Source organism: Bacteroides sp. AM37-9, assembly GCF_003603455.1.
Taxonomy (GTDB): Bacteria; Bacteroidota; Bacteroidia; order Bacteroidales; family Bacteroidaceae; genus Bacteroides; species Bacteroides xylanisolvens.
In genome coordinates this window covers 57,672-115,342 of the sequence record NZ_QTNF01000014.1, presented here as the reverse complement: position 1 = coordinate 115,342, position 57,671 = coordinate 57,672, and the positions used below count along the sequence as shown (strand labels likewise).

Annotated in this window: 34 protein-coding genes and 1 pseudogene (1 of these 35 only partly in view); 27 read left to right on the top strand and 8 right to left on the bottom strand. The window is 43.9% G+C overall.

All coding sequences use genetic code 11. The features are described 5' to 3' along the window. Positions 1-814, bottom strand: the 5' portion of a protein-coding gene (gene nadA / locus DW862_RS11955; protein ID WP_004308442.1) for a quinolinate synthase NadA. Its footprint begins 125 nt before the window's first position; 814 of the gene's 939 nt are visible here — the first part of the coding sequence; the start codon lies at positions 812-814; its stop codon lies off the left edge, out of view. Positions 815-1,315: 501 nt separating this feature from the next. Between nadA and DW862_RS11945 the strand changes: the two genes are divergently transcribed. Further along, positions 1,316-1,843, top strand: coding sequence for an RNA methyltransferase (locus DW862_RS11945; protein WP_004298728.1), 528 nt, complete (start codon positions 1,316-1,318; stop codon positions 1,841-1,843). A 359-nt stretch (positions 1,844-2,202) separates the two neighbouring features. Here the strand turns inward: DW862_RS11945 and DW862_RS11940 are convergent, their stop codons facing one another. After that, the gene (locus tag DW862_RS11940) at positions 2,203-2,781 is read right to left on the bottom strand and encodes a DUF4294 domain-containing protein (protein ID WP_004308443.1); all 579 of its coding nucleotides are present in this window, start codon (positions 2,779-2,781) and stop codon (positions 2,203-2,205) included. A gap of 145 nt (positions 2,782-2,926) precedes the next feature. Here DW862_RS11940 and DW862_RS11935 point away from each other — a divergent pair, with 145 nt between their 5' ends. The 10 genes from DW862_RS11935 (at position 2,927) to DW862_RS11890 (ending at position 19,538) form a co-directional block, all read left to right on the top strand. Next, positions 2,927-4,975 (top strand): helix-hairpin-helix domain-containing protein, encoded by a 2,049-nt coding sequence (locus tag DW862_RS11935; protein WP_120068366.1) that lies wholly within the window; start codon positions 2,927-2,929, stop codon positions 4,973-4,975. A 43-nt stretch (positions 4,976-5,018) separates the two neighbouring features. After that, entirely contained in the window at positions 5,019-5,528 is a 510-nt protein-coding gene (locus DW862_RS11930; RefSeq protein ID WP_004298736.1) for a sigma-70 family RNA polymerase sigma factor, read from the top strand. A 31-nt stretch (positions 5,529-5,559) separates the two neighbouring features. Then, the gene (locus DW862_RS11925; protein ID WP_074910461.1) at positions 5,560-6,738 is read left to right on the top strand and encodes a FecR family protein; all 1,179 of its coding nucleotides are present in this window, start codon (positions 5,560-5,562) and stop codon (positions 6,736-6,738) included. Between the two features lie 132 nt (positions 6,739-6,870). Beyond that, entirely contained in the window at positions 6,871-10,224 is a 3,354-nt protein-coding gene (locus DW862_RS11920) for a SusC/RagA family TonB-linked outer membrane protein (protein ID WP_117683604.1), read from the top strand. Positions 10,225-10,240: 16 nt separating this feature from the next. Further along, a complete protein-coding gene (locus DW862_RS11915) occupies positions 10,241-11,764 on the top strand; it encodes a RagB/SusD family nutrient uptake outer membrane protein (protein ID WP_120068363.1) in 1,524 nt (507 codons plus the stop codon). A 9-nt stretch (positions 11,765-11,773) separates the two neighbouring features. Continuing rightward, entirely contained in the window at positions 11,774-12,457 is a 684-nt protein-coding gene (locus DW862_RS11910; RefSeq protein ID WP_004316104.1) for a DUF4843 domain-containing protein, read from the top strand. A gap of 17 nt (positions 12,458-12,474) precedes the next feature. Continuing rightward, positions 12,475-14,148, top strand: coding sequence for a PKD-like family lipoprotein (locus DW862_RS11905; protein ID WP_117683605.1), 1,674 nt, complete (start codon positions 12,475-12,477; stop codon positions 14,146-14,148). 15 nt (positions 14,149-14,163) lie between these two features. Next, positions 14,164-16,512: a zinc-dependent metalloprotease gene (locus DW862_RS11900; protein WP_117683606.1), complete on the top strand. Its 2,349-nt coding sequence runs from the start codon at positions 14,164-14,166 to the stop codon at positions 16,510-16,512. A 25-nt stretch (positions 16,513-16,537) separates the two neighbouring features. Then, on the top strand, positions 16,538-18,649 hold the full coding sequence (locus DW862_RS11895) for a DUF5117 domain-containing protein (RefSeq protein WP_117683607.1): 2,112 nt from the start codon (positions 16,538-16,540) through the stop codon (positions 18,647-18,649). Between the two features lie 115 nt (positions 18,650-18,764). Further along, a complete protein-coding gene (locus DW862_RS11890; RefSeq protein WP_004298756.1) occupies positions 18,765-19,538 on the top strand; it encodes a radical SAM protein in 774 nt (257 codons plus the stop codon). 210 nt (positions 19,539-19,748) lie between these two features. Here DW862_RS11890 and DW862_RS26745 read toward each other — a convergent pair. Beyond that, a pseudogene (locus DW862_RS26745) lies at positions 19,749-19,928 on the bottom strand (helix-turn-helix domain-containing protein); the annotation flags it as partial. A 213-nt stretch (positions 19,929-20,141) separates the two neighbouring features. On the opposite strand from DW862_RS26745, the gene DW862_RS11880 reads away from it, so the two are divergent. Continuing rightward, a complete protein-coding gene (locus DW862_RS11880) occupies positions 20,142-20,681 on the top strand; it encodes a DUF4143 domain-containing protein (protein WP_229129652.1) in 540 nt (179 codons plus the stop codon). Here the strand turns inward: DW862_RS11880 and DW862_RS11875 are convergent. Together DW862_RS11875 and DW862_RS11870 are read right to left on the bottom strand one after the other, a co-directional pair. Beyond that, positions 20,621-24,631: a hybrid sensor histidine kinase/response regulator transcription factor gene (locus DW862_RS11875; RefSeq protein WP_117683608.1), complete on the bottom strand. Its 4,011-nt coding sequence runs from the start codon at positions 24,629-24,631 to the stop codon at positions 20,621-20,623. The genes DW862_RS11880 and DW862_RS11875 overlap by 61 nt on opposite strands. Positions 24,632-24,798: 167 nt before the next feature. Next, positions 24,799-26,232 carry a sialate O-acetylesterase gene (locus DW862_RS11870; RefSeq protein ID WP_009040673.1) on the bottom strand — a complete coding sequence of 478 codons (1,434 nt, stop codon included), beginning with the start codon at positions 26,230-26,232 and terminating at the stop codon, positions 24,799-24,801. A 266-nt stretch (positions 26,233-26,498) separates the two neighbouring features. Here DW862_RS11870 and DW862_RS11865 point away from each other — a divergent pair, with 266 nt between their 5' ends. From DW862_RS11865 to DW862_RS11815, 10 genes are all read left to right on the top strand, one after another. Beyond that, positions 26,499-29,771, top strand: a complete 3,273-nt coding sequence (locus DW862_RS11865) for a TonB-dependent receptor (protein ID WP_117683609.1) — start codon at positions 26,499-26,501, stop codon at positions 29,769-29,771. A gap of 29 nt (positions 29,772-29,800) precedes the next feature. Further along, complete coding sequence (locus DW862_RS11860; protein ID WP_120068360.1) at positions 29,801-31,612, top strand: RagB/SusD family nutrient uptake outer membrane protein; 1,812 nt, start codon at positions 29,801-29,803, stop codon at positions 31,610-31,612. 20 nt (positions 31,613-31,632) lie between these two features. Further along, positions 31,633-33,447, top strand: a complete 1,815-nt coding sequence (locus DW862_RS11855; protein WP_004302832.1) for a heparinase II/III family protein — start codon at positions 31,633-31,635, stop codon at positions 33,445-33,447. 24 nt (positions 33,448-33,471) lie between these two features. Continuing rightward, positions 33,472-35,403: a heparinase II/III family protein gene (locus DW862_RS11850; RefSeq protein ID WP_004302833.1), complete on the top strand. Its 1,932-nt coding sequence runs from the start codon at positions 33,472-33,474 to the stop codon at positions 35,401-35,403. Between the two features lie 14 nt (positions 35,404-35,417). Further along, entirely contained in the window at positions 35,418-36,599 is a 1,182-nt protein-coding gene (locus tag DW862_RS11845) for a glycoside hydrolase family 88 protein (RefSeq protein ID WP_087318017.1), read from the top strand. Between the two features lie 12 nt (positions 36,600-36,611). After that, a complete protein-coding gene (locus DW862_RS11840) occupies positions 36,612-37,085 on the top strand; it encodes a hypothetical protein (protein ID WP_061447914.1) in 474 nt (157 codons plus the stop codon). A 30-nt stretch (positions 37,086-37,115) separates the two neighbouring features. Next, positions 37,116-39,155: a fimbrillin family protein gene (locus tag DW862_RS11835; RefSeq protein ID WP_117683663.1), complete on the top strand. Its 2,040-nt coding sequence runs from the start codon at positions 37,116-37,118 to the stop codon at positions 39,153-39,155. Between the two features lie 808 nt (positions 39,156-39,963). Further along, positions 39,964-40,158, top strand: coding sequence for a helix-turn-helix domain-containing protein (locus DW862_RS11825; protein ID WP_004316118.1), 195 nt, complete (start codon positions 39,964-39,966; stop codon positions 40,156-40,158). A gap of 11 nt (positions 40,159-40,169) precedes the next feature. Continuing rightward, on the top strand, positions 40,170-40,493 hold the full coding sequence (locus tag DW862_RS11820) for a HipA N-terminal domain-containing protein (protein ID WP_004308471.1): 324 nt from the start codon (positions 40,170-40,172) through the stop codon (positions 40,491-40,493). 2 nt (positions 40,494-40,495) lie between these two features. Further along, the gene (locus DW862_RS11815; RefSeq protein WP_049701447.1) at positions 40,496-41,506 is read left to right on the top strand and encodes a type II toxin-antitoxin system HipA family toxin; all 1,011 of its coding nucleotides are present in this window, start codon (positions 40,496-40,498) and stop codon (positions 41,504-41,506) included. 87 nt (positions 41,507-41,593) lie between these two features. Here DW862_RS11815 and DW862_RS11810 read toward each other — a convergent pair whose 3' ends face one another. Then, complete coding sequence (locus tag DW862_RS11810; RefSeq protein ID WP_087318038.1) at positions 41,594-42,505, bottom strand: AraC family transcriptional regulator; 912 nt, start codon at positions 42,503-42,505, stop codon at positions 41,594-41,596. Positions 42,506-42,728: 223 nt separating this feature from the next. Here DW862_RS11810 and DW862_RS11805 point away from each other — a divergent pair, with 223 nt between their 5' ends. The 3 genes from DW862_RS11805 to DW862_RS11795 are packed head-to-tail and all read left to right on the top strand — an operon-like array spanning position 42,729 to position 48,406. Next, complete coding sequence (locus tag DW862_RS11805; protein ID WP_117683613.1) at positions 42,729-43,835, top strand: efflux RND transporter periplasmic adaptor subunit; 1,107 nt, start codon at positions 42,729-42,731, stop codon at positions 43,833-43,835. Positions 43,836-43,849: 14 nt separating this feature from the next. Further along, positions 43,850-47,029 (top strand): efflux RND transporter permease subunit, encoded by a 3,180-nt coding sequence (locus DW862_RS11800; RefSeq protein ID WP_117683614.1) that lies wholly within the window; start codon positions 43,850-43,852, stop codon positions 47,027-47,029. Between the two features lie 12 nt (positions 47,030-47,041). Then, the gene (locus tag DW862_RS11795; RefSeq protein ID WP_120068385.1) at positions 47,042-48,406 is read left to right on the top strand and encodes an efflux transporter outer membrane subunit; all 1,365 of its coding nucleotides are present in this window, start codon (positions 47,042-47,044) and stop codon (positions 48,404-48,406) included. Positions 48,407-48,553: 147 nt separating this feature from the next. Here DW862_RS11795 and DW862_RS11790 read toward each other — a convergent pair whose 3' ends face one another. Together DW862_RS11790 and DW862_RS11785 are read right to left on the bottom strand one after the other, a co-directional pair. Next, on the bottom strand, positions 48,554-52,498 hold the full coding sequence (locus DW862_RS11790) for a hybrid sensor histidine kinase/response regulator transcription factor (RefSeq protein ID WP_120068357.1): 3,945 nt from the start codon (positions 52,496-52,498) through the stop codon (positions 48,554-48,556). Between the two features lie 36 nt (positions 52,499-52,534). Further along, positions 52,535-54,982: a glycoside hydrolase N-terminal domain-containing protein gene (locus DW862_RS11785; RefSeq protein WP_004313779.1), complete on the bottom strand. Its 2,448-nt coding sequence runs from the start codon at positions 54,980-54,982 to the stop codon at positions 52,535-52,537. Between the two features lie 142 nt (positions 54,983-55,124). On the opposite strand from DW862_RS11785, the gene DW862_RS11780 reads away from it, so the two are divergent. Next, positions 55,125-55,373, top strand: a complete 249-nt coding sequence (locus DW862_RS11780) for a hypothetical protein (protein ID WP_243636482.1) — start codon at positions 55,125-55,127, stop codon at positions 55,371-55,373. A gap of 136 nt (positions 55,374-55,509) precedes the next feature. Further along, the gene (locus DW862_RS11775) at positions 55,510-57,267 is read left to right on the top strand and encodes an AAA family ATPase (RefSeq protein ID WP_120068350.1); all 1,758 of its coding nucleotides are present in this window, start codon (positions 55,510-55,512) and stop codon (positions 57,265-57,267) included. The last annotated feature ends 404 nt before the right edge of the window (positions 57,268-57,671 follow it).

The following is a 57,671-nucleotide window of genomic DNA, read 5'->3' as shown; positions in this document are numbered from 1 at the left end:
ACGTATTCAACCGCATGAAACTACACTCGTTACATCCGCACGTACTATCGTTCGGAGGAGCAGGAATAAACGTCGTCTGCGGACACTTCTTTTGCATCTCATGCAAGATACCCGATTCAGTAGCCACAATATACATGTTTTCCGGGTGGTTCACGGCATACTTCAACAAAGCAGCTGTAGATCCTACCACATCAGCCAATTTCAAAACCGTACTCTTACATTCGGGATGTGCCAAGACCAACGCTTCCGGATGCTGCGCTTTCAATTCCACAATCTTTTCAACAGAGAACTGTTCATGCACGTGACAGGCTCCGTCCCAAAGCAACATATTCCTGTTCGTAACAGAGTTGATATAATTACCCAAATTCCTATCCGGACCAAAAATTATTTTCTCATCTTTGGGGAAGCTTTCCACGATCTGCTTCGCATTGGTGGAAGTCACCACCACATCTGTCACTGCTTTCACGGCAGCTGTCGTGTTGACGTACGAAATAACGGTGTATCCCGGGTGCTCTTTGACAAACTGTGCAAACTGATCCGCCGGACAACTGTCCGCCAACGAACAACCTGCCGCCATGTCGGGTACCAACACTTTCTTGTCCGGACAAAGCACCTTTGCCGTTTCCCCCATAAAGTGAACGCCACACATCACAATAATGTCCGCTTCCGTTTTGGCTGCCCATTGAGCCAATGCCAAACTGTCGCCAACGTAATCGGCGATGTCTTGTATTTCCCCCTTCTGGTAGTAGTGGCCCAGAATGATTGCATTCTTTTCTTTCTTTAGCTCGTTAATAGCCTTTATGAGTTCATTCATAATAATATTCTTATTTCTTTCCTTTTAAAAAAAATCCTTTGTTAGTGATGATAGCCTGTTAATAATGTTAGCAAATAAATACGATTTTTCTTGCCGGATAAGTTATTAGTCCATACTTCTGCTTTATGAGTCGGTTATGAACTGATATAAAGGGCAAGATATCCTATTCTACTTGCTTCATTATCAATGAAAGCATCGTTAAATGCCGTCAAATGGAAGTTTGCTATTAACTCCCTGTTGATAAAGTGCAAAGTTAAAAACTTTATGGATATAAACAGGCAGATAAGTGCTGAAAAATATGTTTATGTCTGTGTAGAAAGTTTTGGGTTAGTTTTTTGGAATGTTCATAATGAAGGCCTCTTATATCTTCTTTTGAATAATGCAAGAATTATTTTTCAAAATCTTTGCCGATAGTTTTGACAGGTTTTAAACCGTTATCAACACCTTGTTAACTGAAAAGAATTACCTTTGTGGACAAGAACATAATAAAAGAAAAGACGTATGCGTAAACTGAAAATAACAGAGCTGAACCGTATCAGTGCCGAAGAGTTTAAACAGGTTGAAAAACTGCCTTTGGTGGTAGTGCTGGACGATATTCGTAGTTTGCACAATATAGGTTCTGTGTTCCGTACTTCGGATGCTTTCCGTATTGAATGTATCTATCTGTGTGGTATAACAGCTACCCCACCGCACCCTGAAATGCATAAGACTGCGCTGGGTGCAGAATTCACTGTCGACTGGAAGTATGTTAATAACGCTGTTGATGCTGTTGATAACCTCAAAAACGAAGGGTATATCGTTTATTCTGTAGAACAGGCGGAAGGAAGCATCATGCTTGATGAACTCCAGCTGGATAAAACCAAGAAGTACGCTATCGTTATGGGAAACGAAGTGAAAGGGGTACAGCAGGAGGTTATTAACCATTCGGATGGCTGTATAGAGATTCCTCAATATGGTACAAAACATTCGTTGAATGTTTCTGTAACTACTGGTATTGTGATTTGGGATTTGTTCAAAAAGTTACACTAATAGTCATAATACAGGATTGGTTAATAAGTTGTTTATAACGAGTTAATAGCTTAGTTAATTCATTTATAATCAATAACTATGTTCTGTTTATAACTATATGGAGCCATGTTGATTCTATGGGTGTTGGGTAGTTATTATTATAGTTGTTGATAGTTCGTTTTCAGGCTGTTGATACTTGAGTTGTCAGGTATTAACAGCTTATATGATACATATTAATAGCTGGGAACTCAAGTATTAACTTCTGAGAAACCGGAAATTAATACCTTACAGGAAGTTTGTTAATTCTTGAAATGATAACTAGTATGGTTGAGTAGTGATCAATTGGTTATGAGGTTGATAAACTTATAAGCCGATTGATTTTAGATTTGTCCGTTCTCCACCATCAACACTACACGTTCTGTTAGTTTGTCCTCACCTTGCGGATCATATTCTTTTTTTAAACTGGCTCCGAACAATGCAGCAAAAGTCTGATAGAATCCCGCTTTGAAAGGTCCCATAAATGCTTTCACCAGTTCATAACTGGTAGAATTGCTTTGGCGGTCTATTAATTTAATCAACAGTTTCCCCTGTGCAAACGATAGTTTTTTCATTCGGGGAGTATATTGATCTTTCAATCCTTTTTCAACCCGTTTGATATGTTTTTGGCGGGCTTTCTCATTGGGCAAAGTCTGAAGATATTCGTAAGTTTCAATGATGGCCTGATTAATTTCTCTGGAGATAGGATATACCTTTTTCACATTGCGAATCAGTCGGTAATATTCCTGACGTTCCTTTTCATTTTTGAATTTCAACGGACGGAAAATATACACAGTTCTTAACTGGACACATGGAATGGTATCTCCATTGTAGATACACATCGGAACCAAATATCCATTGATGCTTTGTTTATCTTGAGCTTGCAGGCGCAACGAACAACAAACAATAGCAAACAGCGTCATTACTACTATGTTAAGCCTCTTTTTCACGATACAAAAATAGAATTAAAATTTTATTATTCAGACATTTCTCTTCGATGTTAACCTATTTAAAGTATCTTTGCGGCCTTATCTGTTAAAAAAGCAGGAAGAATAAACCATTTTATTGATGAAAACTATTCAACTTTTACGGTTGATAAGTATTATAAACAGCCTGTTAATAATTCCTGCTTGTAGTGCTCAAAACCCTTCCGAAAGTCTTTTAGAAGATGTTCTTGAAGATTTATCTGTTAATAACGGAACTGATAACTCTGTTAATACTCCTAATTGGGAAAATGAATTGGAAGAACTTTCCAATCGTATGCAGGAACCAGTTAATTTGAATGTTGCTACCCGTGAACAACTCGAACAGTTTCCTTTCCTTAGTGATATTCAGATTGAACATCTGCTGGCCTACATCTATATACACGGACAGATGAAAACCATCTATGAACTCCAACTGGTAGAAGAGATGGATAAACAAACAATCCAGTATTTACTACCTTTCGTCTGTATAAAAGCTATTAACAATGAACCTGCTTTTCGGTGGAAAAGTCTGTTGAAAAGCGCAGCAAAGTATGGAAAGAATGAACTGTTAACTCGCTTTGATATACCATTTTATAGGCGAAAAGGTTATGAACATACCTATTTAGGACCTTCTGTTTATAACTCTGTGAAATACAGTTTCCGATACAGTGACCGACTCTATGCAGGAGTCGTTGCTGAAAAAGATGCTGGAGAACCTTTTGGAGCTTTATACAATCGCTACGGCTATGATTATTATTCCTTTTATCTGTTATTAAAAGATTGTGGACGATTAAAAGCATTAGATGTTGGTAACTATCGGCTTAGTTTCGGACAAGGATTAGTGATTAATACTGATTATCTGATGGGAAAAACAATCTATGCCTCTTCTTTCAACAATCGTAGTGGCGGAATAAAGAAACACTCTTCCAGCGATGAATACAATTATTTTCGGGGAGTGGCCGCCACTGTTGCTTTATCTAAAGATTGGGATCTTTCCGGTTTCTATTCACACCGTTCATTAGATGGAGTAATCACTGACGGAGAAATCACCTCTATCTATAAAACCGGACTGCACCGAAGTCAAAAAGAAGCGGATAAAAAGAACCTATTCACCATGCAATTAACAGGTGGACACGTGAGTTATCAACACAACCGTATTCGACTGGGTATCACCGGTATTTACTACCTTTTCAACCGACCATACGAACCGGAATTAACAGGCTATTCCAAATACAATCTTCATGGAAACAACTTCTATAATCTGGGGATTGATTATGCTTACCGCTGGCATCGTTTTTCTTTTCAAGGAGAGACGGCCATCGGAAAACAAGGTTGGGCCTCTTTGAACCGTTTGCAATATTCACCGGTTCAAAACACTCAAATCATGTTGATACACCGGTTTTATTCTTATAACTATTGGGCCATGTTTGCCCATTCTTTTGGTGAAGGAAGTACGACACAAAATGAACAGGGATATTATATCGGCATGGAGACTTCTCCTTTTGCCTATTGGAAATTCTTCGCCTCATTCGATTTATTTTCTTTTCCGTGGAAAAAATACAGAGTAAATAAACCCTCTCGCGGAACAGACGGATTGCTTCAAGCCACTTTCACTCCACGCAGCCATCTATCCATGTATCTGAAGTACCGCTATAAACGCAAAGAACGGGATTGGACAGGTAGTAAAGGAACACTAACACTTCCTATTTTTCACCATCAACTTCGCTACCGTTTGAACTATTCTTTAGGAGATGTGTTAAGCAGTCGTACAACTTTAGATTATAATCATTTTCATTCTCAGGACAGAGCTGCTAATATAGGATATCAGGTTACACAAATGATATCCTCCCAACTGCCTTGGGCCAGGCTGTTTGCTGACGTTCAGGGCAGTTACTTTTTTACAGACGATTATGATTCGCGTGTATATGCTTCGGAAAGCGGATTGCTTTATATGTTTTACACACCGTCCTTCCAAGGTTGTGGATTTCGCTGCTCCGTTCGTTTCAGATATGAACTGAATAAGCACTGGTTGTTCATAACCAAGTTTGGCGAAACAGTCTATTTAGACCGGAATGAGATCGGTTCGGGCAATGATTTGATCTGTGGAAATAAAAAAGCAGATGTACAAATGCAACTGCGTATTAAGTTTTAATGTATATTTGTCTGCCAGAAATAACAGAAGAATACGATATTAAATGGATGACAGGGCTACTTTTGACAAAATGTTTAATGAATGGTATGCACAGTTTGTATATTTTGCATATTATTTTATAAATGACGCTGAGGTATGCAGAGATATCGTAAGTGATGCTTTTGAGTATTTGTGGCGTAATTATGAAAAGATAGAAGAAGCGACGGCTAAAACTTATCTTTATACAATCATTCGTACACGTTGCATTGACTATCTTCGCAAGCAAAATATCCATGAAGAATATGTAGAGTTCACTTCGCAATTAACTGATAAAATGATAGAAGTCGATTCACAACATTCTGATTCTCGTGTTTTGCGTATTCGTAAAGCTATGGAAAAGTTGACTCCTTATAATTATCATATATTGGAAGCATGCTATATTCATAATAAGAAATATAAAGAAGTGGCCGAAGAATTGAATGTAAGTGTTGCGGCTATTCATAAGAATATAGTAAAGGCTTTGCGTATTCTTCGCGAAGAATTGGGGCAAGAGGGTAACCGGAATAGACTTTAAAACGTAAATATATATATTGAATACATTATTTATGGATGAAAAGAATATAAATATAAGTAAGTCGGAAGAAGAACTCCTGGAAATTATGGAGAATCGTTCTCATATAACTGCTGATCAATTACATAATTTGAAAGAAGATGAGGAGTGCTTGCAAGCATGTTCTGATTTGGCAGAAATTGTGATAGAGATGCAGAAAAAACAAAATATGCTGGCAATTGATGTCCGGAATGAACTGGCAGATTTTCATAATAAACATTCTAAAAACGATCGAAGAAAAAATACACGCATACTGTTGTGGGCCAGTATCACAGGTGTAGCGGCAACTATTGTCATAATTTTAGTTTTGCGTGCAATGATGATTTCGTCGCAACCGGAAATCATTCAAGTGTTTCAAGCCAATCATGTTGCCCAACAAGTCACTTTACAAGTGAATGATGAGAAGGAAGTAAAGCCACTAAAAGAAGTGGTAGAATCTCTTTCGTCTTCCTCTACTGCACAGTTGTCTTCTAAAGAAATAGATTATAGTCGTGCTCTTCTTCAGACAGAAACCAAGGAAGTAGGAAAGCAGAAAGTACAGATACATAGATTAAGTATTCCCAGGGGAGAGACATTCAAAGTTGTTTTATCCGAAGGAACTGAAGTCTTCTTGAATTCAGACAGTCGATTAGCTTACCCTACGATTTTTAAAGGAAAAGAAAGAGTCGTCTCTTTGGAAGGTGAAGCTTATTTTAAAGTTACTAAAGATGCAGAACATCCTTTTATTGTAAAAAGTGGAAATCTACAGGTTCGTGTATTGGGAACGGAATTTAATGTGCGTAGTTACTCTCCTACTGATGTCCGTGTTACGCTCATTACAGGAAAAGTGGCTGTTAGCGATACTTGTGGCGTTCATACTGTTGAAATGATGCCGGGACAAAGTGCGCAACTTTCTTCTAACGGAACATTTGCTGTGAACGAGGTGGATATTGAATCATTTTTGTATTGGAAGGAAGGATTTTTCTATTTTGACGATGTTGCTCTGGTTGACATGATGAAAGAAATAGGGCGTTGGTATAATATAGATATTGAGTTCCGCAATAGCAAAATCATGGATCTTCGTATGCATTTCTTTGCAAATCGTCATCAAGACATCTTTCACTTGATTGAATTATTGAATCGAATGGAGAGAATACATGCTTATTTTGAAACAGGAAAACTAATTATCGAATAAAAAGCAAGCAAAAAGATATAAATCTGAATAGAAAAATATATTTCTGAAAAAAAACTCTTTTAAGGGTAACCATTCTTTTTTAAACTTCGTATACAATTAAAAGAATGAAATATTATTTAACTATTCAGGCTTATGAAAAAGAATCAAGCACAGAAGTTCATTGTTTTATTTTTGCTTTTCCTTTTTGCCTATTCATGGCGTGCGGAAGCACAGACAGGTAAAGAAAAGCAACTAACAATGGAGTTTAAAAATGAAGGACTACCCTCTATTTTTAAACGTTTTGAAAAAGTATCGGGGTATAAAGTTCTTTTTATTTACGATGAAATTAGTTCTTATACTTCTACCGGAAAAGTAGAGAAAGCTACAGTTGATGAGGCATTGAAAGTGATTATTGGAAAAAATCCGTTGAAATATCACATTGACGGACAATTTATCAATATCACAAAAAAGGATTCTAAAAAGGTTTTTTCACAAGTAAAAGGAAAAGTTTTTTTCGAGGAAGACGGACTTCCGGTCATTGGCGCCACTATTATAGTGGAAGCTCCTAATAATATTCGTACTATCACAGATAATAATGGTAATTTTCAGCTCTCTGACGTTCCGAAAGATAGCCGGGTCAGAATATCGTACGTAGGTTTGGAAACCCAGTTCTTGCATTCTTCAGCTTATATGTCGATAGTGATGAAAGCTGATACGAAGGCGTTGGATGAGGTAGTGGTGACAGGTATGTTCAATAGGAAGAAAGAGGGATTCACCGGTTCTGCCGTTACTATCAAGGGGAAAGATCTGAAAAAGTATAGCACGAATAATGTGGCTAAAGCGATAGCCGCTGTTGCTCCCGGGCTTCGCATCATGGATAATATCAATATGGGGTCTAATCCGAATAATCTGCCTGATATGCGTATGCGTGGCGGTGCAAATATGGATATGGCTACACAGTCTGCGGTAGATTTTAATTCTACCAGTAATGACGTATTAGCAGTTCAGGGCGAATATGAGACCTATGCCAATCAACCGCTGCTTATCATGGACGGATTTGAAATCACTATACAGACACTTGCCGATATGGATCCTGACCGTGTTGCTTCTATCGTTGTGTTGAAAGATGCGGCAGCTACGGCTATTTACGGCTCGCGTGCGGCAAATGGAGTAATTGTTATCGAAAGCAAGACTCCCAAACCCGGACGGATTTGGGTGACTTATGGTGGGGAACTTCGTATTGAAGCTCCGGATATGACCGGGTATAACTTGATGAATGCAAGAGAGAAGATAGATGCAGAGTTGCAAAGCGGACTTTATACATACGGCGGCGAAACAGTTGAAAAATGGCAGCTCTATCAATCTAAATTGCGTGAAGTGCTGGCAGGAGTAAATACTTATTGGCTGGACAAGCCTTTGCAAACAGCTTTCCAACAACGACATACAGTTACGCTGGAAGGTGGTGATGAAGCCTTACGCTATCGGATGTATGTCGGATATAATAGTTCTCCGGGTGTGATGAAAGACAGCAAACGTGATGTACTGACCGGTTCACTTGATTTTCAGTATCGTCTGAAGAAGGTGTTGTTAAAGAATAGTATTACGTTGGATAATTCGGTAGCTAATGAGTCTCCGTGGGGAAGTTTTAGTGAATATACCCGCTTGAATCCTTATCTGCGTCCGTATGGAGAGAACGGAGAAATACAAAAACGGCTTGATAATTTTGAAGGAGTGGGTGGTGAGTCGAGCTATTTGAATCCGATGTACAATACGACATTCAACAGCAAAGATCAAAGTAAAAACTTTACAGTACGTGAACTTTTCAAGGTGGAATATAATCCTACTAATGAATTACGGTTTGAAGGAGCTTTTAATTTGTCCAAAAGCGTAGGACATCGTGATATTTTTCGTCCTGCACAACATACGCTTTTTGATAATGTGACTGATCCTACCTTAAGAGGTGATTACCGCAGAAGTCAGAGCGAAGCTGTCAATTGGGGCATAGATTTAACAGGAAGCTGGAATAAGCAACTGGAAGATCACTACCTGACTGCTAATGCACGTATGAGTGTATTGGAGAATAATTCGGAGACTTATGGAAACTATGTGACTGGTTTCCCGAATGATAATATGGATAACTTGTTGTTTGGTAAGAAATATAATGAGAAGGTGACAGGAGATGAGAGGACAACGCGCTCCATTGGTTGGGTAGCTGCTGGAGGCTATTCTTATAAATATAAGTATTCGTTCGACTTTAATATACGCTTGGACGGTTCATCACAGTTTGGAAAAAATAACCGTTGGGCTCCTTTCTGGTCAACCGGATTACGTTGGGATTTGAAAAAAGAGAACTTTTTGAAAGATGTATCTTTTATTTCCGATTTTATTTTGAGGGGTACATACGGTACGACCGGTTCCCAAGGTTTTGATCCTTATCAGGCACATGGTTATTATACATATTCCAATTTACTGCTTCCTTATTACTCATCGGATGCAACAGGTTCGGAAATCTTGGCTATGCATAATGAAAGTTTAAAATGGCAGACTACAAAAAGTACTAATCTTGCCTTGGAACTCGGTTTTTTCGATCAGCGTTTTACTGCACGTGTGGAATATTATCGGAAAATAACAGATAATATGGTTGCCAATATAAGTCTTGCTCCTTCTCTTGGTTTCAGCAGTTATCCGGAAAATCTGGGAAAGATAGAGAATAAGGGTTGGGAAATTTCTCTCTCGGCTATTCCTTATAAAAACACTGCTAAACAAGCTTATTGGACAATTACAGTAAACGGTTCTCATAATACTGACAAACTATTGAAAATATCGGAAGCGATGAAATACAGAAATGATAAAAGTGCATCAGATTTAAAAGATACGCCGTTGCCACGTTATGAAGAAGGTGAATCTCTTTCCCGTATTTGGGTAGTACGTTCATTAGGTATTGATCCGGCTTCCGGAGATGAAATATTATTGAAACGTAACGGGGAGATGACGAGTGCCGTTAACTGGAGTGCGAATGATGTAGTACCTATTGGTAATACAGAACCTAAATGGCAAGGATATATTAATTCTTCCTTTACATACAGAGGTTGGGGAGCAGATGTCAGCTTCAGGTATCAGTTTGGCGGTCAGGTATATAATCAGACCTTGCTTGACAAGGTGGAAAATGCTAATTTGAAATATAATGTAGATCGACGGGTAACTCAGCTACGTTGGGCGAAACCGGGTGATAAGGCACAGTTCCGTGTTCTTAATCCTAACGGTTTGGAAACGAAAGCCACTTCCCGGTTTATAATGGATGAAAATATATTCCAGGGAAGTTCGTTGTCTGTTTACTATCGTATGGATCGTACTAATACAAAATTTATTAGTCATTGGGGATTGAGTTCCGCTAAAGTGACGTTTAATATGGAAGACTTTTTCTATTGGTCTACAGTGAAACGCGAAAGAGGTTTGTACTATCCGTATTCCCGTCAGTTTACATTTGCTTTGAATGTTGCTTTCTAATTAAAAACCTATTTGTATGAAACAGATAATATATATACTATTAACAACAACAATGCTGGGACTTATGTCTTGCAGCGACTGGTTGGATGTATCTCCGAAGACTTCTATTCCTACCGACAAGCAATTTGAGTCGGAATCAGGATTTAAGGATGCGCTTACAGGTATTTATTTGAAGTTGGGAACCACGACATTGTATGCCGGAGACTTGACTTATGCTTATTTGGATGAGTTGGCAGGATTATATTCCGATTATCCGGGGTATAATACAAATGCTGTTTTCGATCAAAGTATCGTATTCGATTATGAGAACATGTTTTTGAGTAAGAAGAATGGGATTTACTCAACGATGTATAACATCATAGCCAATATTAATAACTTCTTGGAGTACGTAGACAAAAATAAAGATGTTTTAGTTACCGAACGCTATTATGAAACTATGAAGGGAGAGGCACTCGGGCTTCGCGCTTTTCTTCACTTTGATTTGTTGCGTATGTTCGGTCCTGTTTATAAAGAACATCCTGCATCCAAAGCTATACCCTACCGTATTGCTTTTGATAAGGATGCCACTCCTGTTTTACCAGCCAGCGAAGTGGTTGACGCTATTCTCAAAGATTTGAATGACGCTGAAAAATTACTGAAAGAGAGTGATCCTCTTGATTTCTTTACCGATCAGACGGATGAAGATTTTACAGATAAAAATCATTTTCTTGTCAATCGTGAGTTTCGTATGAATTTATATGCGGTTAAAGCTATGCTGGCTCGTGTATATTGTTACAAAGGTGATGCGGAAAGTAAAGGATTGGCCACAGAGTACGCTAAACAAGTGATTGCTGCCTCTAAGTATTTTACATTGTATAAATCGCAGACTGCTTCCAATTACAATTCCATACGCTACGCAGAGCAAATCTTTGGAATAACAGTCAATGAATTCTCCAATTTGCTTATTGGAAATTATATGGATATGGAGAATACCAATACTCAGCAACATTTCTATCTGGATGGAGATAAATTTAAATTCTTCTATGAAACTGCCGATGCAGGGAATACTGACTGGAGAAAAAATACGGAAATGTTTGAGGTTATTAATGGGGCAAGTCGGACAGATGTTTTTTGTAGAAAATATAATCAGAAACCTTTGAATGGCGGATATGCTTATTCCGGTGCTGACGCTATCCCTTTGATACGCTTACCCGAAATGTATTATATTGTTGCAGAATGTGTTCCTTCTGCATCGGAAAGTGCTGATGCACTAAATACCGTACGTTTTGCACGTGGTATTTCTTATAGTGATGAGATATCGTCTATCGGATATGATGACCTTGATAATACTTCGGAAGAAGACAAAAACCAGACTAAACGTATTAATGAGATAATGAAAGAATATAGGAAAGAATATTTCGCGGAAGGTCAACTTTTCTATTTCTTGAAAGCGCATAATTATAGCACTTATTATGGTTGTGGGATTGAAACGATGATTGAAGCCCATTATCAGATGACGTTGCCGGATGATGAGTATATTTTTGGAAACAACTCTAAATGATGAAGCATTATGAAACGTATTATATATTTTGTTTTAGCTATTCTTGTTTGCGGCATTTATGTAGGATGCAGTGAAAACGAGATAGACTTATATGACCAGACACCTCGTATCAATTTCTATGGTAGCACTACGCATGTCCGTACTTTGGTTGATACGGATTATGTGAAGAAAGAACCTTATGCTGTAGACAGTTTCGAGGTAAGAATACAAGGAGATTTTTTGAAAGAGAATCGTGATTTCTGTGTGAAAGTAACTCCGAATAATGATTATCAGAATTCAGTGGATGTATTATTGGAAAGCAAGTATACATATACTGACCTTGATACAGTTTGCCAGATATTCTATTATAAAATAAATCGTCCGAAAGTAGAGGCAGGTAGAAATGTTTATGGTTGTTATCTGGAGTTTGATTTGAATAACCCTCTTCATCAGTTTGATAAAGGTCTGGTAGAAAAGAATCAAATCGTTTTAAATGTCAGATGGGAGTTGAAACCGACCGAATGGAGTGATTATGTGGGATTTGGCAGTTATAGCGATGCTAAATATATGTTTATTATGGATGTATGTCAACGTGTATGGGATGATTTGGAAGATGAAGATATTGATGTAATCAAGCAAGCTTATAGAGAATATAAGGAGGAGGGAAATCCACCGATTTTAGGTGAAGAGGGTGATGAAATAGAATATGAATAAGATTAAAAAGAAACGTTATGAGGAAATATATCATCTGTATAGTAAGTTTTATCGGAGCGGCTTTATTGCAAACAGGCTGTTACGATGACAAGGGAGATTACGATTATCATGATGTAAATACGATGGATATCGTAATACCTGAAACGAAGGTACGTATGCCTAAAGAGGAAGCAGTGGAAGTTTCAATTATACCCGAGATTTCTCAGACTTTGGAGCAAAATGAGGAAAACCTTGTGTTTCAATGGAAGAAAACAATCGAAGGAAAGAAAGCGGGGTCGGACAGACTTAGTGATTATAAAGATTATTCCGTAGGCAAAGAATGTAAAGTAACAGTCGAGCCTTATGAATCCGAAAATATAGGTTTGATGTTGGTCATTACGGATAAAAAGAATGGAACAACCTGGTATCAGATAGGTGAAGTTGCAATTATTCGTCCTTTAAATCCTTGCTGGTTTGTATTGCAGGAAAAAGAAGGAAAGGGAGTATTAGGAGCGATAGAGGGTACTCCGGAAGGATATTATGTTTATCCGGATGTCTTTAAATCAGAACTGAATCAGTCATTTCCGTTAGAAGGAAAACCTTTGGCGGTAAGTGCAAGAAAAAACTATGGGGATTCGTTTTTAAGTAGTATGCTGGGTTTTTTTGGTTTTAAAGTAAGTCCGGCGTTAATGGTGGTAACCGATCGGGACTTGGCCTTGTTGACTCCAAGTACTTTAATAACGAGATATCCATCGAATAAAATACTTTTTGAACCGACTGGAAAAGGGGAACCGTTGAATATCGAGCTCTATAAGATGAGTACTCATGGTGAATTGTTTGTGAATAGTGGAAAAGCATATTGTGCTCCTATGGATGGATTTTGTGTACCATTCTCGGTAAAAAAGGAAAGTGAGTTTCCCGCCATTTCCGCTTATGGTTCGTATGGAGGAGGCTATTTGTTTTTTGATTCTGAAAATCATCGTTTTCTTGCTTCCTCTATTCTGGGTTTTAGCGATTATATGGTACCGAATTCGGCTACTCAAGATATACGTAATTATGGAACTAAATGGACTGATCAGAAACCTGTCAGGACATATTTAATGTCGTCTGATGAATCAAATGTCTTTGATCCAAATAAGATTGATCCGTCTTTAGAAGTGCATGACATTGTTACGGGAGGAAACGGAGGAAATTTTGCTTATGCAATTGCTGCTCCCCATAACGGAAAAGAGCTGACTGTGTTTAAATTCAGTGCGCAAGATGAAGATCCGATTTGTGCTGCCCGGTATGCGATTGCTTTACCGTCCGAAGTAAATGTAGAAATAGCAAAATTTGCAGCTTCTTACGCGTATACGGCAAACCTTATATTTATGACATCGGGTAATAAATTATATCGCATTGATCTTGACCGCGGAAGAGCAATTGAACTTTATACTTATGAAACTGATCCGTCAGCACAGATAGTTAGTTTAAAATTTAAGGACCCTGAAAGTGTGAGAGAGGAAGATGACGATGAGGAAACGGGCGAATATAAGGAGAAACTAGGTATGTCTCTCGGGTTGGGTATCAATACTGCTGACAAAGGTGTAGTTGTAGAATTGCAATTGACAGTGGCGGGTGATGTAGCTCGTGAAGAAAACAGCATTTGTGTTTACGAAGATCCCGATCAGCCTATTGGGAAGATTGTTGATATTAGCTATAATTATGAATAGTATAAACCGGTCTTTATGCTAAAAGGAATTATCGGTGCAGTATTTCTTGCTGTTGTCTGTACTTGTCTGTACGGGCAACAGCAAAGTATTACAACTTTTATTAAAGAAGAAGCACCAGTGGAAGTTATTCCCGGTATGTTTACTACCTATCGAAGTGATAAACATATCTATTGGGAAATCCCGGATTCATTGATTGGACGTGAGTTTGCCGTAACGACAACTATCCTGACAGCTCCTGCCCGTCCGGACCGGGATATGGAAAAGAAATTCGGATATGCGGGTGACATGATAGGTCCGGTATTTTTCAGTTTCCGTAAACAGGGTGACGAGTTGTGGATGATGGATCCACAATATGAAAGGGTGATAGAAAATCCTGAAGGAACGTATGCAAAAATCGCTGCCCAACGTGGGAATGAAAGGCTTTATAAAATATTACCGATTAAAGCAAGGAATCAGGGAAGTAGCCTGATAGAGATTGGTGAAGTATTAAAAGATTTTCCTCTGTTCACTCTCGGCATTGTGTCTTTTGATTTGTTGATAGGTACACATCTAAGCGAAAAAGACTGTATCAAGGAAATCAAGGGATATGATAATCGTTTGTTGATACATGCGTCACGAACTTATCAAAGTTCATCAATGGGAATACCGGGTAAGCCTGTTGCACCTCCTTATATTGGAGACTGGGATACAGGTATCTGCATAAAATTACTATCAAAAAGACCGTTGGAGGCAGTAACTGCAAATACCGGAACTTATTTTACGATCAGCAAGGATTGTTTTCAAGGGGATCAGCCTGCTATTCAGAAATCTGTTGTCAAACGATGGCGGCTGGAAATAAGGGCGGAAGATGAAGAAAGATATATGAGAGGGGAACTAGTAGAACCCATACAACCTATTATTTTTTATATAGATCGTAATACACCGGAAAAGTACATCGACTGTATTATTGAAGCGGTACGTGACTGGCGTCCGGCTTTTGAAAAAGCCGGGTTTAAGAACGCCATTGATGCGCGGCTGGCTCCTACCGTTGAGGAAGATCCTGATTTTAGCATTTATGATAGTAGTTATCCGTTTATTTCATGGAAGATATCAGGACAAAATAACGCTTATGGTCCCACTCCTTGTGAACCCCGGTCCGGTGAGATTATAGCTTGCCACATCGGTATTTTTTGCAGTGTCTTGAATTTGGAACAGAAATGGTATTTTGCTCAATGTGGAGCGAATGATCCGCAGGCATGGAATATAGAGTTGCCGGACTCTTTGCAATACGAACAGATAAAACAAGTATTGACACATGAAGTGGGTCATACATTAGGGTTGGAACATAACTTTCTGGGTAGTTCTCATTACTCCATCGATCAATTACGTGATAATGACTTTTTAAGTCAATATAGTATTGGTAGTTCCATAATGGATTATGTGCGGTGTAATTATGCTTTGCGTCCTCAAGATAAAGTTGATTTGAGAAACAGGCGGGTACGTGTCGGCGAATATGATAAGTGGGCTATTGAATGGGGCTACCGTATATTTCCGGGTAAAGATGCTTCTGAAAGAGAAAAGAACAGGAGCCTTTGGAATCAGGAAAAACAGAAAGATCCCTCATTACATTTTTCGGGCAGAATGGATGTAAGGGCTCAGGCAGAAGATTTGGGTAATGACCATGTTATGGTTAATACACAGGGAATAGAGAACTTGAAATATTTGTGTGAACATCCGGATGTCTGGAATGTGACGGATAAAACGTCTTTGCGTGTATTACAGGGGCGTTATGAAGCGGTATTGGAGCATTATAAACAGTGGGTACAGCACGTTTTGTCTCATTTGGGCGGGAAACGTCTTGCTGAGCCGGATGATGAGAATATTTACATACCTGAAAAAGCCGATTACAATAAGAAGGTTATGAGCTTTATACAGGCTTATATATTACAACCGCCTGTGTGGATGTTTGATGAAAAACTTACCGCTAAATTAGAAATAAATGGTAGTCGGGAGTTCGATCGCTTTTATGAAGAGCTGATGTCGGAAATGATTCGTTCCCTCCGGGAAGTGGAAAGAACAGAGAATGTTTGTGAGGATATGTTGTCTGTAGATGAGTTTTTGGAAAGCATACATAAAGAATTATTTGCCGAATGGGCTGACAATATTCCTGTAAGTGACGCCAAGTATAAAGTGCAGCTGCTTTATGTGAGTAAACTTGCTAAACTGTTGGATAGATCAGAAAAGATAACTTCGTCGAGATTATTGGTTTCCATCATGCAGGCTTTGAATAGAATAAAGGAGGAAAGTCTTGATTATAGCCATAAGATTACGGATCCGGTTGCCAAAAAACGGGCAATGTTTCTTGTAGATAGTATTTTGTTTTAATGATGAAAAGTAAATAAAGAAATTCATGAAGAGAAGAAGATATGTGATTGGTATATTGTTGTGTGTCACAGCTTTGCTTCAGGCACAGGATTCCGTCAAGTCATTTGACGAGTTTTTTGTTGCCGGGATGGATAAGATCGACGGTGTGTTTCCTGTGTATGTAGCGGAAAAAGAAATCTATTTGGAAATACCCGAAAAATATATCGGGCGGGAAATTGAAGTCAGTGGACAGATAGACCGAGGGTTTGATTTGTTGAATCGTCCGGTTGACGGACTGGGAGTAGTGCGTATTATATCTCCGGACAAAGCTACAATTTGCTTTCAAAAACCGTTTTATACAGAGCGTATTTTAGATAAAAAAAGCACATATCAGCAATCTTTCTCGTTGTCAAATATGCAACCTGCCGGTAAAAGTTATCCAGTGGTGGCCTATTCAAAAGAGCAGGGAGCTATTATTCGGATAACAGAGTATCTGATGACTGGCGATGATTGGTTCAGCTATAATGATAATTTTATTCGTTCCTTGGTTCCGGAACTGTCGGAAATAATGAAAATACATCCTTTTAAGGAAGGTGTGTCGTTTACGGTCAGGCGCTATCATGGAGTTGAAGCGGAAAGATATATGCTGTCCAGTTCTGCCATTATATTGCCTGAAGGTAGTATGCCTTTGGAAGTCACTTGTGCAGTACGCTTGCTACCTCTGAAAAAAGATCAGATCCGCCTGGCAGATTACAGAATACCTTACCGGACATTGAGTTTCAAAGATTACTCGCAAAATCCTTATTGTATGGTAGAAGATTCATTGATTCTTCGTTGGGATATGTCACAACCGCTTACTTTCTATGTAGACACCCTTTTTCCGAAGGAATATTTCCAGGCAGTAAAGGAAGGAGTGGAAGCATGGAATACCGCCTTCCATAAAGCAGGTATTCATGATGCTTTACAAGTAAGGTATGCAGACCGAAAGATAATTCCGGCGGAACAACGTGCTTTTATATCTTATGATTTGAGAATACCGGGGATTAAAAGTGACTTTATCTGTCATCCTCGTACCGGAGAAATACTTTCATGTCGTTTGAATATCGGACATGGATTCCTAAAAGGAAAATTAGACGACTATCTGTTAAGTTGCGGTGCCTCGGATTCGCGTATTCTGGCTGACCGTTATTCTAAAGAAGTGGAAAAAGAATTGTTGCAAAATGAAATAACGGAAGAAATTGGATATCTTTTAGGTTTGCGCAGAAGTTTATCGAAAAGCTCGTGTGGAAAGACTTTAAAAGTTGGAGATGATGATTGCCGGACTATTTATTTTGGCTATCATCCTTTCAAAGGAGACCAAAATTGTTATGATGAACGGGAGAAGCTCCGCCAATGGATAGATCATAATTTACCAGATCACATTCGTTTATTCCAACCATCAGGGAAGGAGAATTCTAATTCTTCATTTCCAGAAGATTATGCGGTCAAAATATCGGATTTACAGACTGTAGTGAGTCGGTTGGATAAGATTGTGTATAAGGGGAAGAAATACGATAAAGGGAGTTCGCTCACTGATATATACAGAAAAGCTATTCGTCTGTATGGGAGTTATCTGATGGAAATGGCAAAGGTGGTGGGTAGTTCTCAACCGGCAGATGCGCAGCGTCAGGCAATGCTTGATTTGGACAACTATTTATTTCATTCTGTTAAAAAGATGGAATGTACCTATGTAAAAGAGAATTTGTTGGAAACAAGAAACAATCTTCTGTATCCGGAACTGGCGAAGTTGTTCAAACAATTGTTGAGTGTAAAGACAATTTCAGCTCTTCGATTGCAGGCGTTGCAGAGTGACCGGAAGGGGTATGACGATATTGATTTTTTCCGGGATCTTTATAAAGGATTGTTTAATGGTTTTGATCCGCAGTCTGCCGTTAGTTATGAACAGATGGATATTCAGCTGATATGTTTGGAAGCGTGGCTGGATATTATGCAGGAAGCTACTGAACATAATAGTATAAAGAAACGTTTAACGAACGAATTGCATAGTCTGCACGATAGACTGGAGGAGCTTAGCACGACACATTCCCAAAGGGAAGTACGTGATATGTATATTCTGCTTTTGAGAAGAATGGATCAATATTTCCGTGTGGTTTCTTGAGTGGCGTTAGAGTAATAATTTGTTTGGGATGATGAAAAAATGGTCGTACAGATAGAATAACCTATAAGTTTTGGGTTATCTTTGCTATGATTTATGAATAAATAATTAGAATAAGATGACTATTATTTTTCCTTCACCCATCTTCGGCCCTATTCATTCCCGCCGTTTGGGCGTTTCTTTGGGAATCAATTTATTGCCGGACGACGGTAAGGTTTGTTCATTCGACTGCATTTATTGTGAGTGTGGTTTCAATGCCGAACATCGTACGAAGAAACTTCTTCCTACCCGTGAAGAAGTCCGCACGGCTCTCGAAGAGAAACTAAAAGACATGCAGGCAAACGGCCCCGCTCCCGATGTACTGACATTTGCCGGAAACGGTGAACCGACTGCGCATCCCCATTTCCCGGAAATCATAGAAGATACACTTGCGCTTCGCGACAAGTATTTCCCAAAAGCAAAAGTAAGCGTATTGAGTAACTCTACATTTATCGACCGTCCTGCCGTATTCGAAGCACTGAACAAGATAGATAATAATATCCTGAAACTGGATACGGTGGATGAAGAATACATTCATCTGTTGGACCGTCCTAACGGAAAATATTCTGTTAAGAAGATCATCGAAAGAATGAAAGAGTTCAAAGGAAACTGCATCGTACAGACGATGTTCCTGAAAGGAGGTTATCAGGGAAAAGACATGGATAATACATCCGACAAGTATGTGCTCCCCTGGATAGAAGCAGTGAAAGAAATCGCTCCCCGTCAAGTGATGATTTATACGATTGACCGGGAGACTCCCGACCACGATTTGCAAAAGGCTACGCATGAAGAGTTAGACCGTATTGTGGCTTTATTGGAAAAGGAAGGTATTCCGGCAACAGCTTCTTATTAAAATATAATTCAAACAGGGATATATTTCTTCTTGATAATACGTAAGAAAATTAATATAAGAGGGCGAACTAATAGAATTCAGAAGTTTTATACTTCCTATTTTATTGCTCGCCCTTTTATTGGCTTCATGAGCTGTTTCAGCCTATTCTGACAAGGGTATATTCTCACTTCGATGAGAAAAAGTTCTCATTGCAGTGAGAGTTTTTTCTCATTATAATGAGTATTTTTTCTCATCGCAGTGGGAATGCTTGAGAATGTGTACTTCCCTGATAATGTTTCCTTTCTTCACATAATCTTTCGGCAATATCCCGAACTGCTTCTGAAAGCAACGGGCAAAGTACGAAGGATTATTGAATCCTACAATGAAACAAACCTCATTGATCCGGTATTTACGCCAAGTGTTATCTGCAAAACGTTCTTTATAAAGAACACTCTTTTCAGATTAAAGGACTTGTTTACCTAATTATGTTTCCTGTAAATACTCATTTTACCGAAACATAGTTAGGTAAACAAAATAAAGTTCTTATATTTGCATGAATTGAAGGTTATTAAAAAACTGATTTTGGTATGGAAAAGACCCTGATACGCCAGAATGCCCAATGGAATGGCAAAATGTTTGATCAATATGGGGAGCCGTTTTTCTATACCGGCTGTGGGTAAGGCACTGAAAAGCAATGAAAATACAGTTGCGTCCTATCTCAACTTTTTGTGTGACAGTTATATTTGCGTCGATGTACGTAACTTTTCTTATTCTTTGAAACAGACTTCCCGTTCCCAGCATAAGTGTTATTTCATTGACAATGGCTTGGTTTCAGCCAATGTCTTTCGTTATTCTCCGCAAAGTGGTAGTGCCTTGGAGAATCTTGTTTATAATGAGCTGAGAAATAAAGGGTATATGAATATTTCATTCGACAATAGTAAGACGGAATGTGATTTTTTGGCATATAAAAACGGGAAAGCTTATGGCTTTCAGGTTTGCTATGAACTGAATGACATGAACCTGAAACGTGAATTGTACGGATTCGAACTGGAAAATGTGATGCTCGAAAAGAAGACTCTGCTTACTTACAACCAGAAGGAAACTTATGGGGATATTGAAGTTGTTCCCTTTTGGGAATGGGTTATGTCACCACCTTTCACATAATCTTTCGGCAATATCCCGAACTGCTTTTGAAAGCAACGGGCAAAGTACGAAGGATTATTGAATCCTACAATGAAACAAACCTCATTGATCCGGTATTCTCCTTCACGCAGCAGTTCTCCGGCTGTTTTGAGCCGTATCAACCGGATATAATCATTGGGCGGCATTCCGGTCAGTCCTTTCAATTTGCGCTGTAAGTTGGAACGGCTGATAGCCATCTCCTCTGCCATCTTATCGATGGTAAATTCTTCATTGGTGAAATTGCGGGTAATGATTTCATTGATCGTGTTCAGCCATTTCACGTCTGTTTTGTTCATTAATGTCTGGTCGTATGACATATTCGGAACAGTTGTAAAGTGGTTGAACAGCATGCGCCGGTTTTCCAGCAGATTATTGATGGTGGCTTTCATGTGACTTAGCGAGAAAGGCTTTTCTATATAAGCGTCCGCGCCATAGTCAAGACCCGCAATTTTTGAATCGATGCTGTCGAGTGCCGAAAGCAGGATAAACGGGATATGGCAAAGCATATTGTCGGAACGGATGGACTTTAATAATTCGAATCCGTCCATGTGAGGCATGACGATGTCACTGATAATAAGATCTACTGTCGTTGTCTCCAGACATTCCAAGGCTTCCTTGCCATTGGCGGCTGTATGGATGGTGTAGGTATTTCCCAGATTCTTAGCCAGAAACTCCAGCATATCCGTTGTGTCTTCCACTACTAAAAGAGAGTAACCGGCGGGTTCGCCTTCTTCCTCCAAAGCGGGAACCTTGTCGGGCATGGAAGTAATGGAGGGGCTGACAGAGATGCTTTTCTCCAAATACGGAATTTCCACACATACTTCGCATCCTTCCGTATAGCCGGGATTGATATAAACCTTTCCCTTATGCTTCTCCACCAACAATTTGACGAGACTCAATCCGATGCCTACTCCCGATCCGTTATTTCCTGTATTTCCCACCTGATAAAACGGTTCGAAAACTTTGCTGCATTCCTCTTGCGGAATACCCGGACCGTCGTCACGTACACACAGGGAGAGCGTGCGCCCTTCAGAAGACAGATGTTCGTCCATAATGACCATAATGCGGGTGCGGGCATATTTCATGGCATTTGTCAGCAGGTTACTGACAATTTTAGTCAGCGCCTCCTGGTCTACATTATATTGCAGATGTTCTTTCGGTAGCGAGACACTGAAAGATATTCCGGTCAGGGAGATGGCACGGAAACGGTCGATGATGTCCTCAATCATTCGGTTGATATCTATCTGATTGAATGAAAGCGTATAACCTTCCTTGTCCACTTTGCGGAAGTCGAGCAATTGTTTGATAAGCTCCATCAGCCGGTTGGTGTTCTTCCGTATCACAGACAGGTTGCTTTCCACTTCACTGTTCCATTCATGTGTTTCCAGAATAGCTTCCAGCGGAGCTTTGATAAGACTTACCGGAGTCTTGATTTCATGTGCCACTTGGGTGAAGAATGTAATTTTCGACTGGAACAACTCCTGATTCTTGATTTGTTCCATCTCTTTCATCTTTCTTATTTTCACGACCTGTTGCTTACGCAAATAAAGCTGTACCAGGAAATATGCGAGACCACACGCAATTAGTAAATAGAAAATCTTGGCATAAATGGTCTTCCAGGGTGGAGGAAGGATCTCAATATGCAGGCAACAGTCGTCATTGCTCCAATATTCATCGTTGTTACTGGCTTTCACACGGAAAGTATATTCACCCGGAGGCAGGTTGAGAAAAGATACATTATGTTTATCCGTGTATATCCATTCTTTGTGAATACCGTCCAGTTTGTAGGCATATAAATTCTTGCTGGGAGCCACATAACTAAGACTTTCGAACGTGATGTCGAACGACACCACCTGATAAGGAACAGTTACCTGTCCGCTAAGAGCAGGTATACGCTTGCTAAGGCTTACTTTGTCGTCGGGGCTGTGCATATATACCGCCGAAATAGACGCCGTAGGTCTTACCTTATTAATAGATAACTTGAACGGATAGAAACAATTAAACCCGTTCACCCCACCGAAATAGAATTTCCCGTCACTGGCTTGCAGGGAAGAACGGAAATTGAACTGGTTGCTTTGCAATCCATCCTCGATGGTATAGAGCTGTGCCCGTTTGTTCTGCGGCTCATATCGGATCAGTCCCCTATTGGAAGAAAGCCAATAGTTACTCGATTGATCGTCCAGTATGCCATAGATGATATTGTTCGGCAGATTCTCTTTGGTGGAGAAGTTTTCAAAACGGTCCTCCTGATAGTGATAACGGCAGATGCCACCACCTTCGGTGCAGAACCATAGATGCTGTTTATGATCGATATACACACGGATTACCCAGTTGCTACAAGGAGAAGCAGCGTTTGCAGGGTCGTTACGATAGTTGTGCAATTTACCGGTTTGGCGGTTGTAACGCCAAATGCCATCCCTTTTGCTTGCCAGCCATAAATCTCCGTATGGGTCTTCAACCATATCATAGATAAAGATATGGCTTAAAGGTTCCAATGTCCGGAAAGAATCACTTTCCGGGTCATACTGGCAGAATCCGGAGAGCGTTCCCAGATAAATGCTGCCATCCTTCGTTTGATAGATGGAGTAGATATGATCGTTAGGAATTGAATGTGGGTTTGCGCGGTTATGGCGATAGTTTTTCATTTTTCCCGTTTGAATATCCAGGATATATAATCCACGGGAGAAACTGCCAATCCACAATTTCCCTTCATTGTACAACAGTGCATGGATATTGTGATAGCCGATATTAGGGTTACTGCTTCTCAACAGATGGTTTTTAAACTTCTTCGTGCGGGGATCAAAGAGGTTCAGTCCCCCGTCTTCGGTGGCAATCCAAATGTTGCCGTCGGGATCTTCGCAGAATTGGCTGATGACATTTCCCGAAAGAGAATTTTCCATACCATTGGGATAATACCACTCGATATCCTTATGCTTGGGAGACAGGTAACTCACTCCACTGAAATAAGTCCCGATCCAAATTCCCCCCTCCCTATCCTGATAACAGGCATAGATACTTTCTTTATTTTGTTCGTCGTCGGTAGGCAGACATTCTCCTGTCGTGGTGTTGAATGTATAAAGTCCGTCGTCGGAGCCGAGATAGAAAGAGTTGGCCGTCCGTTGAAACAAGGTGCGGATGCGTGGAATGGTAAGCGTGTCCCCTTCTCCGAAGTAATAGCGGAATTGTCCTGTCTCCTTATTGAACCGTGCCAGTCCCCCGTACCATGTACCCGCCCATAATACTCCCTGCGAACTTTCCATCAAAGAGATAATCTCGTTGCAGGCAGGACGTCCGAAAGAAGTGCCCTCGGATATATATCCTGTGAAGTTGTCCGTACGTTGGTTGTATTTCGCCAGCCCATTCCGGGTACCTATCCAGATAGTCCCGAACGAGTCGTTATAAATCACCCATATGTGATTATCCGGCAGTGAATGAGGATCGGAAAGAGAATGCAGATATTGCCTCAACGTACCTTTTTTCTCGTTGTAGACAAACAGCCCGTTGGTTGTTCCGATCCATAACTGCCCGTCATTGTCGTATGCCATTCCGAAGACGCTGTTGACTGATGCCCCGTCTTCCGTCTGTTTATCGAATACGGAGAACTTCTCTTCCCACGAATCGAATAAATACAGCTTCTCCGTACTGGCCACCCAAATCTGATTGTTATCCTGATGGCGGCAGATCGTTACTATATTCATATAGCTGTTTCCGCCGTTTTCTGACGAATGTCCGTAGTTGGTGAACTCGATGCCGTTGAAACGATTCAGCCCGTCCTGCGTTGCAAACCACATATATCCGATGCTATCCTGAAGGATGCTCCGGACACAGTTGCCCGATAACCCCGATCTAACGTCATATTTCTTGTAGATATTGGCGAAGACCAGAGAAACCGATGCCAACAATATACATATGGATAAGATGGATCGTTTCATAGTTTCCTTTCTTTATATCCCCTGTTTGCAGGAGCTATATATCCTGCGTATTGGATCTATATGTCCAATACGTTGGATCTATATACCCAACACGCAGGGCATATATACCCAACAGATTGGATCTATAGCTCCTGTAAACAGGGTAATTACCCCCTTTGTAGAAGCCTTTATTTCACGTCATCCCACGTATCTGTGCGGAATGGGAAAGCACTCAATCCGAAAGTATTCCGCAGCGTGATATTTCCCACATAATTACGGAAAGCATAGCGCACGGCAATCGGTTGGGCTACCTCTTCACTCCACACTTCTACTGTGTTGGTACGTCCCACAATCTTTGCTTTTGCCGGATAGAACTTCTTGTCCGCTCCCGCAATTTCAAATCCTTCCAGTTCGGAGAAAGTAGGGAACAACCCCGCAGGTGCATTATCAAATGTCACTATGGCCTTTTTGTCCGCATAGTCCACTTTGGTCATCGTCGGACCGTTGGATGGCAATCGGCGAATACCGTATGTTTTAGTCAGTGCAAGCGTAGCCAACCGAAGCCCTACTACATCCTTCTGTGGCGGATGGATACAGAATTCATCACCAATATCCGTAGTAGGCACCATGCCCGAATTAGGAATTGTTTTCAGTGCTTCCATCTGTGCTTCCCGCAATAGAGCGGCCCCTGTATCACGGCTGTCCTTATATTTATGAGGAGCAATCTGCACATAATAGAAAGGCATATCGGGAGCCTCCCATACATTTCTCCATAGCTGCACCATAGCAGTCATCATCGGAGCATAGAATTGATAGTTGGATATATTCGATTCTCCCTGATACCAAAGGAAACCGCGTGCCGTGAAGTTCTTAACAGGCCATAACATCGAGTTGTACAGACATTCCAAACGCTGGTGCACCCCTCTTTTAGGATTTTTGGCAGCTTCAATGTTCATACCTTCCACGGTTTTCAATGTCGGTTCATCCATCCATGCTTCAATCGCCGAACCTCCCCAACTGTTGATAACCAGTCCTACCGGGAGATGGAGACTTTCAGTCAGTTGGCGGGCAAAGAAATAGGCGGCGGCACTGCAATCAATGCTCGTTTCGGGTGACGATACTTCCCATTTTCTTTTCTCGAAATCCGTGCGGCGTTCTGTATCATTGGTTCTCGGTACGGTAATAAAACGAATACGGTCGCGATAATTTCCCGAGTTCAGCAGCGTTTCAAGTGAGTGGTCAATGGGTTGTGCTGCATTTCCCATCATACGCATTTCCATGTTCGACTGTCCGGAGCAGATCCACACCTCCCCTATCAGTATATCCGAGAGAGTGACCGGAGTGCCGTCACTGATCGTAATAGAATAAGGAGTATATCCTCCTTCGGGAGTGTCTACTTTTACCAGCCAGGCCCCGTCTTTATCCGTAGATGCCTGATAAGTCCGGTTGTTCCACGAAGTGGTGACAGTTACTTTTTTGCCATCCGCCCAACCCCATAACTTAACGGAGCTGTTCTGTTGAAGTACCATGTGATCTCCCATCATTGCAGGGAGTTTTACTTTGCCTTGTGCAATCGGCAGGAATAAAAGTGATAAAATAAGAAGTAGAAAATGTTTTTTCATACTGTTTTTATTAGATATTCGACGAATAATTATTAGGTATCAGGCAAAAATACAACCTATTTTTAAATATGGAATAAAACTAGCTAGTCATTTTCTGATAAAAGCTGGTCGAAATCTTAAAAGCTTGTTTTTCCTTTTCATTCTCCGCCGAATTTTCTTAATTAGTGGCATCAATCGCCTAAACAGTATTATTAGATTGGCTAAATATCCCATTTCTTTGCAGGGTGAGTATTTAACAACCTAATTGTTTCATTAAATCTAATAAAATGAAAAAGAAGCATTATCTATTATTTTTATTGGCTTCGCTCTTTTTACTGACAGATGTGGTGTGGGCACAAACATCTGCCACGGTAAATGGAGTAGTGATCGATGAGAATGGAGAAACCCTGCCGGGTGTTTCCGTCGTCGAAGTAGGTACAACAAACGGTGTCCTGACAGACCTGAACGGACACTATACCTTAAAAACAACTTCTGCCAAACCTTCCGTTTCTTTCAGTTACATTGGTTATCAGACCACCACGCTTCCCCTGAACGGGCGTACGAAACTCGATGTACAGATGAAAGTGGAAACGAAAGTGCTGGATGAAGTAGTGGTAGTGGGCTACGGTGTACAGAAGAAAGTGAATCTGACCGGCTCCGTGACTTCCATCAACTTTGCCGACCAAACGGAAGGACGACCTATCATGAGTGTTTCTTCCGCCCTTTCGGGACTTGCCGCCGGTATGAACGTCACGCAGGCTTCGGGACAACCCGGTTCGGACGGTGCCACCATCCGCGTCCGCGGTAACGGTACTTTCAATACCAACTCCCCATTAGTCCTGGTGGACGGTATCGAATGGAGCATGGACAATGTGAACCCCAACGACATCGAAAGCATCTCCGTACTGAAAGACGCTGCCTCCACAGCTATTTATGGTACGCGCGCCGCCAACGGAGTCATCCTTATCACCACCAAAAGCGGGAAAGGCAAACCGCAAATCTCCTATTCTTATTCGGGAGTTGTGCAGATGCCTTACAATAACCTCTCTTTCGTGAGCGACTATGCCCGCTATATGGGACTGGTGAACGAGGCTTGCGACAATGTGAATACCAAAGGCATCTTCTCGCAGGAAAGCATTGACCGCTGGAGGGCTGCTTCTGCCGATCCGAACGGGTTGAACGAGTACGGAGTACCCAATTACGTAGCTTATCCCAACACCGATTGGTTCGACGAAGTATTCGACACCGGATATTCGCAAGAGCACAACCTGTCTGTCTCCGGCAGTTCGGAGAAAGTGAAATACATGCTTTCATTGGGCTATCTTGACAATCAGGGAGTCATGAACCGCTGGAACCTCGACTCAAGTACGCAGAAAATCAATTTCCGTACCAACCTGGAAGCCAAGATAGTGAAATGGATGACTGTCGGCACCCGTCTCTACGGACAAAAGCAAGATTACGGGATGGCTAATATCAGCAACGGATTCAAGTATCTCTATCAGACCACTCCGGGTGTATACCCCGGCGAACCGAACTACTGGGGACGTGCCGCACTGGCCAGCGAAGAATCTTCCAATGCCAATAATATCTTTGGTCAGATGGCAGGAGCCACCGGTTTCAATACCGTCTGGCGTCTCAACGCATCAGTCTACGGAATTATCACTCCCTATAAAGGGCTCAACATTGAAGGTACATTCAACTATTCGCCGACATTCACCGACAAGTCTTCTTATAGCCGCCAAAATGGTTATTGGGACTACGTCACCGACCAGCGTGTCAGCGAAAGCGCGTTGGAGAACGCTTCCATCACCAATACGAGTGCACGCACCTGGCGTCAGAGTGCCGAAATACTGGTACGCTACAATACAACCATCAAGAAAGACCACGACCTGGGCGCACTGCTCGGATATTCCGCACAGGAATATTACAGCAAGAGCTTTGCCGTTTCCCGTAAAGGCGCTACGGACTGGACGCTGAACGAATTAAGCACTTACGAGACGCTCGTCAGCTCTTCCAGCTCGGCACCCGCCAAATGGGGATTGCTCTCTTATTTCGGCCGTGTCAACTACGGATATAAAGGACGTTATCTCTTCGAAGCCAACCTTCGTGCCGATGCCTCCTCCCGTTTTGGTGTGAACCAGCGTTGGGGATATTTCCCCTCGTTCTCCGGCGGATGGCGTATCTCAGAAGAATCATTCATGCAGGGAGCATCGGACTGCCTCTCTAACCTGAAACTGCGTGTTTCCTGGGGAAAGACAGGTAACAACTCAACGGGCAACTACGACTGGCAGGCAAACTACGCCACAGGCAATGTCGTAATCGACGGTGAAGGAACCAAAGGACTGGTACGCAAAAAACTAAGCAACGACAAGCTGCACTGGGAAAGTACCGCCACCACCGACATCGGACTTGATTTCGGCTTCTTCAACCACCGCCTGACGGGTGAAATAGACTATTATAATAAGTATACTTCGGACATTCTCTACCATCCCGAACTCTATCTTTCGATGGGTGTCGTAGGCTCTGCTCCCGAGAATCTGGGTGAAGTGCGCAACCGTGGTGTTGAATTTACCCTCAACTGGAACGACCGCATCGGAAAAGATTTCGAATACCGGGTGGGTATGAACTTCTCTTTCAACGCCAATAAAGTAATGAAGTTCAAAGGCGAACTCCAGAAATACTGGACGTATGATGCGCAGGGAAACAAAGTCAGCTATGTCAATAACTTCAGTGATGTGTCTGAATCCGGTTTCGGAGGTTATATCTGTGAAGGCCGCCAACTGGGGGAAACCTATATGTATAAGGTGTACAGAGGTTCCGGCGAAGGCTATACCGGAGGTGCGGTGGATATCCATGCGGGACCGAAGGACGGAATGATACGTACGAAAGAAGATATGGTATGGGTGCAGGCTATGATTGACTCCGGTTATTCGTTCGGAGGAATGAAGACGGTTGCCAAAGACCAGCTTTGGTATGGTGATATTCTCTATGCCGACAGCAACGGTGATATGAACTACGGCGATACCAACGACCGCGATTTCTCCGGACACACCAGTGTCCCCAAATTCAACCTGGGCTTCAACTGTGCTTTCTCTTACAAGAACATTGATTTCTCCATGTTATGGTCGGGAGCTTTCGGGCATTACCTCAACTGGAATACGGATTACTACAACTCGACACTGGTCAGCCACGGATATGGCATTATCGAGCATATCGCCGATAACCATTACTTCTTCGATCCTTCCAACCCGGACGATCCGCGCACCAATCAGTGGGGCAAATATCCCCGCCTGACATACGGTACTACCTATAATAACAGAATCCAGAGCGACTGGAACGAATATAAGGGCGACTACTTCAAGTTGAAGAATATCCAAATCGGCTATACGTTGCCGCAACGGATTTCCAGCAAGTTCTTTGTTAATAAGCTCCGTGCTTTCGTGTCGATGGACAATATCCTGACGATCACCAGTTATCCGGGACTCGATCCGGAAATAGGAACTGCTATCGGTTATCCGTTGATGCGTCAGATCTCTTTTGGCGGACAGATTACCTTTTAATGATGTAGAACTAAAAAACAGAATCTGATATGAAAAAGATATTAATGATTTTAACGATGGCGCTGGCGGCTACCTCCTGCATGGATATTCTCGATGTGGCTCCGGAAGACCAGATTGCAAGTGAAAACATGTGGACCACGGAAGAGCTTGCCGACAAGGGAATGGCAGGACTCTACTTCCCGTTCTATGCCACCCAACTCTCCTCTACTCAGCTTCGCCGTGCCGACGGACTGAACCGTCAGGGAATCGAAGCTATGAGCTTTGCAACCGATTATTATTCCAACAACTATCCGGTGGAACTGCTTTCGCTGGCCACCAAACCTGCCAATGACTTTCAGGTGTGGTATGAATGGAAGTTCTGTTACACCATCATCCATGCGTGTAACGATGCGATTTCCAATCTGCATAAAGCGGATATGAGCGCAAATAAACTGGCGCGTTACCAATGCGAAGCCCGTTTCCTCCGTGCCTGGGCGTACAATCGTCTGAATATGCTTTATCAGGGTGTTCCCGTTTATCTGGAACCCATCAATAATGAAGACTGTACCCGTGGCCAATCTTCGGTGGATGAGGTATGGCAAGTGATTCTGGATGATTTGACGTATTGCATCAACAATCCCGACTTCCCCAATAACACGCTGAATGAAAACTACGGCCGTCCTTCTAAAGGTGCCGCTTATGCCCTGCGTGGTATGGTATATATGTGGAAGAAGCAATACAAGGAAGCGGGCAACGATTTCAAAGAAGTGGAAACGTGTGGTTATGGTTTGTGGACAGGCGAATATGCCGATTTCTTCAAATATGAAAACGAAAAGGATAAAGAAATGATCTTCTCGCTCCAGTTCAGCGAAGAAACCGGTTATTGTGATAACATTCAGCAAATGACTGGCGCCCGCGATACGTATGATGGCTGGACGGAAATAAAACCTTCCGCAGACTTTGTAGATTACTATAAGAACGCAGACGGATCGGACTTCAAATGGTCGGAAGTAGACGGCCTGCAAGACTGGGACTTGCTGACTCCAAAACAGCGTGAAATCTTCTTCTGCCGTGACGGACTGGAATCCATGTCCTCACAAAAGAATGCGCTTATCAAACGGGTAGGCGAAGATATCTATCAGAAATATTACCTCAACAGTGGTAATGAAGCCCGTATCAAAAAGGCGTATGACAACCGTGACCCGCGTCTGCAACAGACCGTCGTCACTCCTTATGTGCCGGTGGACTGCTACAAGCCTAATTATGCAGGAGATGCCAACCAGATCGGTAAACAACTCCGTTGGCCGTTGAAGGAACAGGGAACGAATGGCGGAGACTTCTGGCTCGATAAACGTACTTCTGCTTTCTACTGCTATCGCAAGTACAATGAGTTTGAGAAAGGCCGTTTGATTAGCCGGAGCCGTTGCCATACCGACTGGCCGTTGATTCGCTATACCGATGTACTGTTGCAGTATGCCGAAGCATTGGCGCAGACCGATCAGTTGGGAGAAGCCATCCGTTTGGTGAATAAAGTACGTACCCGTGCCCACATGCCCGCACTGACAGAGGGCGGAAGCGGTCCGTGCGCAGTGAACGGAAAGGAAGACATGCTCGAAAGGATACGTTACGAACGTCGCGTGGAATTCTGCCTGGAGGGAATTAACTTCTTCGACGAAGTACGTTGGGGAACCTACAAAGAAACCAAATTCCAGGGAAAAGACGTGAATGGCGGCAAGTCCTGGTGGGGCGATATGGTAGAGTATAACTGGTATTATGCCGATTATATGTGGCCGTGGACTGCTCCTATCGTTGAAACGCAAAAGAACCCGAACCTGACTAAACGAAGCGGTTGGGCGTATTAATCATAAAGATTTGAATAAGGATGAAGAAAATACTTTTACTATTACTCATTTTTGTATCCGGTTGCACGGGTGTAGTTGCGCAACAGTTTGATTATGGCAAGATAGCGCCTCATCCCCGGTTGTTACTGCCGGAGGGAGGAGAAGAAGCCATCAGGAAAGCCATTGCGGAGTATCCCCCGTTGGCCACTGTTCACCAGCGGATCATGGAACTTTGCGACCGGACACTTACGGAACAGCCTGTGGAACGTATCAAAGAGGGTAAACGCCTGCTGGCGATTTCGCGCATCGCATTGAAGCGTATCTACTACCTGTCTTACGCTTACCGTATGACGGGAGATCAGAAATACGCTCTCCGTGCGGAACAGGAGATGCTGGCCGTTAGTCATTTCACCGACTGGAACCCTACTCATTTCCTGGATGTGGGTGAGATGGTAATGGCATTGGCTATCGGTTATGACTGGCTGTATGACTCTTTGCAGCCCGACACCCGCCGGGTGGTGCGCGAAGCAATCATCGCGAAAGGGTTCGACGCGGCAAAGAACACCCGTCATGCCTGGTTCTATACAGCCAAGAATAACTGGAATTCCGTATGTAATAGTGGATTGGCGTATGGCGCGCTGGCTCTTTTTGAAGAGATTCCGGAGGTATCGAAAGGCATCATAGAGAAATGCATGGAGACAAATCCGAAAGCGATGGTAGGTTATGGCCCCGACGGAGGTTATCCCGAAGGGTTCGGATATTGGGGGTACGGGACAAGTTTTCAGGTAATGCTCATTGCTGCGCTCGAAAGTGCTTTCGGCACAGACAATGGGCTCTCCCAAGCCCCCGGCTTCATGGAATCTGCCCGTTTCATGCAGTATATGACGGCTCCGAGCGGAGACTGTTTCTGTTTCTCGGACTCTCCGGTAGAGGCAGAGTGTAATATGATGATGTTCTGGTTTGCAGGCAAGGCGAAAGACCTTTCCCTGTTGTGGATTGAACGTCAGTATCTCGACCGCCCGGATATGCAGTTTGCCGAAGACCGTTTACTGCCCAGCCTGCTGGTGTTCTGTTCACAGCTCGACCTGAACCGGATCGGAAAGCCGAAGAAAAACTTCTGGTTTAACCGTGGAGATACGCCTGTGTTTATCTACCGTGGCGGATGGGACAGCAAGAAAGATACCTATCTGGGAGTGAAAGGAGGTTCGCCCTCTACCTCTCATGCACACATGGATGCCGGGTCGTTTATCTTCGAGAGAGACGGAGTGCGTTGGGCGATGGACTTGGGGATGCAGAGTTATATCACACTCGAAAGTAAGGGAGTGGACCTGTGGAATATGTCGCAGAACGGACAACGCTGGGAAGTATTCCGGCTAAGCAATATCGCTCACAATACGTTGACGATTAACGGAGAACGCCATTTGGTAGAGAGCAATGCCCCGATCACCCGTACTTTCGAGTCGAAGAAACAGAAAGGGGCGGAAGTAGACCTGTCGAGTGTGTTTGCCAACAGCGTGAAGAAAGCCGTCCGCACCGTGATATTGGATCAGAAAGACCATCTGGAAGTGACCGACCGCTTGGAGACGGGTGACAAGGAAGCTACCGTATCCTGGATTATGGTCACTCCGGCGGAAGCCAAAATAACGGGCAAGAACCGGATGGAATTGACCAAAGACGGCCAACGGATGCTGCTGACGGTAGATGCCGATACGGAAGTAGAAATGAAAACCTGGTCGAACGTGCCCCCGCATGAATATGATTTCCGCAATCCAGGAACCATTCGCGTGGGCTTTGAGACGGTGATTCCTGCCAATCGTGCCGCGCAACTGAAAGTACGACTTATTCCTTTGAAGTAGTAATACAAATAAATTCATTGAACCATGAAAACGATTCTTTTTAAAACAATCATCATAGCTTTCTTTGTGGGAACAGCCGTTAGTTGTTCTGATGAGGATGAGAACAGATTCCGTCCGGGATCTACCCATGAGAAACCGAATCCCACGGAGCCGGAGGGCGGACTGGATTATTCCAAACTGACCGCGGATAATCATCCCCGCCTGTTGATGAACGCCGAGGCTTTCACTGCATTGAAAGCCAAAGTGGATGCCAATTCGAGTGCCAATCTGACCTTGCTCCATAATACCATTATGGGAGTGTGCAACAGCAAAGGGATGAACGCCACGGCACTGACTTATAAATTGGATGCCAGCAACAAACGTATCCTCGATGTGTCTCGCGATGCGTTACTGCGTATTTTCACCTGCGCTTATGCCTACCGGATGACCGGCGATGCCAAATACCTGACTAAAGCGGAAACGGATATCAACGCTGTCTGCAACTTTCCCGACTGGAACTCGAAACGCCACTTTCTCGATGTAGGCGAAATGGCTACGGCTGTTGCGTTCGGCTACGACTGGCTCTACAACGAATTAAGCGTAGCCACCCGTACGAAAGCGGCCAACGCATTGTTGAAGTTTGCCTTCCAGCAGGCACAAGATAAGAACTGGAACCTCAACTTCTACGAAGCCACCAACAACTGGAATCAGGTTTGTAATGGCGGACTGGTTTGTGCGGCACTGGCTTCCTATGAAAACAATCCTTCCGAAGCAAAGGACATGATTGAAAAGGCGTTAGAATCCAACAAACCTGCATTGGAAGTGATGTATTCTCCCGACGGCAACTATCCGGAGGGCAGCGGTTACTGGTGTTACGGCACGCTCTATCAGGTATTGATGCTTGCCGCCCTCAACAGTACGCTTGGCACGGATAACGGGCTTTCCGATACACCGGGATTCTCCAAGACGGCAGAGTATATGCTGTATATGACAGGCCTGAACAGTAAGTTCTTTAATTATTCTGATTGTGCCCCCTCTTCTACCGCGGCATTGGCTTCGTGGTGGTTTGCCGATAAATACAGTAATCCGTCCTTATTATATAATGAGCTGAAAATGCTGAAGAACGGCGAATACGCTTCTTGTGCCGAAAACCGCCTGTTGCCGATGATTATGGCGTTTGCCAATAATCTGAATCTGGACGCAATCTCCGCTCCTTCCAATAAACTATGGAGTGGAAAAGGGGAAACGCCCGTGGTGATGGTACATACCGACTGGACATACACCGATACGGACAAATACCTCGGAATCAAAGGCGGCAAGGCAGGTTCGAGCCACGGACACATGGATGCCGGTTCATTTGTATACGATGCGTATGGAGTGCGTTGGTCGATGGATTTCGGTCTGCAAAGTTATACAACGCTCGAGTCGGTATTAGCCGGCTTAGGCGGTAATCTTTGGGATATGGGACAGAACTCGATGCGTTGGGATGTATTTCGTTTGAATAACTTGAATCATAGCACGATTTCAATCAATGACGCCCGTCACCGGGTAAATGGGGCGGCTACGCTGACTACTACTATCAATACCGCTACGGAATTGGGAGCCACTTTCGATCTGACAGAAGTAGTGTCCGATCAGGCTGCGTCCGCTACCCGTACCGTGAAAATCGTGAACGATAAAGATTTAGTGGTCATGGATGAGATCAAGGCAAGAACGGATAAATCCGCCAAAGTGCGTTGGTGCATGGTGACGCCTGCCGTTCCGACGGTGGAAAGTAACCGCATCGTACTAACGAACGGAAGCAAAGTGATGTATCTCACAGCCAGCGGAAGCGTGAAGCCTACCTACAAGCAATGGAGTACCACCAGTGAGAACTTTTATGACCAGGCTAATCCGGGCACCTATATGGTCGGCTTTGAAGCAACGGTCACCGCCAATCAGACCGCCACATTTACCACAACCCTGTCCCCTAAATAAAAAGAATCGAACGTATGAGAATCCTATTAATATCTATACTCGGACTTTTGACATTGGTCTCCTGCACGAAGCAGGAGCCGATGGAGGAGTTGATTGACCGTGTATTTACCGTTGCGGAGCAACAATACACGGCTATGGACACCCACCTGACAGAAAAGACACTTCCCCGCACGCTCTCTGCCGACGGTGAGTTTGTTCCCTCGAATATCTATTGGTGGTGCAGCGGCTTCTATCCCGGTTCCCTTTGGTATATCTACGAATATACCCGGAAGGACGCAGTGAAAACACTGGCCGAGAAGAACACGCTGAAACTCGACTCTATACAATACGTGACCAGAGATCATGATGTCGGTTTCCAGTTGAATTGCAGTTACGGCAATGCTTTCCGGCTGACAGGTAATGAGGCTTATAAACAAGTGCTCTATCAGGGCGCCAAATCCTTGTCAACCCGCTTCAATCCTGCTGCCGGTGTGATCCGTAGCTGGGACTTTGTACGCAAAGGTTGCGACTGGAAGTTTCCGGTGATTATTGACAATATGATGAACCTTGAATTGCTGTTGTCCATGTCGAAAGCCTACGCCGACGACTCTTTGCAGAACATTGCCTGTACGCATGCCAATACCACTATCCAGCATCACTTCCGGGATGATTATTCCACGTATCATCTGGTGGATTATGACCCTGAAACGGGTGCGGTGCGCGGCAAGCAAACAGTGCAGGGATTCTCGGACGATTCCTCCTGGAGCCGCGGACAGGCATGGGCCTTGTATAGCTATACGATGATGTTCCGCCTGACGGGGTATCAGAATTATCTGTTGCAAGCCGGGCATATCGCCGATATGCTGCTCCGCCGTCTACCTGCTGACGGTATTCCTTACTGGGATTTCGACGCTCCGGTAGAAGAACAGACCTATCGGGATGCTTCCGCTGCGGCTATCATGGCTTCCGCCTTTATCGAACTAAGCCGTTATATCCCCGGCACGGAAGCCAAGGAATCTTATCTTGCCATGGCAGAAAAGCAACTCCGTACGCTTGCCTCGAAAGAGTATCTGGCAGAACCGGGTACGAACGAATGTTTCATCCTGAAGCACAGCGTGGGTGCACTTCCTGATAAAAGCGAAGTAGATGTCCCCCTGACGTATGCCGATTATTACTTTTTAGAAGCATTGCTGCGGTATAAGAATCTACAAAAATAAAACTAATACAATATGATTATGAAGAACTTATATATAAATATGGCATTTATCTTCGTACTACTGCTGATAACTGCCTCCTGCTCGGACAAGGATGATTCGGCTCCGCGTGTCATTCCCACCATGAACCTGACAGTTTCGGAGATTGCGGACAATACGGCTCTGATTACTTCCGAGCAGCAAACAGGAACTACGTTCGGAGCGAAAGTCATTGAATTCTATCCGGTGGCCGACATCGGTTTTGACTATAACATTGAAGTGAAACTGGTGAAATTTGTAGAAGAGAACGGAGAACCCGTATCTCTGCCCTATACGCGTAAAATCACCGAAGGATTACGTCCGGGAGTGAATTACATCAGTGCGATCATCGCCTATAATGCCGAAGGGCGTGCCGTGTGTTCCGCTTTCCAGACCTGGAAAGCTTCAGGAACGGAAGGAGCATGGAGTGACGGCGGTTCTGCCGGTGATCTGGAAGAGAATGAATGGTAAAGAATGGTGTAACTCAAAAGAATGAATGGTATGAAAAATAGATTATTTGCAATAGGTGCAATGATTCTCATGATGACAAGTTGCACGCAGGACGAACTTATTTCGTCCGATAACGGCAAAGAACCGGCAACGGCAGGTTCATGTCTGACATTGGTTGGACTTTCGTCTCCGCAGACACGTGTTTCTATCGGTGACAAAACAGGGGATGTTTATCCGGTGATTTGGAGCGAAGGGGATGCCTTGGGTGTGTTCTCCCGTACGGCAGGGACCGACATCAATAATGTGCAGTCTTTATTGAGTGATGAGTCGATCGGACAAAACTCCGGTGTCTTTACTTCGGACGACGTGAAAATGGCGGAAGAAGGAGCTACGGAACTTCTTATTTACTATCCTTACCGGGCAAGTACGGAACTGGCCGAAAATGGCAACAAGATTACTTCTACCCTGTCTGTTGAGCAGGAACAAAGTCGTCCCGGCGATAGCCATCATATTGGAAAGTATGGTTTTGCGTTTGCCAAGGCTACGGTCAGCAGTCCGGATATGCTTGCTAAATTTACGTTGAACCATGCGATGGCTTATGTGAAGTTCAGCATCTCGTCCCAGGAGCTTTCTACGTACAAGCTCAAGAGTGTTTCTTTATATGACAAGGAGACAAAAACTCCTCTTTCCGGTGTATTCACAGCAGATTTGGATACGGACGAACTGACCTACGGTACGGATGTGAAACCGTATGCCACTGTTTCACTGACTACTCCCGAACTGCTCGCTTCCGCACAGGATATATACCTGACTACATATCCTGCCGATTTAAGTGGCAAAGAAGTGTACATTGTCATCACTCTGGAGAATGACCAGCAGACTGTTACCATTCCTATTCTCAAAGAAGGAAAGCAACTGAAAGCCAATGCTGTCAATACGATTGCTGTCAACAACCTGAAACTTTCGGATAACTCCTGCGAATGGTATGAGCCGGTAGAGACACGTTTATTGGCAGGAGGATGGGCTTATGGCGAGTCCAACTGTCTGTTGACGAATATTTCAACAGAAGGTGTGGATAATGTGATAAATGTGAAAGCCCGTGGTAATTTCATGGAAGTGGAAGAACCCAAGTATGCCAAGACTATACTTAATTGCGATTTGGGTAATGCGAATAAAATGGTTCGGGTAAATGGCTCTGCTACAGATATTACTCCTGTGAATGGTGATTATACGATTACGGTAACAGGGATTCAAACATACGCCGGACTACCTGGCGGTTGCGGCCAGGTGGCTATCTATGGAGCGGATCAGACTACCGTCATCTGGAGTTTTATTATCTGGATGACCCCTACTCCGGCAGAACACCCTTATGGTAATACGGGATATGTAGTGTTGGATCGTAATCTGGGTACTTATATGACGTGTGAAGGAGACAACTGGAAGCAAAACGGTGTTTACTTCCAATGGGGACGTCCTACGCCGGTCGGCTGGTCGGGAACCGTGGGTACTAATATACCTACCGAAGCCACCAACGTCCGCTTCTCTATAGAAAATCCCCGTGCGTTGCTTTATACCAATAATGTGGATAATACAAAATCCGACTGGTATCTGGGTGCATGGACCGGTGCACGTACCGATCGTAAAGATGACTTCTGGGGTAATCCGAACGAATCGAGCACTTATCTCAATCCTTCTGACGGTCATAAATCTATTTATGATCCTTGTCCGAAAGGCTACCGGGTTGTATCTCCCCGAGTATTGGATGAGATAGAGCAGAAAGGAGAATTTGTGAAACAGAGCGCAACTGCGGTATTTAAATATTGCTATGACGGTACGAATTACGCTTATTGGCCGTTGGCAGGTTGTAAGTGGGGTTCTAACGGCGGTAATAGTGGTAACAATACAGGATTGGATACCGCTAAGGGAGCCGCTTGTTATTGGTCTAACTCATCGGCAAGCAGTTATGGAAATGACAAGGATCAGGGAGCTACTTCTCTGTATTATAAAGTCTCCGATAAGACCTGGACACATTCCTCCGGTCGTTCCCATGCATTCTCCGTGCGTTGTATGAAAGATACCGAGAATCGTTGATTCTCTTCATGGATTCTCTTCATTGAGAATATGAAATAGAATTCCCCGTTATATGAAAGTTTCTGCCTGTCTCCGGATACAAGGTACTTTCATATAACGGGGAATCTGTTCTGTTTTTAAGAACTTCACAGAAAAAGGAAAGAAAGAAAAGGGCCAAATAGAAAATAAACTGCATGAACAATTGCAAGAATATGCATTATCTCTCTTTATCTTGTATTTATTTCCTTGAAATATGCACGATATGGTGTAACTAAACCATCCGTTTGCCGTAATCAAACCTTCCGTTTGGTTTAAACAAACCTTCCGTTTGCTATAATCAAACCATCGGTTTCTTTTAAAGGAAGCTGAATTGGGTTTTTGAAGAGGATATATTGAGCTACTTTGTCTTTTTCTACTGCCTATTTATAAATAGCAATCTGATATATCCTTTGTGATATGATAGCTATTTATGCTTTTGATTAACTGCTTTTATTGTAACTTGTTTGCTAATAATGCCTATTTTGTGTTATTTGCGAAATCTGTAACTCTAAATGGAGGGCGTTTTTCATGAAGTGCAAGGAAGGGCTCGAAATATAAAGAGCAGGATAGGTAAAATATACAATTCTTCATGTTGGCACTTCTTTCAGCAATCAATGTCTTTCCTTTATAAGCATGTATCTCTTTTAAATCACCATATATGGTGAAAAGCATGATAGTATGCTTTAATACTATGCTATTTATGTGCAAATTCACTGTATATGGTGAATTTACTTGTTTTTATACTAAAAAGATTCTATCTTTGTGAGAAAGTTTCTATATATGGTGAATTATGGATTTAATAGAGATAGGAAAACATATTCGCGAAAGGCGTAAGGAGTTGGGGTTGGATCAGTCTACGTTGGCCACTCTTGCAGGAATAGGGATTAACGCTTTGGTCCGCTTGGAACGTGGAAGTGGTAATCCCCGCTTCGATGTTCTTTTTAATGTCCTGAAAACTTTAGGACTTAGTATTCATATTCAATAATAGACACACATATGAGTCGATCTGCCAAAGTCTATATAAAAGGTATTTATGCCGGTCTGTTAACAGAAATAGATCGTGAACACTATTCATTCTGTTATGATACGGACTATTATAATAATCCACAACTCCCAGCTGTCTCACTGACCATGCCCAAGACACAGCAGGAATATACCTCTTCCTATCTTTTCCCTGTCTTTTTTAATATGACATCTGAAGGGGATAATCGGATTATTCAAGCTAGAAACCTGCATATTGATGAAGAGGATGATTTTGGTATTCTTCTGGCTACTGCCCATACAGATACAATCGGAGCAATAACAATTAAAAAAATGTGATAATGGAAACTGATATTCATATTTGTCCCTCACTTTTACGGGAGACTGGTGGAGAAAGCGGATATTCACCCAAAGCCTTGAAGCAGCTTTCTGATGGGAAAAATATATCTTGTGAATTACCTTACAGGCATTTTGACGATAATGTCGGTATTGATCTCTTCAATAACAATAGCAAACGCATATCCGTTTCTGGAGTCCAGATTAAGTATTCTTTAGTTGCCGATGACGGGATATTGCGATTGACCAAAGAGGGAGAACAGGGCGAATTCATATTAAAGCCTGTTCCCAATAATCTCCGTAACAAGGAGTTTTGTCCTGCCAACGAACATTTGACAATGCAGATAGCTGCGCAAGTATATGGGATTCCGACAGCTCCTAATGGATTATGCTTTTTTCAGGACGGAACCCCTGCTTATTTTGTACGACGTTTTGATTTGTCGGAGAAAGGAAAGTTACAAAAGGAGGATTTTGCTTCTTTAGCCGGGCTTACCAGGAAAAATGGAGGTTCCGATTATAAATATGACAATCTGGCCTATGAAGAGTTTGCAAGAATTATAGATAAATACAGCTCTGTCCCCCAAGTGGATAAATTGCGTTTTTTTGAACTTATCTTGTTCAACTTTGTCTATTCTAACGGCGATGCCCATTTAAAGAACTTTTCTTTATTGGAAGAGAAGAAAGGAAGATTCCGCCTATCTCCTGCTTACGATTTATTGAATACTCATCTCCATATAAACGATGGTATCTTTGCCATGAGCAAAGGTTTGTTTGTTAATCCTGAACCGGATTATTTCGGTGGTGCATCGGCGGTTACTGGGAAGACTTTTTATCACTTTGGCTTAAAAATAGGTCTACCCGAGCGTTTGGTAAACTCTTGTCTCGAAAAATATAGTAAGATATATGAATTGACTGATCAACTGATTGAACATTCTTTTCTCTCTAAAGAATTGAAAAAGCAATATAGACTTATGTATAAGTCAAGAGTCGGGAGCTATCTTAGTGTTATTGAGTAATAATGTGCACATTATTACTCTTTTTTTATATTAAGATGAACAAGATCCCCAAAAAGATTTGTCTAACATAAGAATCTGTTCTTTTTGTCATTCTTCTTTTCTGTTCCGATAATTGGCCGGTGATGTTCCCAAATGCGCTTTTACGTATTTCCCGAAAAAGGACTGATTGGGGAAGTTGAACTCTTCCGCAATTTCCTTGATAGACTTTTCCGAACGTTTTAACCGGTATTTGATATGCTCCACGGTAGTTTCGTTAATCAAATCCAACGGAGTCCTGCCACATGCCTGCTTGATGACTTTCGAGAAATGCTTCGGAGTATAACAAAGCTCGTTGGCAAAATAACTCACCGAACGGTGCATACCCTTGTCCTTCGATAACAGTTCCATGAACTTCCGCAAAATATAATTCACCTGTTTGATGCCTTCTTTCGAACCTTCCGTATTGCCGGCGGCTTCCATTTCCTTATGAAGCTGCCCCATCATTTCGCAAAAGATAGCGGAAAAGAGATGTTGTATCACTTCTTTGTGGTAGCAATGAGGTTCATCGTTTATCTTGGCTATAATTAAATCCCGGTAGAATCCGAAGACTGTTTGATCCTCCCCGTTGTCAACCGACTTCACCGGATTGTTGTGGATATGAATGGCAGTATTCCACGTTTCCTTTTCCATTTTAATAATACGTTGCAGGAAACGGGTAGAGAATCCGGCAAGCCTGACTTTATATTTAGGACTAAGCATCGTATGGCTGATAATCGTGTTGGGCAGACCGAGCAGCAACTCGCCTGCCTGCAACTTGTAGGTCCGGTAGTTGACATCCAGCTGGATGCACCCTTCTATACAAACCGCGATGAGAAAACAATTCAGTTTGATTGTATCATTACTATAAGGAGTCCCCTCCAGACTGTTGACTATCGCAAAGTCATCATCAATATAATCAAGGACGTGCTGACTGTCCTTAAAATCTTCTATATCCACCGTTATAATGTTCTCTTTTTCCATGTTCTTTCCTTTTTTACTTTTTGCAAAGTTGGTGAATAATCGGGAAAACAGAATGTCCCATACTTCTTCAGATTTGTTTGATATGTCGTTTATTGCCAAATAGTTAGCTATAATAAACGTAAATGGCGAAAATAGGACATTTATGGAGGGAAATTGGTCACTCTTGCCTTGTTCTTTTCTCCTACTTTTGTCCAGGATTTAACAAAAGATCAAAAGAGAAAGTATGATTACAGTAAGCAAAAAATGGATACGGCTGATAGGGATTGTCGGTTGTACAGTGTGGATGGCATCTTGCAAGCAAGCATCGGATGCGGGAGTGAAATCTTCTTCTTATGCAGTAATGCAGATAGAAGCGGCGGATAAGGAATTTTCTTCTTCCTATTCGGCGAGCATACGTGGGCGGCAGGATATTGATATCTATCCGCAGGTGTCGGGAACGATTGAGAAACTCTGTGTGACCGAAGGACAGAAAGTACGCCGCGGGCAATCGCTTTTCATTATCGACCAGGTGCCTTACAAGGCCGCGCTCAAAACCGCTATTGCCAATGTGGAAGCAGCACGTGCCGCGCTGGGTACTGCCGAACTGACCTACAAGAGCAACAAAGAACTGTATGCGCAGAAAGTAGTTTCGGAATTCAGCCTGAAAACGGCCGAGAATTCTTACCTCACCGCCAAAGCTCAACTGTCGCAGGCTGAAGCACAAGAGATCAGTGCCCGTAACAATCTCTCTTATACCGAAGTGAAAAGTCCTAGTGACGGAGTTGTAGGTGCATTGCCTTATCGTGCAGGCGCATTGGTAAGTGCCAATATGCCCTATCCGCTTACTACGGTCAGCGACAACTCGGATATGTATGTCTATTTCTCCATGACCGAGAATCAGTTGCTTGCCCTCACCCGCCAGTATGGCGACATGGACGAAGCGTTGAAGAACATGCCGGAAGTGGAATTACGCCTGAATGATAATTCGGTTTATAATAAGAAAGGTGTCATCGAATCCATCAGCGGCGTCATCGACCGGCAAACGGGTACTGTGGTGGCGCGCGTGGTGTTTCCCAACGAATCGCGGTTGCTTCATAGCGGAGCATCGGGCACGGTGGTAGTGCCGAGCATTTATAAAGACTGTATCGCTATTCCGCAGACGGCCACCGTGCGGATGCAGGATAAGACGATTGTATATAAGGTAGTGGACGGGAAGGCTGTATCTACCCTGATAACAGTGGCCGCAAACAATGACGGACGCGAATATGTGGTGCTGGACGGACTGAAAGCAGGTGATGAAATTGTATCGGAAGGCGCCGGACTGGTACGCGAAGGCATGCAAGTTAAATAAGAAGGAGACTGATTATGAAAGGAAATATATTTATAAAACGGCCGGTGATGGCTATCTCCATCTCCGTACTGATTCTGGCCATAGGGCTTATTTCGCTCTTCACGCTGCCGGTGGAGCAATATCCTGACATTGCACCTCCAACGGTATACGTAACTGCCAGTTATACGGGTGCCGATGCCGAGGCAGTGATGAACAGTGTCATCATGCCACTGGAGGAGAGTATCAACGGTGTGGAAGACATGATGTACATCAGTTCCAGTGCTTCCAATGCAGGTTTGGCTATTATACAGGTTTATTTCAAGCAGGGCACGGACCCCGATATGGCGGCAGTCAACGTGCAGAACCGTGTGGCGAAAGCGCAGGGATTGCTTCCGGCTGAAGTAACGAAAGTCGGCGTCAGCACGATGAAGCGGCAGACCAGCTTCTTGCAGATTGGTGCTTTGGTCTGCACGGACGGTCGATACGACCAGACGTTCCTTGCCAATTACCTGGACATCAATGTCATTCCCCAGATTAAACGTATCGAGGGAGTGGGAGACGTGATGGAACTGGGCGATACATACAGTATGCGTATCTGGCTGAAACCGGAACGGATGGCACAATACGGACTGGTTCCGTCGGACATTACCGCTGTGTTGGGTGAGCAGAATATCGAAGCTCCTACCGGTTCACTGGGCGAAAGCTCGAAGAATGTTTTCCAGTTTACGATGAAATATCGCGGACGCCTCAAAAGCGTGGAAGAATTCCGGAACACGGTTGTCCGTTCGCGGGAAGACGGTTCGATACTTCGCCTGCAAGATGTGGCAGAGGTGGAACTGGGTACGATGACGTATAGTTTCCGCAGTGAGATGGACAGTCAGCCTGCCGTTCTTTATATGATATTCCAGACAGCCGGTTCCAATGCTACCGCTGTTAACAAAGAAATCACTACGCAGATAGAGCGGATGGAGAAGAATCTGCCGGAAGGAACGGAGTTCGTCACGATGATGAGTTCCAATGACTTCCTTTTCGCTTCCATACACAATGTGGTGGAGACGCTGATTATTGCCATCATTCTGGTCATCCTCGTGGTCTATTTCTTCTTGCAGGATTTGAAGAGTACGCTGATTCCCTCTATCTCTATCATTGTGTCGTTGGTGGGTACGTTTGCCTGTCTGGTGGCTGCGGGTTTCAGTCTGAACATCCTGACACTGTTTGCGCTGGTGCTTGCCATCGGTACGGTGGTGGATGATGCCATTGTGGTGGTGGAGGCCGTGCAATCCAAGTTCGATGCCGGATATAAGTCTGCCTATCTTGCCACGAAAGACGCAATGGGCGACGTGACGATGGCTATTGTCTCCTGTACCTGTGTATTTATGGCTGTGTTTATTCCTGTAACCTTCATGGGAGGTACTTCGGGCGTGTTCTATACACAATTCGGTATCACGATGGCAACTGCCGTAGGTATTTCGATGATTTCGGCTTTGACGCTCTGTCCCGCTTTGTGCGCCATCATGATGCGTCCGTCGGACGGAACCAAGAGTGCCAAGAGTATCAACGGACGGGTACGTGCAGCTTACAATGCTTCGTTCAATGCCGTATTGGGTAAATATAAAAGAGGTGTGATGTTCTTCATCCGCCATCGCTGGATGGTGTGGACTTCACTGGCTGTTGCCGTTGCCTTGCTGGTTTACCTGATGAGTACCACTAAAACGGGACTTGTGCCGCAGGAAGACCAAGGTGTCATTATGGTGAATGTCAGCATTTCACCGGGAAGTACGCTCGAAGAAACCACGAAAGTGATGGACCGCTTGGAAAATATCCTGAAAGATACACCCGAAATAGAACACTACGCCCGCGTAGCAGGATACGGACTGATATCCGGTCAGGGAACTTCGTACGGTACGATTATTATCCGTCTGAAAGACTGGAGCGAACGAAAGGGCAAGGAGCATAGCTCGGATGCTGTGGTGTCTCGCCTCAACGGACAATTCCAGGCGATAAAGGAAGCACAGGTATTCAGCTTCCAGCCTGCCATGATTCCGGGTTACGGTATGGGTAACTCCCTCGAACTGAACCTTCAGGACATGACGGGTGGAGAATTGGCTACGTTCTATGAAGCGGCTATACAGTTCCTCGGTGCTCTGAACGAGCGTCCGGAGGTAGCGATGGCTTATACATCGTATGCTATCAACTTCCCGCAGATATCGGTGGAAGTGGACGCTGCCAAATGTAAGCGTGCAGGAATTTCGCCGAGTGCGGTGCTCGATGCGGTGGGCAGTTATTGCGGTGGCGCGTATATTTCCAACTATAACCAGTATGGTAAAGTATATCGTGTGATGATGCAGGCTTCGCCTGAATACCGCCTCGACGAGCAGGCACTGAATAATATGTTTGTACGCAATGGTACGCAGATGGCTCCGGTGAGCCAGTTCGTGACGCTGAAGCAAGTGCTGGGACCGGAAACGGCTAACCGTTTCAACCTTTACAGCACCATCACCGCCAATGTGAATCCTGCCGACGGTTACTCCTCCGGCGAGGTGCAGAAAGTGATTGAAGAAGTGGCTGCGCAATCTTTGCCGGCAGGCTACGGATATGAATATGGTGGTATGGCACGCGAAGAAGCAAGTAGCGGTGGTGCGCAGACGGTTTTCATTTACGCCATCTGTATCTTCCTTATCTATCTGATTCTGGCCTGTCTTTACGAAAGTTTCCTCATACCGTTTGCCGTTATCTTCTCCGTGCCGTTCGGGCTGATGGGGTCGTTCCTTTTCGCCAAAATACTCGGGTTGGAGAATAATATCTATCTGCAGACAGGTGTGATTATGTTGATCGGTTTGCTGGCTAAGACAGCCATTCTGATTACGGAGTACGCCATAGAACGTCGCCGCAAGGGAATGGGTATTGTGGAGTCTGCCTACTCTGCCGCACAAGTCCGCTTGCGTCCTATCCTGATGACGGTGTTGACGATGATCTTCGGTATGCTTCCGCTGATGTTCTCTTCCGGTGCGGGTGCCAATGGCAATAGTTCGCTGGGTACGGGTGTTGTGGGCGGTATGGCTGTCGGGACACTGGCATTGCTCTTTGTCGTTCCGGTTTTCTACATCATCTTTGAGTTTTTGCAAGAGAAAATCCGTAAACCGATGGAAGAGGAACCAGATGTGCAGGTGCTTTTAGAGAAAGGAAAGAGTGAAGTTGAACGCGAACGTAAATAAATGAAAGAAAGAATGAAGAAGAATATCATCACATTAGTTGCCATCAGTCTGTCGTTGAGCGGTTGTGGCATCTATACCAAATACGAACCCGCCACTGTCGTTCCCGACGATCTTTACGGCGGGGAAGTGGTGACCGAAGACACTGCCGGTCTGGGTAATATGGACTGGCGGGAACTCTTCACCGACCCTTATTTGCAGTCTCTCATTGAAGTGGGATTGCAGACCAATACCGACTATCAGTCTGCCCAGCTCCGTGTGGAAGAAGCACAGGCCGTACTGATGTCCGCCAAACTTGCTTTTCTGCCCGCTTTTGCTCTTGCTCCGCAGGGAACAGTGAGCAGTTTCGATACGCAGAAGGCTACGCAGACTTATTCGTTGCCCGTTACTGCCAGTTGGGAGTTGGACGTTTTCGGGCGTATGCGCAACTCCAAGAAACAGGCGAAAGCGCTTTATGCTCAAAGCGAAGATTACCGTCAGGCAGTCCGTACACAGTTGATAGCAGGTATCGCCAATACCTATTATACCCTGTTGATGCTGGACGAACAACTCGACATCTCCCGTCAAACGGAAGAGGCATGGAAAGAAACCGTTGCGTCCACCCGTGCATTAATGAATGCCGGACTGGCAAACGAATCGGCTGTGTCGCAGATGGAGGCGGCCTATTATCAGGTGCAGGGTTCGATCCTCGATTTGCAGCAGCAGATCAATCAGGTGGAGAACAGTCTTGCCTTATTATTGGCGGAGACGCCACGCAACTATGAGCGTGGTATATTGGCAAAGCAACAGTTTCCTGCCGACTTCTCGATAGGGATTCCTGTCCAAATGCTTTCTTCCCGTCCGGATGTCCGTTCGGCAGAGCGGACGTTGGAAGCGGCGTTCTATGGCACCAATGCGGCACGTTCGGCTTTCTATCCTTCCATCACTTTGAGCGGGAGTGCCGGATGGACAAACTCCGCCGGGGCGATGATTATCAATCCGGGCAAGTTTCTCGCGTCAGCGGTAGGTTCGCTTACGCAGCCGCTCTTTAACAGAGGACAGGTGGTGGCACAATACCGCATTGCCCGTGCGCAACAGGAAGAAGCGGCTCTCGGTTTTCAGCAAACGTTGCTCAATGCCGGTAGTGAGGTGAATGATGCGTTGATTGCCTATCAAACCAGTCAGGGAAAAAGAATCTTGTTGGATAAACAGATCACTTCCCTGCAAACGGCTCTGCGGAGCACTACTCTGTTGATGGAGCATGGTAATACAACCTATCTGGAAGTGCTTACCTCCCGGCAGTCGTTGCTTAGTGCGCAACTCTCGCAGACGGCAAATCATTTTACTGAAATACAAAGTTTAATTAACCTATACCGTGCTTTAGGAGGAGGTCAGGAATAAACTGTATCATACTCTCTGTTTTCTAATTTAATGAAAGAAGGGCTGCCGGAGAAGTGATTCTGTGGCAGCCCGTTTGTTAATCGGTCAATATGCGGCGAATTGGCTTGCAGCCGGAAACTTCAGCCAGCATAAAGAATAATGATGGTATTATTTATCAGCCAGACCTTTCTTTTTTCTTTCTTTATATTGACTGGGTGTTTCCCCGGTATATTGCTTGAAAGCCGTACTGAAATAACTCGGAGTGGTAAACCCTGTTTTCTCTGCAATTTCAGAGAAGGGCATATCCGTGCCGGATATCAATGTAATAGCTTTTTCTATACGGAGCTTACTGATATACTCGTTCGCTCCCATGCCTGTAAGTGCTTTCAGTTTGTTATAAAGCGAAGAACGGCCCAATCCTACTTCCTGGCAGATAAACTGGATGCCCAGGTTGGAATTTTCTATATTTTCCTGGATGATACTATTCAGTTTAATCAGGAATGTTTCGTCTGTCAGGCTGATGGTGCTTTCTTCCGGAGTGGGGATTAATCCTGCGTTCAAATACCTTTTCTTGGTATATTCCCGGTTTTTCAACCGGTTGCGGATAAGTTCCATTAGCATTTCCACTTCGAAAGGTTTGCTTAAATATCCGTCCGCTCCATTCTTGTAACCGCTTATTTGGCTTTGCCTGTCATCTCTGGCAGTTAGCAGAATGACTGGGATGTGACTGATAGTGATATCCTCTTTAATCGTTTTACAAAGTTTATACCCGTTCATCCGGGGCATCATCACGTCACTGACTATAATATCAGGGACATGGCTTCTGACCAGTTGAAGGGCCTCCACCCCGTCTCCGGCGATAATTATCCGTTTGAAGTATCCTTCGAACGTTCTTTTCAGAAAGTCTGTCATATCCGGATTGTCATCCACTACGAGAATAGTGTATGGAGTGGTGTCGAATACCTCTTTCGCGGACGGCTGCCCGCTGTTATCATCCATCATCAACTCGTTCAGATAAGCTTTTGGCTCGCAGATGATTTCTTCCGGTTCCTGCCTCAACGGCAACTCAAAGAAAAAGCTGGCTCCGGTTTCTTCATTATCCTGTGCGCCGATAGAGCCGCCGTGCAGTTCCACCAGAATCTTGGAGTAAGACAAGCCGATTCCTGTTCCGCTCTGTTCTCCCGTTCCCTGGTAGAAGCGGGTAAAGAGCTTGTGCGTATCCACTTGTTTCAGTCCGCATCCCTGGTCGATGATGGAGATACGCACCCGGTTTTCTTCGGGCAGCAGTTCCGAAGCAATCGTTATTTCCGTGTCCTGCGGACTGTGTTTCAAGGCATTGATAAGCAGGTTACTTAGGATAATCTCGCATTTGTCCTTATCGAAACTGACTTTCTCTATCCGTGGGTCGAGCTGATAGCGGATATGCACATTCTTTGCTTCCCCCTCACTGATAAAATCCTGCGAAACGTGTTCAATCCATTGATTGAGCGGATGAGGCTGAATTTGCAGTTTACTCTCCCCTACTTCCATTTTCCGCACGTCGAGCACCATATTAATCAAGTTCTTCATTCGTTGTGCCTGCCGGTAGATGGCTTTTAACGGCAGATATTGGCTGTCTCCGGAAGAGAGCGACTTCAAAATCTGATTGAGTGGCGCATGAATAAGCGTCAGCGGAGTCCGTAGTTCGTGGCTGATATTGATAAGAAAACGTACCTTTTCCTCGTACATCTGTTTCTCATGCTCTTTCATCGCCCATTTCAGTTTTTCCTGATTACGTTTCAATGTTCTGCGGAAAGTTTCGATGATTATGGTGGCAATGAGAATGGTGCAACCGAGAATGAACCACCACGTGCGATACCATGGCGGGAGTACGGTTAGTTCTAGTATTTTCTGGTTGGGAATCCAGCTGCCGTCTTTCGCTGTGCATGAAGCCATAATTTTGTAATTGCCCGGTGGTAACGACCGGATTACCAATTCCGGCTGGTACGATTCGATATACTGGTCGTTCAGCCCCTCTATCCGATAGCGGTAGACTTTCTTACGGAAGATATCCTCTTCTTTCGACATGATTCGGATGGTGATATTGCTGTCCCATGGGACAGAGATTGCTGCCGGATGACTATATAGCTTGTTCTGTGCAGGCTCACCATTGATGATAATATCCAACAGTTGCAGTTCCGGCATTTCCGATGTATTCAGCAGCAGCTGGCCGTCAATGCGCAGCATACCCTTTACACCGCCGATATAGACATCCCCCTCATTGTTTACCAACCGGGCGTTGGGCAGATATTCGTTTTGGATAGCTCCGTTCGACTCTCCGAAGAGAACGAACTTCTGTTCCTGTATAAGCCAGGCGAAAAGCAGATTATCCGCACCTATCCATACTTTGCCCCTCTGGTCGCATTGCACCATGTTGACTTCGGTAAACAGGTTGGTAGGGATGTGCGTCTGCTTTTGGGAAACGGGGTTGTAGTGGATAAGGCCAAAATTGCTTCCTATCCAGAAATCACCGTGCTCGTCGTGTGACGCCGAACTGATTACGGTATCCTGATAACATTCGAAGGTTGTTTTCAGCAAGGAATCCCCGTCATGCAGTTCGTAGATATGTTTGAAGTCGTTGATATAAGTCCGATTGTTCTCGTGCTTGAAGGGGACGAGCGTGCCGACAATACTTTTCCCTTCTTCTCCGGTGACTTTGTCGAATTTCTTTTCTTTCAGGTGATACTGGTAGACATGGTCGCCCAGTAATAACACGGTGTTGGGGGTGTTCTGATATAAGTTGACCGATTTACCCCGGTTGCAAAGTTGTGTCGTAGTTTCTTTGTCGACAATGGTAAAAGGCTGTTTCTCCCCGGTTGCGGGGTTGAATATGAATACTCCTTTGGAGAAAAGGGAAATCAGTAGTTTTCCGGGAGTGAATCCGCTGATAAACGCTATTTTATCGTTCCAGGTAGAAAGATAATGGGTGAATTTCTCGGTACGCGGGTTAAAGAGGTTGATACCGCCGCCGTCCGTACCAATCCAGATACTGTCGGTCGATTGGCGGTAAAGGCTTCGCACGGTGCTGTTGCTTAGTCCGCGGTCGTTGCCGGGGACTACGTCGGTGTAGGTTTTCATGAACACTTCCCGGATGCTGATCAATCCGTTGCAGGTGCTTCCTGCCCATATATTGTTATTGTGGTCGTTGTGCAGGCAGAGAATGGAGTTGGCGGGGAGAGAGTAGTTTTCACGTCCCGGGATATATTCCAGTTGGGAGATTTCCCCGGTTTCGGGGGTGAGGATATTGATTCCGCCGCCATCCGTTCCTATCCACAGTTGCCCTTCCCTTTCAGCGAGGCTTAGGACGATGTCGTTGCTGAGGGCGGAGTTGCGGGTGGAGTACGAAGCCAGTAGTTTGCCGTCGTATGAATAGCAACGAAGTCCGCCGCTGTAAGGGGCAATCCATATTCTTTTCCGGCTGTCGGTCATCATGGTGGTAATTTCCGGCCCGCAGTCGAAAGGGGGGCGTCTGTGCTCTCCGGTATGCAGGTCTACGAGGTATATGCCTGTCCAACGGCTGCAACAAAGCAACGTCTTTGAATCCCACATACTGAGAGCGTTGATTTTAAAAGAGTTGGCGTTGAAATATTGCAGAAGCCGGAGAGAAGAATCGTTATAACTATATTTGTAAATCCTGTCCTTGCCGCCAAAGAGGATTCCGTCCGGGACAAGGCAGAAGGAATAGGCGGTGATATTCTTCCCGTCCTCGTCCGTGGGGAACGTGAAGTCGTTGCTCTGCTGTTGGTAACGGGCAATACCTTTTTCAGTCAGTACCCAGATGTTGTGTTGCTTGTCTTCGGCAATCTGATAAATCAGGTTGTGGAGAAGCGAGTTCGGGTCGTTTGCCTGGTGTTTGTATCTTTTCAGTTCGTGCCCGTCGAACTTTCCCAGTCCCGATTTGGTACCTATCCATACGAAACCCTGCTCATCCCGGAGAATACAGCGCACGTTGGAAGGCAGCCCTTCTTTCAGAGAGATTTGTTTAAAGTAATAGTGTTCTGCCCGGAGAGGGAGAACACCGACTAACTGTATGATAAAGAAAAGGCTTGACAGAACAGCGTATTTGGTTTTCATGTAAAGCAGGTTTGTTTATGAGGACAGATGCCTTCTTTATAATACGGCTAACTTGTCCCCTTTTAAGGTGATTTCGTATTTTTTCCCTTTTACGGTCTTGAACTTGAGCGTCTTGTCTCCGTATCTTACGTTACAGGGGATTCCGGATTTGGAATGGATGATAGCTTTCTCCAGTTGTCCCTCTTTCCAGGAGATGGAAACCTCAAAATTTCCTTTGGCGCAGATTCCGCTTATTGAGCCGTTTGCCCATGCATCCGGCAAAGCGGGAAGAAGTTGGATGAATCCCATGTGGCTTTGCAATAACATCTCGGTTATTCCTGCCGTACCGCCGAAGTTTCCGTCTATCTGGAAAGGCGCATGGGTATCCCAGAGGTTGTCCAGTGTACCGTTTTTCAATAAGTTGCCGTATAGTTTATACGCATGGTTTCCGTCTTGCAGTCGTGCCCATTGGTTGAGCTTCCAACCCATGCTCCAACCGGTAGCGCCGTCTCCGCGATGTTCCAGTACCACTCTGGCTGCCTGTGCAAGTTCGGGGGTAGTCACGGGAGAGATGGTATGCCCCGGATGCAATCCGAACAGGTGGTTGACGTGGCGGTGTTCATCTTTCGGGTCGTCTATGTCGGTAGACCATTCCAACAACTGACCGTAGCGTCCTATACGGTACGGAACCAGTTTGGTCAGTACGTTTTCCCATTGTTTGCGTTCTTTGGCGTCCGTTCCGAGCACCTTGCTTGCCTGGATGGCGTCCAGTAATATTTCACGTACTACGGCATGCGCGAAAGTGACTCCCTCGTCCACCGGGCCGTGTTCGGGAGAAGTGGAAGGAGCGGCGGTGTAAGTCCCGTCGGGCTTGTGCCACAAGTGGTCTACCGCAAACTGTGCGCTGCTTTTGATAAGGTCGTAGCCGATTTCCTTTAAGAATTTCGTGTCACGGGTATAATCATAATACTCCCATATATGCGTTGCCAGCCACGGACCGACGGTAGGATTCAGGTTCCATGCCATAGATTTGCTGGATAAGGGAGCTGTGAATCCGAAGATATTGGCAGAGATGGATGCTGTCCATCCGCGGGCGTTGAAATAGGCTTGTGCTGTCTTCTCGCCGGGTTTTACCAAGCTGCGTATAAAGTCAATCAAAGGCCATGTACATTCAGAGAGATTGGTGGGGCACGCAGGCCAGTAATTCATTTGAATGTTGATGTTATTGTGGTAATCTACCCGCCACGGGCCGTCGGTATTGTTGTGCCACAATCCTTGCAGGTTGGCTGGCATGTTGCCGGGGCGCGAACTGGCTATGAGCAGATAGCGTCCGAACTGATAGTACAATTGTTCGAGCTGATAGTCCGGCACGCCTTTCTTATAGCTAGCCAGTCGTTTGTAGGTCGGCAGGTTGGGAGTGCCGATTTCCGGATTGATTTCAAAACGTACCCGATTGAACAGCGCGGTATAATCGGCTTCGTGATTACGATAAAGCTCGTCATAACCTTTTTTCAGGGCATTGTCCATCATAGCCAGAGTCGTTTGTGACGGGTCGTTGCCGACGTAGGCTTTCGGGTCTTTGAAGTCCGGGGCAAAGTTCATCTTATAATCGGTATCTGCCGTAAGCAGGAATACCACTTCGTCAGCATCCTTCACAATAATCCGGTCGTTTTCTGCTTTCAGTGTTCCCCCTTTGTGGATAGCTTTGATTCGGAAAGCGAATTTCATTCCGTTGTTATTGAGAACGCCGGTATATACTAATCCGTCGTTTCCATCTGCTTCCAGATGGCTTTTTGCTTCGTTGTTGGGACAATAGCTAAGTACAAGATTCTGTTTTCCGCCTTTGTCGGCAGTAAACTTCATGACCATAACGCTGTCTGGATAGGATATGAAGTATTTACGTTGATACCGTATCCCGTCTTTGTAAAATTGCACCACAGCCATCGCCGAATCCAACGACAGGATGCGGCGGTAATTGCTCATATTGATTTCGCTGAGTCCGGTTTCCACATAAAGCTCTCCCATCGTGGTAAAAGCACCGAAGCGGAACGGAGTCTCGTCTTTTTCTTCATAAGCTCCCAGCCCGTTGAAGTTTTCCTGCGTGAGATACCCCGCCTTTTTAGAATCCCCGTCCAGGAAAGCCTGCCGGATTTCTTTCAGTACACCTGACGACTGTTTGTTTACGTTCCAATAATACTCGGCGCCTTTGGCGGTATTCGGCCCCCCTTTCCAGAGAGTTTTTTCATTCAGTGTGATTCGTTCTGCGGATATGGAGCCCATGATATTCGCTCCCAGGCTGCCATTCCCGATAGGTAGCGAACGGCTTTCCCATGCTTTGTCCGGATTCGCCCCTGTGCCGTTGGCACGTAGCCAGATAGCTTGTCCATCGAGATTGTTGGGAGTGTCGAACCATACGGAAAGCCCTTGAGTATAATCCACCGTCTCTATGGACGCTGCGGAAAGAGAAAAAAGTGTGCAAAGAATAAGAGGGCAGAGTTTTTTCATAATATGTGTTGTTTAAAGGAATGTGAGATACAAAGGTACTTGTTTTTTAAGATTCTGTCTAGCGGGTTGGTTTCAATTTTTACCAATAGGCTTTTAAAAATCGCTAAAAGTGCTTCTTTGTAGGTTTGGTAAGATGTTTCTAATGAAGAACCGGGTCTGGTTTACATTCAGTATATCCAATTTTCAAAGAAAAACACTCCGACGGATGATGTCCGGTCTGGAGATAAATACTACCTTTGTTTCCTATATAAAAACAAGTATGTATCTGACAGGTATGAGCCGGGAAGAATTATATGCCGAAGCATATAAGGACCTCATTGCAGTATCGACCCCAATGAACATGTTTATAGATAAGGTGTGTAAGAAAGCAACGATGATGAGTCCATTTTGATCTATTGTTTCTTGCAGTACTCATGGAAGAGTATCAGGGCAGAGAACATTTTTAAAATCATTTGTTTGTGAAAGTAGCGGAAAGAGCGTATCTTTGTTTGCACTGATAAAAAGTGAACTCATAAATACACCGGATTATGGAATATGTATCATCAGAAAGAAAGTTGCTGCCATACGGCATGATGAACTTTGCGGATATTCGTCTTGATAATTATTATTACGTGGATAAAACCTCGTTCATCCCTGTAATAGAACAATCGGACAGATTCTTCTTTTTCATCCGCCCGCGCCGGTTCGGCAAGAGCCTTACGCTGAACATGTTGCAACACTATTATGATGTGCGTACACGTGACAAGTTCGATGCCCTGTTTGGCGACCTCTATATCGGAAAGCATCCCACACGAGACCGTAACAGTTATCTGGTGCTGTATCTCAATTTCTCAGGAATTAGTGGAGAGTTGCACAACTACCGTCAAGGGTTGGATGCACATTGCAATACCAGCTTCGATTATTTCTGTGATATTTATGCAGAATACCTGCCGAAAGGCATTAAGGAAGTCTTGAATGAAAAAGCAGGAGCTGTTGAGCAGTTGGATTATCTATATCATCAGTGTGAACTTGCCGGGCAGCAAATATATCTTTTCATTGACGAATATGACCACTTCACCAATGCCATCCTCTCGGATGCCGAAAGCATTCACCGATATACGGAAGAGACCCACAAGGAAGGCTACCTGCGCGCCTTCTTCAATAGGGTGAAAGCCGGAACCTATTCCAGCATCAAGCGTTGCTTCATCACCGGAGTGAGTCCCGTCACGATGGATGACCTCACCAGTGGATTTAATATTGGCACCAACTATTCCCTCACACCGAAATTCAACGCAATGATGGGTTTCACCGAGGACGAAGTCCGCGAAATGCTGACTTATTATTCTACTAAAGCTCCATTCCATCACACTGTAGATGAGTTGATAGAACTTATGAAACCGTGGTATGACAACTATTGCTTTGCGCAGGAGTGTTATGATCAGCCAACCTTGTACAACTCCAATATGGTGCTCTATTTCGTTAAGAACTATATTGATAATAACGGAAAGGCACCGCGAAATATGATAGAAAGTAACATTCGTATCGATTACGAGAAACTGCGTATGCTTATCCGCAAGGATAAAGAGTTTGCGCACGATGCCTCCATTATCCAGACTTTAGTGAGCCAGGGATACATCACCGGCGAGTTGAAAGACGGTTTCCCAGCTGCCAACATTGTAGATTCCGATAATTTCGTGAGCCTGCTCTATTACTTCGGCATGCTCACCGTGAGCGGAACATTTGAAGGCAAGACCAAACTCATCATACCCAACCAGGTAGTGCGCGAACAACTCTATACTTATCTGCTGAATACATACAATGAAGCCGACCTCAGTTTCAGTAACCATGAAAAAGATGAGCTATCTTCCGCCTTGGCATATCGTGGTGCATGGCAATCTTACTTCGACTACATCGCCGATTGCCTGAAACGCTACGCCTCTCAGCGCGACAAGCAGAAAGGAGAATCCTTCGTACATGGCTTCACTCTTGCCATGACAGCGCAAAACCGTTTCTACCGTCCCATCTCCGAAGCAGACACGCAATCCGGATATGTTGACATTTTCCTGTCTCCCATGTTGGAGATTTACCCTGACATGAGCCATAGCTACATCATCGAGTTGAAGTATGCCAAATACAAAGACCCCGAAAGCCGGGTGGAGGAATTGCGGGCGGAAGCTATTGCCCAGGCCAACCGCTATGCTGACACCGACAGGGTGAAGAACGCTATTGGCACTACGCAACTACACAAGATTGTGGTAGTGTATAAAGGTATGGAAATGAGAGTTTGCGAGGAGGTAAATTCTTGAGATACAGCATTCGATAGCTGTTAATTATCAGGAAAAGAAGTAGAGAGCTTATAAAGTAATATTCATTTCGGTATAGTACTGAATCATTACAGCATCGAATAAATTTCTCCACTGGATATTTATTTTTCATCTTTCCATCTCCCCTTTCACCTTTTCTCTGTCTCTTCGATGAGTAAAGAGTTTGCGGGTGAAGTGCAACCACTTCACCATCTCTTCACCTGTGGCGATTAGTTTCAAAAATTGTTTCAAGGCTTGAAACAATCCGTTTCTCGGTGTGAAACACTTCGTTTCATACGGTGAAACACTTTGTTTCCAGGCGTGAAACTTTTAGTTTCAAATAGGGTTGAAACTAATTACGAAATAGCTTTACTAATCTTTCTCTGATGGTGGAATCAGAGAGTAGA

Coding starts and splice junctions, on each gene's coding strand:
- DW862_RS11785 (WP_004313779.1), bottom strand. CDS start 54,982: ATGAAAAAACTCTGCCCTCTTATTCTTTGCACACTTTTTTCTCTTTCC.
- DW862_RS11825 (WP_004316118.1), top strand. CDS start 39,964: ATGGATTTAATAGAGATAGGAAAACATATTCGCGAAAGGCGTAAGGAG.
- DW862_RS11875 (WP_117683608.1), bottom strand. CDS start 24,631: ATGAAACGATCCATCTTATCCATATGTATATTGTTGGCATCGGTTTCT.
- DW862_RS11800 (WP_117683614.1), top strand. CDS start 43,850: ATGAAAGGAAATATATTTATAAAACGGCCGGTGATGGCTATCTCCATC.
- DW862_RS11815 (WP_049701447.1), top strand. CDS start 40,496: ATGGAAACTGATATTCATATTTGTCCCTCACTTTTACGGGAGACTGGT.
- DW862_RS11895 (WP_117683607.1), top strand. CDS start 16,538: ATGAAGAGAAGAAGATATGTGATTGGTATATTGTTGTGTGTCACAGCT.
- DW862_RS11860 (WP_120068360.1), top strand. CDS start 29,801: ATGAAAAAGATATTAATGATTTTAACGATGGCGCTGGCGGCTACCTCC.
- DW862_RS11820 (WP_004308471.1), top strand. CDS start 40,170: ATGAGTCGATCTGCCAAAGTCTATATAAAAGGTATTTATGCCGGTCTG.
- DW862_RS11805 (WP_117683613.1), top strand. CDS start 42,729: ATGATTACAGTAAGCAAAAAATGGATACGGCTGATAGGGATTGTCGGT.
- DW862_RS11780 (WP_243636482.1), top strand. CDS start 55,125: ATGAAGAACCGGGTCTGGTTTACATTCAGTATATCCAATTTTCAAAGA.
- DW862_RS11945 (WP_004298728.1), top strand. CDS start 1,316: ATGCGTAAACTGAAAATAACAGAGCTGAACCGTATCAGTGCCGAAGAG.
- DW862_RS11920 (WP_117683604.1), top strand. CDS start 6,871: ATGAAAAAGAATCAAGCACAGAAGTTCATTGTTTTATTTTTGCTTTTC.
- DW862_RS11880 (WP_229129652.1), top strand. CDS start 20,142: ATGGCAAAATGTTTGATCAATATGGGGAGCCGTTTTTCTATACCGGCT.
- DW862_RS11905 (WP_117683605.1), top strand. CDS start 12,475: ATGAGGAAATATATCATCTGTATAGTAAGTTTTATCGGAGCGGCTTTA.
- DW862_RS11930 (WP_004298736.1), top strand. CDS start 5,019: ATGGATGACAGGGCTACTTTTGACAAAATGTTTAATGAATGGTATGCA.
- DW862_RS11775 (WP_120068350.1), top strand. CDS start 55,510: ATGGAATATGTATCATCAGAAAGAAAGTTGCTGCCATACGGCATGATG.
- DW862_RS11915 (WP_120068363.1), top strand. CDS start 10,241: ATGAAACAGATAATATATATACTATTAACAACAACAATGCTGGGACTT.
- DW862_RS11870 (WP_009040673.1), bottom strand. CDS start 26,232: ATGAAAAAACATTTTCTACTTCTTATTTTATCACTTTTATTCCTGCCG.
- DW862_RS11850 (WP_004302833.1), top strand. CDS start 33,472: ATGAAAACGATTCTTTTTAAAACAATCATCATAGCTTTCTTTGTGGGA.
- DW862_RS11855 (WP_004302832.1), top strand. CDS start 31,633: ATGAAGAAAATACTTTTACTATTACTCATTTTTGTATCCGGTTGCACG.
- DW862_RS11890 (WP_004298756.1), top strand. CDS start 18,765: ATGACTATTATTTTTCCTTCACCCATCTTCGGCCCTATTCATTCCCGC.
- DW862_RS11810 (WP_087318038.1), bottom strand. CDS start 42,505: ATGGAAAAAGAGAACATTATAACGGTGGATATAGAAGATTTTAAGGAC.
- DW862_RS11845 (WP_087318017.1), top strand. CDS start 35,418: ATGAGAATCCTATTAATATCTATACTCGGACTTTTGACATTGGTCTCC.
- DW862_RS11790 (WP_120068357.1), bottom strand. CDS start 52,498: ATGAAAACCAAATACGCTGTTCTGTCAAGCCTTTTCTTTATCATACAG.
- DW862_RS11795 (WP_120068385.1), top strand. CDS start 47,042: ATGAAGAAGAATATCATCACATTAGTTGCCATCAGTCTGTCGTTGAGC.
- DW862_RS11935 (WP_120068366.1), top strand. CDS start 2,927: ATGAAAACTATTCAACTTTTACGGTTGATAAGTATTATAAACAGCCTG.
- DW862_RS11835 (WP_117683663.1), top strand. CDS start 37,116: ATGAAAAATAGATTATTTGCAATAGGTGCAATGATTCTCATGATGACA.
- DW862_RS11840 (WP_061447914.1), top strand. CDS start 36,612: ATGATTATGAAGAACTTATATATAAATATGGCATTTATCTTCGTACTA.
- DW862_RS11910 (WP_004316104.1), top strand. CDS start 11,774: ATGAAACGTATTATATATTTTGTTTTAGCTATTCTTGTTTGCGGCATT.
- DW862_RS11925 (WP_074910461.1), top strand. CDS start 5,560: ATGGATGAAAAGAATATAAATATAAGTAAGTCGGAAGAAGAACTCCTG.
- DW862_RS11900 (WP_117683606.1), top strand. CDS start 14,164: ATGCTAAAAGGAATTATCGGTGCAGTATTTCTTGCTGTTGTCTGTACT.
- DW862_RS11865 (WP_117683609.1), top strand. CDS start 26,499: ATGAAAAAGAAGCATTATCTATTATTTTTATTGGCTTCGCTCTTTTTA.
- DW862_RS11940 (WP_004308443.1), bottom strand. CDS start 2,781: ATGACGCTGTTTGCTATTGTTTGTTGTTCGTTGCGCCTGCAAGCTCAA.